Below are 57,671 nucleotides of genomic sequence, written 5' to 3' on the forward strand. Positions count from 1 at the left end.
TGTGTAAAATTGTGGATTTTCCGCTACCACTAACACCCATAATAGCAGTAGTAGTAGCGGGTTTGATATCTAAATTTATATCGTTAAAGAGCAAATAGTCAAATTTATGAGATAAATTTAACGCCTTTAACATTATTAAGCCATTTGAGCAGCTACTTCAGCAGCAAAATCCTCAGTCTTTTTCTCTAAGCCTTCACCAACTTCAAATCTTACATAGCTTACAATTTCTATTTCGCCACCAAGTTTTTTAGCCTCTTCAGCTATTACTTGTTCAACAGTTTTTTTATCATCCATTACATAGAATTGCCCTAAAAGAGTAAGTCGCTGGTCAAGTTGAGTATTGTCAGCTATGTATCTCTCTATTTGACCTGGAAGGATTTTATCCCATATAGCTTCAGGTTTGCCTTGTTTTCTTAGTTCTTCTTTTAATTTTTCAGTTGCTTTGGCTATCACTTCATCGCTTAATTGTGCTCTACTAGCAAATTCAGGTATTTTGTGAAGTGGTTTTTTAAGGCGGACTAGCTCTTCATTCTCTTTTTCAAGCTCACCTTTAAGAGCTAGATACTCTTTTTCTACAAAATCCGGGCTAAACTCTTTATAGCTTATAACTTGAGGTTTCATAGCCGCTGCATGCATACAAAGATTTCTTAAAAAATCGCCAATTTTGCTAGCTGTCGCTTCAGAGTCGCAAGCAGCGCCAATCAGAACACCAACACGGCTATTTGAGTGGATATATCCAGCTACAATTCCATTTTTGCTAGCTTTAATGGTTTCAAATCTTCTTACAACTAAATTTTCACCAATAGTAGCGATTTGGCTTTGGAAAAACTCTTCAAATTTAACTCCGCCAATGCTTGACTCTTTAAGCTCATCAATTGTGGTGATTGCGTTAGTTTGGACATGTAGAGTTGTATTTTTAACCAAATCAACAAATGTAGCATTTTTAGCCACAAAATCAGTTTCAGAGTTAATTTCTGTTATGGTAGCTGTTTTATTATCGCTACTTACAACTACGCTTACAAGACCTTCGCTAGCTAAGCGATCAGCTTTTTTAGCAGCTTTGCCAAGACCTTTTTCTCTTAGTATATCAACTGCTTTTTGCATATCTCCATTAGCTTCTTGAAGAGCCTTTTTACAATCCATCATTCCAGCTCCAGTGCTTTCACGGAGCTCTTTTACCATATTTGCGCTAATTTCCATTACTCTTCCTCGCCTTCAGCCATAGCTTCTTCTAATATTTCATCTTTTTCTTCTTGAGTTGGAACTTCTATCTCTTCGCTGATTTCGCCATCTTGATCTCTTAAAGCTTTACCCTCATTGATCGCTTCAGCCATCTCTTGGCAGAATAGCTGAACGCTTCTGATAGCGTCATCATTGCCTGGAATTGGGTAGTCAATGATATCTGGATCGCAGTTTGTATCTATAGGAGCTACTACTGGTATTTTAAGTTTGTTAGCTTCTGCTACTGCGATTCTCTCTTTTACTGTGTCAATTACAAATATCATATCAGGGAGTGTTTTTATATTTCTGATACCGCCTAGAGTTGCTATTAACTTCTCTTTTTTGCGTCTTAGCATTAAAGCTTCTTTTTTGGTAAGTAAATTTATAGAGCCATCTTCTTCCATAGCTTCTATAACTTCAAGTTTTCTAATTGATTGTCTAATTGTTCCAAAATTCGTCATCATACCGCCAAGCCATCTGTGATTTACATATGGCATACCGCATTTTTCAGCATACTCTTTTACTGCGATACCGGCTTGTTTTTTAGTGCCGACAAATAGTATTGTTTTGCCTTCAGCTGCGGCGTCTCTTACTATATTATAAGTATATCTGAAATATCTAATAGTTTTTTGTAAATCTATTATATAAATGCCTTTTCTCTCGCCAAAAATGAATTTTTTCATCTTTGGATTCCAGCGTCTTGTTTGGTGACCAAAATGCACACCACACTCTAGTAAATCTCTCATAGTAACCATGAGTTTCTCCTTAAAAAAATTTGATTAGTTTATTCCTCTATGCTCCTTAACAGCGACATTAACTGCAACTAAACAAGGATTAGCATATGTGAAATGAAGTGCGAATTGTAGCTAAATTTAACTTATTTTTTGCTTTATTTGCTAAGTTGAAATTTCTCTTTAATACTTTGAAGTGAAGAGAAAATTTCTGCGATTTTTTCTAGGTCGCTACTTTCTATTTCAAATTTTTTTGGGCGAAAAAATAGCTCCAAAAGTGCCAAATTCTCTCCAAATTCCAATCCATAATTCCTAGCATTTTGTGAGATTTTTAAAAGCTCGATATCGGTGAATTTTTCATACATAATTTATCCTTTTAACATTATAAAACCAGCAAACCTACCAGTTAAACCGCTCTTGCGATATGAGTAAAATCTATCATCGCAGTGGCTGCAAATATCGCTAAATTCATAATCTTTGACACCGATACCATCAATCTCAAATCGCAAAGCATCATCTAAATCAAATTTAAAACCATCTTTAAATTTATTAAATTCCCCCAAATTCAAATCCCCAATTTCGTAGCAATTTTTTTTGATATTTGGGCCTATTATTGCTTTGATATTTTCAGGATTTGAACCCATTTTATCTATTGTTTTGGTTATGATTTTTGAGATCGCTCCAGCTCTTCCAGCATGGATAGCTGAGATTAAATTTAGCTTTTTATCATATAAAAGCACAGGCGAACAATCAGCTACCATAACACATAGCCCAACTTGGGTTAAATTAGTAAAAATCGCATCGCAAGGCTCTAAAATTTGGTTAATATCGCTTAAATTTTGGACTATATCAGAGTGAATTTGTTCCATGAAAATTAATTTTTTGGCTTTGATTTTGTGAGCTAAAATCTCTCTATTTTGCTCTACTTTTAGCCTATCATCGCCCACATGATGGGCTAAGTTTAAGCTCTCATAAACACCTTTGCTCACACCGCCAAATTTGGTTGTAAAACCAGCAATAATCTTATCATTATCAATAGATACTAGCATAAAAATCAGCCTGTTGCCAAGTGAGAGTTTGGTTTTTTGAGTTTAGAATTCTATCAATATAACGAGCCAAAATATCACTTTCTATATGGACTCTTCTACCTATTTGAAACTCACCAAATAGCGTATCTTTCATGCTTATAGGTATTAGGGTTAGACGCATTAAATTTGAGTTAATATCATTGATTGTTAGGCTCACGCCCTCAACTGCGATGGCGCCTTTTTTGGCTATTAGATGTAAAATTTCATTTGGTAATTCTATGATAAAATCCACCCCACTTGATAGTCTCTTAATATCTCTAATAACCCCAATAGCATCTATATGCCCTTGAATCAAATGCCCATCTATCCTATCGCCAATTTTCATAGCTGGTTCTATATGGACTCTGTTTTTGTAATTTTCCAAAGCCAATATATTAGCGCTTTCGCTGCTTAATTCTACTACAAATCCATCTTTATCAATCTTTGTTACGCTCAAACAAGCCCCATTTACCGCTATGCTATCACCTAAATTTGGTTTATGAGTAGCCTTGATACTTAGATTTTTACCATCAAAACTACGCACAACACCAATCTCACGAATCAGTCCATTAAACATAATCACCTCAAATTCGAATTGAGAAATTATAATCTAAATTTATAAATCTTTTACTATAAATTAGATAAAATCGCCCCTAAAAATCACAAGGCAAATTATGGAATATGATGTTATCGTAGTTGGTGGTGGGCATGCCGGGATCGAGGCCTCACTCGCAGCAGCTAAAATGGGAGCCAAAACTCTATTAATCACAATTTTAGCTGAGCAAATCGGCGCAGCTAGCTGTAATCCTGCAATTGGTGGATTAGCTAAAGGGCATTTAGTAAAAGAAATTGACGCTCTTGGCGGTCAAATGGGGCTTACAACTGATGAGTGCGGGATACAATTTCGCCTCTTAAATGAGAGTAAAGGCCCAGCCGTGCGTGGTAGTAGGGCTCAAATAGATATGGATAGATATCGAATTTATATGCGAAATTTGCTTTTAAACACGCCAAATTTACAGATCACTCAAGAGATCGCTACCGAAATTTTAACGCAAAATAACAAAATAATAGGGGTAAAAACCCATTTAGACAACACTTATCACACGCAAAAACTCATCATAACAACAGGTACATTTCTCAATGGCTTAATCCATGTTGGCACAAATAAACTCCAAGCCGGCCGTGTCGGTGAGCTAAGCTCAAAAGAGCTATCAAGCTCGCTAAAAAGCCTGAATTTAGAAATGGGTAGATTAAAGACTGGCACCTGCCCTAGAGTACTAGCAAGCTCAATTGATTTTAGTGTTTTAGAAATTCAAAATGGTGACGCAGAGCCAGTGCCATTTAGTTTTAGAACTAAAAACTGGACTCCAAATCAACTTCCTTGCTACATAGCATACACAAATATAGACACACACGATATAATTAGGTCAAATTTTGATCGCGCTCCACTATTTACAGGTCAGATAGAAGGAGTAGGGCCAAGGTATTGTCCAAGTATCGAAGATAAGATAAACCGCTTTGGAGATAGGGAGCGCCATCATCTATTTATAGAGCCTCAAACCTTAGAAGCGACTGAATACTATATAAATGGATTTTCAACTTCACTCCCTTATGATGCGCAAGTAGCAATGCTAAGGTCTATTAAGGGTTTTGAAAATGCGATTATTGTGCGCCATGGATATGCTATAGAGTATGATTATGTCAATCCAACCGAGCTTAAACATACCTTAGAGACTAAAAAGATTAGTGGGCTATATCTAGCAGGGCAGATAAATGGCACCACAGGATATGAAGAGGCCGCCGCTCAAGGGTTGATGGCTGGTATAAATGCTGCGTTGAATTTACAAAATAAAGAGCCTTTGATTTTACGCAGAGATGAGAGCTATATAGGGGTTTTGATCGATGATCTAGTCACAAAAGGGACAAAAGAGCCTTATAGAATGTTTACTAGCAGGGCGGAATTTAGATTACTTTTAAGAGAGGATAATGCGAATTTAAGGCTTAGTAAATATGGATTTGAGATAGGTTTGCTTGAAAAAGAGGCTTATGATGAGGTTGAGGCTTTAAGAGATGAATTACAAAAAGCTATGGAAATTCTGCTTACAAAAGAGATAACGCCAAATAAAGAAACTTTGGAATTTTTAGCCGCCATCGGTGAAGAGCCAATAAGTGAGAAGATAACGCTACAAAAATTGGTCGCTAGAAAGAGCTTTGATGAAAATAAGCTTAGAAAGCTTGATCCATTTTTTGAAAATTTAAACCAAAACTCTATAAATCAAATTTTAACTGAAGCAAAATATTATCACTATATCGCCCAGCAGTATATAGAAGTTGAAAAGATGAAAGGGCTTTTAGATATTAAAATTCCAAATGATTTGGATTTTAAGACAATTAGTGGCTTGAGTAATGAAGTGGTCGAGAAGTTAATTCAATTTGCTCCACCGACTTTAGCGGCTGCATCAAATCTCAGTGGAATCACTCCAGCGGCGATAGATATCCTTCATATCGCTATTAAAAGGCACAAATCTACACTTAGCTAAGCCAATGAGCTTGGCTACTTTTGTTTATAAAAACAATTCTAATTAAATAAAATTTTAACTTTAAAATGGTAGAATTAAAGTTTAGTTTCACTTTTATATTATAAAAGTTAGCTTAATTTCAATGCTAATAATTAAATCAATAGAAAGGAAAGAAATGTCTGTTCAAAAGCAAGAAAGACGAGATTTCATCGGAATGGCATTTGGCGCTGTCGCAGCTGTGGGTGGTGCTTTTGCTTTGGTTGGAATGAAAAAGTCTTGGGATCCACTTCCTAGCGTTAAAGCAGCGGGTTTTACCACAGTAGATCTAAGCCCTATGCAGCCTGGCGAATTCCGCCAAGTAGAGTGGCGTAAAAAGCCTATTTTTATCATTAAAAAAGATGAGAATATGAAGGCTAATCCTTCAAGAGATGTAGTGGTAGGTAATGAGAATTATATAGTTACAATCGGTCTTTGTACGCACCTTGGATGCATACCTAGCTGGAGTGCTAGTGATAAGATGTTTAAGTGTGCCTGTCATGGTGGAGAGTTTAACGCTGATGGTATGAATGTATTTGGTCCGCCACCACGCCCACTAGATATTCCACCATTTAAAATTGATGGGACTAAGCTTGTACTAGGCGAAGAAGGCCCTGAGTACAAAAAATTAGTCGCTACAGCGTAAGGGAGGATCTATGGCACATATTACAAAAGCTACAAGCGTAAGAGATTGGTTCGATCAGCGTATAGCTCTTACAAAATTATGGAATGTCCTAGCAGGGCAATACTGGATACCTAAAAATATCAATTTTCTTTGGGCAATGGGTGTAGTTTTAACTGTACTTTTTACCCTACTTTTTATAAGCGGTTTATTATTGCTAATGTACTATAAACCAGATGCAAATTTAGCCTTTGATAGTGTGAATTACACTATTATGAAAGAAGTTGAATATGGCTGGTTATGGCGTCATATTCACGCAGTTGCAGCCTCTGTTATATTTTTAATCATCTATATTCACGCATTTGTAGGTATTTACTACGGTTCATACAAAAAAGGTCGTGAGATGATTTGGATTAGTGGTATGCTACTTTTCTTAATATTCTCTGCTGAGGCATTTAGTGGATATATGCTACCATGGGGACAGATGAGCTACTGGGCAGCGCAAGTTATCACACAACTATTTGGTGGAATTCCATTTATTGGCGGTGCTCTTGTAGAGTGGATTAGAGGCGATTATGCAGTTAGCGATCCTACACTTACAAGATTCTTTATGCTTCATGTTTGCTTATTACCGATTGTTATCATAATGGTTATAGGTGTTCACTTCTATACTTTACGTATCCCTCATGTTAATAACCTTGAAGGCGAAGAGATTGATTTTGAATTAGAAGCTGAAAAATATCTAAAAGGCGATACTGTAAATTCAAAAGTTATTCCATTTTGGCCAGGATTTTTAAGTAAAGATTTCTTCTATGTATCTTTATTTATGATTTTCTTCTTCTATTTAGTAAGTTTCCATTTCAATTTTGCTATGGATCCAATCAACTTCGATCCTGCAAATGCTGCTAAAACTCCAACTCATATCTATCCTGAGTGGTATTTCTTATGGCAATATGAAATTTTACGCGGTTTCTTCTTTGATATTGGACCTTTAAAAGCAGCTGATATTGGTGCTTTAGCTATGGCGTTTGCTGGTATTTCGCTATTCTTTATGCCTCTATATGATAGAAGCGATGTAGTAGCTCCAGCTCATAAAAGAAAAGGTTTCTTTATATGGTTCTGGTTACTTATTATCGATTTAATTATCCTAACAGTGTATGGCAAACTTCCTCCAACAGGATTTAATGCTTGGATAGGATTTTTCTCTTCAGTTGGCTTCCTTGCGTTGCTACTTGTAGTACTTCCTATCATCACAATCAAGGAAAGAAAGGCAAATAAATGAAAGAATTAAAAGCGTTTTTAATTGTCGTCCTTGTTACAGGCGCTATTTATTGGGGTGTTGAGCCTTACGCACATTCAATTTTACACCCACATGTTGAACCAGCTAATTTTGACTTTGCCAAAGAGGATACAACTCTAGCAAAAACAAATGTAGAAAAAGCAGAAGCTGCTTTAAAAGCCGCTCAAACTAGCGGTGATAAAAGCATTATTGATGGTGCTACAAAAACTCTAGAAAATGCAAAAGCTGAACTAGAAAAATATAGTACATTTTGGGCTGATATCAATAGCATTGACCTTAGCAAAGGCGATGCAGCTTCAGGTGCAAATTTAGTAGCAGCTGCTGGATGTACAGCATGCCACAGCATTAAATCAGCTGGTTTTGAACCGGCAATGGATGATAAAAGTGCTAGCGAGGCTTATGGTGTTGCTCCTCCAGATCTTAGCAATATCGGATATCTTTATGATGGTAAATTCCTAGCCGCTCTTATTAAAGATCCAGCTATGGCGTTAAAAGTTACTCATAAATTTAATGATACAAACCCATTTCCTATGACAGCTTTCTATGGTGCTGGCGGTGATTTAAATCAAGAAATAGCAGACTTAGTAGCATATTTCAAAAGCATAGCACCAAAAGAGATGAGCGATAGAGATGTATTTATAGAGTCTTGTGCTAGATGCCATGATATGAAATATGTAAATGTATTTGCTAATGGCAACAAACAAAGCATAGCAAATTATCTAGGTATGACGCCTCCTGATCTATCTATGTATATTAGATCTAGAAGCGAACTATATCTAAATAATTTCATCAATGATACTCAAAAAATGCTTCCAGGCACATCTATGCCGCGTGTAGGCTTAAATGAAAAAGCTCAAAAGCAAGTTATTGAGTATATGAGAGAAGCCGGTGATAGCAAAAAAGAAGAAAGAGAGACAACAGGTATCTATATCATGATTTATTTTGCTATTCTTAGTGTATTTGCTTGGGCATGGAAACGCAAAATTTGGTCTAAACTACATTAATATACTTAAAAGATTTAGGGTGATTTTCACTCTAAATCTTAGTAAGTCTTACATATTTCTAACTTTTTGTATTGTCTATATTTTTTGAATTTTGTTTTGCCATGTTTAAGGGTGTATATTTTAAATTTCGTAATAAATTTTTATTTCTATTTAGATTGATGTGATATAACTATATTTTAATGCTAAATTTACAAAGGAGATTTAATAAAAAATTTCGCTTTAAAAATATCTCTTGTTGCCTCTATGGTTTATTCGTTTGCACTTGCTGATGGTCTATTTACAGGAATTGAGAGCGACTACTCTTTTCAATGAAATTTAAAAGTAAAATATAATAACGCAGGAGATACTGGAATAATAAAATATAAAAAGGCTCAAGCAGGTATTGGGCTAAAAGCTGGTTACGACTTTGATAGATATAGGGTTTATAGCTCTTACATATATGATTTTCAAGCTAGTAAAGATATGAGTTATGATCCAGATTATACTGTAAAATGGCTAACTCATAAATTCATCCTTGGAGCTGACTATATCCCATCTATAACAGATAATTTCAAATTAGCAGTTGGTCCATATGGTGGATACTCTAGATTAAAAGTAAAAATCAACGATATTACAGGATATAGTGATAAAGATAGCAAAAATGGTTGGCTAATTGGTACAAAAATAGGTGGAATTTATTCATTTGATAAAAATAATGAATTGGAATTTGGCTTTAAAGCTGATAAGACAAATTATGGGAAAATGGAATTTGATTCTGAAGAATTTAACGCTGATAATGTAAAAGAGATAAACTATGGCTTATATTTAGGATATAACTATAAATTCTAAAAAACTTAACAGATCGTATTTTATAGTCTGCTTAAACTAACTTTATAATAAATGAAAACTATATTTATAAAAACTTTTGCGATATTAAGTAAATTTATTTATTATAAATTTGATAATTTTGAGTAATTTTTGCCAAAATGCTTGACAAATATCAAAAAATATTGTATAATTACAACTCATTTTTAGATTGGGGTATCGCCAAGCGGTAAGGCAACAGGTTTTGGTCCTGTCATTCAGAGGTTCGAATCCTCTTACCCCATCCACCCCACATATTATGACGCGAGATGGAGCAGTGGTAGCTCATCGGGCTCATAACCCGAGGGTCGGGGGTTCAAGTCCCTCTCTCGCAACCAATATCCATAAAATCAGATTTTAAAATATATAATTTATTTCTTATAAGATACTTAAATTTTACTTTACTGATTTTAAAATATTTTCAATAACACTTAGCGACATTTTCATATCTTTAGTTATATACCTTTGAGTAGTGGCAATATTAGTATGCCCTAAACAATAACTAACTAATTCAACAGATGTTCCTAAATGATTTATAGAATAAGTTGCTATCAAGTGTCTTATATCGTGTAATCTAAGCTTAGGTAGATTATTGGTTTTTAACAATCTGTGCCAAGATTTACGCAAATCAACTCTTTTTTATTGGCAAAAATTAAATTTACTAGATAGATGAGTATTTTAAATATGCATACTTAAAACTAGTTTTAATGCTAGTGTGCTTTAATTCTGCATTAGCCTATGTGCAAAGAATTTCTTAATACTTGCTGTGCATATGTATTAATATATTGATTATATTCCTTAGCATTATGGCGCAAATTAAACCCTAGTGTTTCATTATCTTTTTAACTATAGTCACTTTGGGATTAGTTTAGATCAGTTATTTTACAATTTAAATAATTATCCTTGTCAAATCCTTAACTTTACCACTAGCTATAATGGATCAAAACTCTCTTTTTAATCATAGTAGAATACGTTTTAACTGCTCTGATAATGGTCTATATACTAAAAGTTGACAAAAAACAATCAAGCATAGTCTTGACTTCACCACTCTTATTATCTACTTTATAAAGTGTGATTTAAATAAAATAATTCCATACTTTTTAGCTAATATTTATTAAATTTGGATAAAATATTGAGCAGATTTTTCAAGGAAAAAGATGGAAGATAATATTTTTAACTCAAATCAAGATGTAACAACCATAGATGTAGAGGACTCGATAAAAGCTAGCTATCTAGACTATTCGATGAGCGTTATCATAGGTAGGGCGTTGCCAGATGCTAGAGATGGGCTAAAGCCAGTGCATAGAAGAATCCTATATGCTATGAATGACTTAGGCGTAGGTAGTCGCAGCCCGTATAAAAAGTCTGCTCGTATCGTAGGTGATGTAATCGGTAAATACCATCCACACGGCGATACAGCTGTATATGATGCGTTAGTTAGAATGGCTCAGAGCTTCTCTATGAGAATTCCAGCCGTAGATGGCCAAGGAAACTTCGGCTCAGTAGATGGTGATAACGCAGCTGCGATGCGTTATACCGAGGCTAGAATGACGGTTTTAGCTGAAGAGTTATTAAAAGATTTAGATAGAGATACGGTTGATTTTATCCCTAATTATGATGATAGTTTGAGCGAGCCAGATGTTTTGCCCGCACGAGTCCCAAATTTATTACTAAATGGTAGTAGCGGTATCGCCGTTGGTATGGCTACAAATATCCCACCACATAGTCTAGATGAACTAGTAGATGGTCTTTTGGTTTTGCTAGAAAACAAAAGTGCCACACTAGAAGATATAATGACACATATCAAAGGCCCAGACTTTCCAACCGGTGGTATAATCTTTGGTAAAAAGGGGATAATGGAGGCTTACCGCACCGGTAGAGGTAGGATAAAATTAAGAGCCAAAACCCATATAGAAAAAAAGCCAAACAAAGATGTAATAGTTGTAGATGAACTTCCATATCAAGTAAATAAAGCCAAACTTCACTCAGATATAGCAGAATTAGTCAAAGAAAAGCAGATAGAAGGCATTAGCGAAGTTCGTGATGAGAGCGATAGAGATGGAATTCGCCTTGTTATAGAGCTTAAGCGTGATGCTATGAGCGATATTGTCTTAAATAATCTATTTAAATCAACTCAAATGGAAGTAACATTTGGGGTGATTATGCTAGCTATAAATAATAAAGAACCAAAGATATTTTCACTAATTGAGCTTTTAAGACTATTCTTAAACCATAGAAAAACAGTAATTATTAGAAGAACTATCTTTGATTTACAAAAAGCTAGAGCTAGAGCGCACATTTTAGAAGGGCTAAAAATCGCTTTAGATAATATAGATGATGTAATAGCTTTGATTAAGACCAGTGCTGATACAAATATCGCTAGAGATGGATTGATGGCTAAATTCGGTCTAAGTGAGCTACAAAGTAACGCAATTTTGGATATGAGATTAAGCAAACTCACTGGATTAGAGCGTGAAAAACTAGAGGCTGAGCTAAAAGAGATCTTAGAATTAATTAATAAGCTTGATGCAATCTTAAAAAGCGAGGAGCTAATTGAAGCCATTATAAAAGATGAGCTTTTAGAGATCAAATCTAAATTTAAATGTCCAAGAATTACTGAAATTATCGATGATTATGACGATATTGACGTAGAAGACCTAATCCCTAATGAAAATATGGTAGTAACCATCACTCATAGGGGCTATATCAAGCGTGTACCAAGTAAAAGTTATGAAAAACAAAAACGTGGCGGTAAAGGCAAAGTCGCAGTAACTACATATGATGATGATTTTATAGAGAGTTTCTTTACTTGTATGAGTCATGATACGCTGATGTTTGTAACTGATCGTGGGCAACTATATTGGCTAAAAGTATATAAAATCCCAGAAGGCAGCCGCACCGCTAAAGGAAAAGCTGTAGTAAATTTAATCAATCTTCAACCAGATGAAAAGATTAAAGCAATTATTCCGACTACTGATTTTTCTAAAAATAAATCTTTAGCATTCTTTACTAAAAATGGTCTTGTAAAAAGAACAAATTTAAGCGAATATCAAAACATCAGAAGCATCGGTGTTAAAGCTATAAATTTAGATGAAAACGATGAATTAGTAACAGTAGTTATAGCCACAAGTGACTATGATGAAAAAGTATTAGATGACCCAGATATAATAGTAGAAAATGAGCTTGAAGAGAGTGGATTTGATGCTCTTGAAGAGGTTATTGATAGCGAAATAGAAGCAATATCCGAACTTGAAGAGAGCGAGATAGAACATATTCTTGAAAGTATTGATGAGCTTCCAGAATCTAGTGATGAAAAGATGTTATTTGTCGTAACTAAAAAAGGTATGTGTATTAAATTTCCACTAAGCAAAGTTAGACAAATTGGCCGTGTATCCCGCGGAGTAACTGCTATCAGATTTAAAGAAGAAGGCGATGAAGTAGTAGGTGCTGTCGTTATAGAGAACGATACACAAGAAATTCTAAGCGTTAGTCAAAAAGGTATAGGCAAACGTACAACTGCTGATGAGTATAGACTTCAAAGTCGTGGCGGTAAAGGTGTTATTTGTATGAAACTAACATCAAAAACCAAAGACCTAGTCGGTGTAGTTATGGTGGATGAAAGCATGGATTTAATGGCTCTTACAAGCAGCGGTAAGATGATTAGAGTAGATATGCAAACAATCAGAAAAGCTGGTCGCAACACAAGCGGCGTAATCGTTGTAAATGTCGGTAGCGATGAAGTTGTCAGCATTGCAAGATGCCCTAAAGAAGAGAGCGATGATCAAGATATGGATATCATCGATGATGATTTTATAGCTGAACAAATGGCTAAAATTGAAGAAGCGGAATAATATTTGCTTTATAAAATTTAAATTCAAATTTAAAAGGTTGTAAGGTATGAAAAGAGTTTTATACACACTGGTTGCAGGTTTAGCATTAGCAGGTTGTGCAAATGCATCTGGTTCTAATCAACAACCAGCTGAAGTAATTGTCCAAAAAGTCGATAAAGAGGATATTAGAGAGATCATTCAAAATGAAAAAATGATCCCAGCTATGAATGCTGATAATGAGGTAGCATTTAGTGCTATTGGCGAGGGAATTCCGCCGCTTGATACTGTGAGTCCGGCTCAGGCTCGTGCATTAGCTAAACGTTCAGCAATTACAGATGGTCATAGACAGCTAGCAGCTAAACTTTATGGTGTTAAAATTAATGCTAAAGATACAGTAAAAGATGCAATGTTGCAAAGTTCAGTTATTGAAGGCAGAGTTTTAGGCCTTATCAAAAATGCTTCAGTAATCAACCAAGACTTTAAAGATGGTCTATATAGAGTTGAAATGGAGCTAAAAATAGATAGAGAAAAGTGGCTAGAACTTTTTGCTTATTAATATTTGTGCTAAATAACCTATTTGGCGGTGATGAGTTTATCTTTTGGGCTAGATTAATTACCGTCAATGGGATACTTAGTAGCGATGAGATCACTATATCTAGATCGATGGTTAAAGGATATAAAAGTAGTCAAATTATATGCTCTATTCCAATCTCAAAACCGACAAATTTAACTGCTTATGAGTATTTAAATTTACACAAAAATGAACTATTTGACTGCTTTGTTTCAGAAGAAGTAAGAATTCTAGATAACTCAACTACATATCCAAACTCAGCTCTTTTTACCACAGAATTAACTATCACCCCTATCCGCTTTATAGTGGAATTTAAGCCCCAAGGTGCTACAATAAGCAAAATTATAAGGTAAATCATGAATGTTGTAATTGTAGAAGATGATATAAATATGCGTAAATCCCTTGAGATCGCTTTAGGTGATTATAATGAGTTTAGTGTAAAATCTTATAAAAGTGCTACTGAAGCACTTAAAAAATTAAGTAACGATACTGATGTCATAGTAACTGATATAAACATGCCTGGAATGGATGGACTAGAGTTTATAAAAGAACTTGGTGGCAAATACGATGTAATTATTATGACAGGAAATGCCACACTAAATAGGGCTATTGAGAGTGTTCGCCTTGGGGTGAAGGATTTTTTGACCAAGCCATTTGATATTGATACTTTAGCTACAGCAATTAAACGAACTAGCGTAATAACTCAAAAAACTAAAACTAAAACACCAGATACCACCACAGGGATAAAAAGTAGTAATTTTTTAGCCGCTTCTGCAAATTTAGACAAAACTCTAAATATTGCCAAAAAGGCAGCCCAAACCGATGTAAGCGTGATGATAATGGGAGAAAGTGGCGTAGGTAAAGAGCTTTTTAGCAGATATATCCATGAAAATTCAAAGCGAAAAGATTCAGCATTAATGGCTATTAATATGGCTGCAATACCTGAAAATTTACTTGAAAGTGAACTATATGGATATGAAAAGGGTGCTTTTACCGATGCTACAGCAACTAAAAAAGGGCTTTTTGAACTAGCAAATGGTGGAACTCTATTTTTAGATGAGATTGGAGAGATGCCACTAAATTTACAACCTAAGCTTTTGCGTGCGATTCAAGAGCGTGAGATCGTTCGTGTAGGAGCTAGCAAACCAATTAAAATAGATGTAAGAATCGTAAGCGCAACCAATGCGAATTTAGAACAAAAAGTTGCAAATGGTGAGTTTAGAGAGGATCTATTTTATCGTTTAAATACTGTTCCGCTTAAAATTCCACCACTTAGAGAACGCAAAGATGAGATTGTAGATATCGCAAATGCTACACTTAAGCGAGTTTGTGTTGAGTATGAATTAGGTAAAAAAGAGTTTAGTCAAGAGGCTATTGATGAGCTTTTAAATTATGATTATCCAGGTAATATTAGGGAGCTTATTAGTATTGTTGAGCGTGCCGCTATACTAAGTGAAGGTAGTAGTATTAGTAAAGAGGATCTGTTTATTTACGCTAAAAAGTAATTTAAATTCGAATTTGACTTATATTAAGCTAAATTTAGATAAAATAGCGACCTAAATTTAAATCTAAGGCGTAGTATGAGAAAGTATAGTATAGCAGTAGTTGGAGCTACTGGAGCTGTAGGCGAAGAGATTTTTCGTGTTTTAGAAGAGATGGATTTTCCAGTTGGTGATGTGTTGCCACTTGCAAGTGCAAAGAGTGTTGGGAAAGAGATTGAATTTAAAGGCAAAAATTATCCAATTGTAGAGCTTACTGATACTGTATTTGACGAGCATGAAGTAGATATTGCATTTTTTAGTGCTGGCGGTAGCATATCGGCTCATTTTGTACCATTTGCAGCAGCAAGCGGAGCAATAGTTATAGATAATACTAGCCATTTTAGAATGGATCCAGAAGTGCCATTAGTAGTGCCTGAGTGCAATCCAGGAGACATTGCTCAATGGCAAAATAAAGGCATAATAGCAAATCCAAACTGCTCTACAATCCAAATGGTGCAAGTGTTAAAACCTCTTGATGATGCTTTTGGTATCCAAAGAGTAGATGTAAGCACATATCAAGCTACAAGTGGTGCGGGTAAAAAAGGAATGGAAGAGTTGGTTATGCAGATGCAAAAATTCTTTGAATTTAAGCTTGATGAGTGTGAGCCAAGTGCATTTAAACACCAAATAGCACTAAATGTAATTCCACATATTGATGTGTTCTTAGATAATGATTACACAAAAGAAGAGATGAAAATGGTTAAAGAGACCCAAAAAATCCTTCACAAAGATATACAAGTGAGTGCAACTTGTGTGCGTGTGCCAGTTCTTAGAAGTCATAGCGAGAGCATAACTATTAAATTTAAAACTCCAATTGATGCACAAAAAGCAACTCAAATTCTAAAAAATGCTCCAAGCGTTGTAGTTCAAGATAGTCCAAAAGATAATCTTTATCCAATGCCAATTCACGCAAGTGATACAAATGAGACATATGTAGGCAGAATCAGAAAAGATAATTATGATGATAGCATACTACATTTATGGTGTGTGGCTGATCAGATTAGAGTTGGTGCAGCGACAAACGCGGTTAGAATCGCACAAAAATGGATAGAGATGCAAGAGCAGAATGGATAATATTAAAAACAAGATAGAAAAGCTATTTGAAGGGCTTTTGTGGAAGTCTAGAATGGTAACCTTGCTTCCAGTGATCTTTGGATTGCTAGGAGCTTTTGTGATGTTTATTGTTGCTAGTTATGATATTGTTAAGGTAATAGTTTATGCATGGCATTACCTAATTCTAGGCGACCATAGTGTAGATCTGCATAGCGATGGCGTAGCTCTTATTATTGGGGCTATAGATCTGTATTTGATGGCATTGGTCTTTTTTATCTTTAGTTTTGGGATTTATGAGCTTTTTATTAGTGAGATTGATACAATTAAGAGTTCTAGACAGGCTAGAGTGCTTGAAGTGCATAGTTTAGACCAGCTAAAAGATAAGATAGGTAAAGTCATTGTGATGGTTTTAGTGGTTAATTTCTTTCAGCGTGTTTTGCATGCTAAATTTACTACACCTCTTGAGATGGTCTATCTAGCGTTATCTATTTTAGCTCTTTGTTTAGGCTTATATTTCTTGCATAAGAGCTCACATCATTAGGATTAAAGGATATTTATGATTTTTATAGATGCATGTTTAGGCAAAAAAACTCCTTATACTCCAGTTTGGATGATGCGTCAAGCTGGTAGATATCTGCCTGAGTATATGAGAGTTAGAGCTGAGGCTGGGGATTTTTTATCACTTTGTAAGGATTATGAAAAAGCTAGTGAGGTTACACTTCAACCAGTTGATATTTTAGGCGTAGATGCAGCAATTTTATTTAGCGATATATTAGTAGTACCTATGGAGATGGGTATGGAGCTTAAATTTGTAAAAGGTGAAGGGCCGGTATTTCCTAAGCCAATTGCTACAATGGAGGACTTAGATAGACTAAGTAGCGATAAAGCAGTTAAAAATCTAAGCTATGTCTATGATACAATTAAATTAACTAGAGATAAGCTAGCTAAAGATAAAGCCTTAATAGGATTTTGTGGTGCTCCATGGACGATTGCTACATATATGATAGAAGGAGGCAGCACAAAAACATATAATATCTGTAAAAAGATGGTATATGATAATCCTCAATTCCTTCATGCTATTCTTCGCAAGGTAACAAATGCTCTTAAATTATATCTAGCTGAGCAGATAAAATCTGGAGTAAATGCTGTTCAGATTTTTGATAGTTGGGCTGGAGCATTAGAAAAAAGTGCTTATATGGAATTTGGATTTAGCTATATTAATGAGATTGTTGATTATCTAAAAGCAAACTTCCCAGATACTCCTATAATAGTATTTCCTAAAGGAATTAGCGGATTTTTAGATGATATTAGTGGTAATTTTGATGTATTTGGTGTGGATTGGAGCACCCCGCTTGCTAATGCTAAAAAATCTTTAGGCGCTAAATATATTTTACAAGGCAATATGGAGCCTACAAGATTGTATAACAAAGATGCGATTGATGAAGGTGTGGATGAAATTCTATCTATAATGGGCGGCAAAAGGCATATATTTAATCTTGGTCATGGTATTTTACCAGATATTCCAGTTGAACACGCTAAATATTTTATCAAATCTGTCCAAGAAAAATCTGCAAAATATGCAAAATAATGGGATATAAATTTATATTTGGTCCAGTGAGTAGCCGCCGCTTTGGCAGCTCTCTTGGAATAGATTTAAGCCCAGATCAAAAAAGCTGTAATTTTGATTGCTTATATTGTGAGTTAAAAAAAGCCAAAACCATCAGAGTTATAAAAAATGGGCCAAATTCCAAAGTTATAATAAATGAGCTTAAAAATGCTCTTAATGAGTTTAAAGATATCGATGTTATCACGCTTACAGCTAATGGCGAGCCGAGCTTATATAGCGATTTATCAAATTTAATTACTCAGATAAATACTCTTAAAACAACGCAAAAATCACTAATTCTTAGCAATGGTAGTGCTGTTTTAAATCCTAATGCTATTGAAGCTCTTTTAAACCTTGATATTGTGAAGTTTAGTCTTGATAGTGCAAATCAAAAGACATTTCGTAAAATTGATAGAAGTATTGATAATATAGATATAAATAAGTTAGTAGAGCTTATGTCACAATTTAGATCTAAATTTAAAGGCGAGCTTATTATGGAGGTTTTGGTTGTAGCTGGATATAATGATAGCGATGATGAGTTTATGGCTTTAAATAGAGCTTTTAAAAAGATTTTACCTAATAGAATAGATATCAGCACTATAGATCGCCCACCAGCTCATAATGTTAGAGGTGTTAGTAGTGAAACATTGCACTATTTAGCAACTTTTATAGATGCTGCACCAGTTAGTATAGCCTCTAGAACCCCTTTAAAATCTAAATTTGATTATAGTAAAGATGATCTTGAAAAGCTTTTAAAACTTCGCCCTCAAAGTTTATATGATATAGAAAACAACTTTACTACAAATGCAAAGATAAATTTAGAAACGCTGATAAATGAAGGCAAGGTTATAGAATGCGATTTAGCTGGGATGAAATTTTATAGAATTTGAAAAAAATTTCTAATTTAAGCTAAATTTAATTGACAAATAGCTAATTATTAGCTATAATTCCAACTCATTTATACGATATTCCGGATTAGCTCAGCGGTAGAGTAGTCGGCTGTTAACCGATTGGTCGCTGGTTCGAATCCAGCATCCGGAGCCAAGACCCTTTTTTACCACTTTTCTTAAACTCTTAAAAATCCTAAAAAACCCCAAAAATACGGGCTCTCAAGTAATTTAAGCTTTATTTTGTTATTATTCTTTTTCAATTGTTTTCAATCTAAAGTATATACAAAAGTATACACACGCAAAAACGAGCTTTAAGCAAGGAATATAAATGAGTTTTACAACTGATAGCCAATTAAAATCTTTAACTCTTACAGATGATAAAAAAGAACAATATGTAAAAGATGGAAGTACCAAAAATCTTTTTATATTATTGCGAGAAACTAGCAAAACTTTTATATTTAGGTATAAAATAGATGGAAGCAAGATTAAAAGCATCACTATAGGGCAATACCCATCTATATCACTAGCAGAAGCAAGACAAAAGGCTAACGAGTTTAAAGCCCTACTAGCTAAAGGGATAGACCCAAGGGACTACACAAACGAACACGAGCTAACCTTTCAAGATATAGCGGATAAATGGCTACAAGATAGAGCCAAACAAAAGCTAACCAATTATAAAGATATACAAGGGCGGTTAAATAATCATATATTACCAAAGATAGGCAATATCAAAATAAAAGATTTAAAGCGAGATAAGCTAAATAAGTGCATTTTAGAAGTAAAGCTAAAAGGAGCTGGGAAAGATGGATACGAGACTAAACAAAGAATATTTATAATTTTAAGAGATATTTTAAAATATATCACTATCCAAGGAATTATCCAAGATTATACCAGCCCACTAGCTGGGCTAAATTTTAGCGATATTTGCAAAGATAAACACGAAGTAAGCAACCATAGATTTATAAAAGACCCTACAAAGCTAAGAGAGTTTTTAACCGCTATTGATAGCTATAAAGGCAATAAATACAGCTAGGAGCCTACACAGCTTTAAGAAGCGGAACTATAAGAGCACTCAAGTGGGATTATATAGATTTTAAGCAAAATATTATCAATATCCCAGCCGAGTTAATGAAAATGAAAAAGCCCTTTATACTGCCTATCAGCTCACAAGCAAAGGCAATTTTAAAAGAGCTAGAGACCTACCGGCTAGGCCAATATCTATTTAGCATAAATTCAAAAATAATGAGCGAAAACACGCTAAACAAAGCTATAAAAATCCTAGGATTTGGAGATGAAGCCACTTTTCACGGATTTAGGGGGCTATTCTCCACCATTTGCCACGAAAACACGCAAGAACACGGGCTAACAAGTGAAGTAATAGAGCTATGCTTAGCCCATACGGATAATAACAAGGTTAGAAGCACTTACAATAAATCCGAAAGACTACAAGAGAAAGCCCAGCTAATGGAGTGGTATGGATATTATCTTAATAATTTAAAAAAAGAGCAACTATTGACAAGCTAAAAAAAATATTATAGAATTAGAATTGTAATTAAAGAGTTATAGCCAAGAGATAGGAATAAATCTAGGTTTAAGGTTTGTAATCTTATAATTACATTATAATTAAAGGGAAATATCCCACGATAATTAAATTTTTTAATGTTATGTTAAGATTTGGTTATAATTCCAATCAATACCTTAAACCGAACTTCTCCAAAAGTTTTTTTAATTGGTGGAATTATAACCTAATGGAGCTTAAACCCTGCTTAGACAATTGTTAAGTTGATTAAGCCCTTATTCTCTTATACTAACACATTAAAATCATTAATTACGGCCGGATATTCTCCTTTAAAAATCATATCTTAGGAGAACTAAATGAGTAATTTGGATAAATTCCAAAATAATGGCGGTATCGTTTTATTAGATACTAAGCAATTAAAAACCCTACTACATATCAAAGGGGACGCTACATTATGGCGTTATTTAAAAGATGGGATAATACCTCAACCAAGATTAATAGTAAGCAGGAGCAAACGCTTATGGGCTTTGGATGAGGTTTTATCTTATCTAAGCAAAAATAAAGGGGGTGAGATATGAACCCCGCTAAAAAATTAATAGCTCCCAAATTAAGGGGAAGTGATAAAAGCGCTCAAATGCTTTTAAAAGCCTTAATTGATGGCAAAAAAATCACTAATCACGAGATTAGTAAATACGCTACCAATAGCGTTAAAGATATTTTGGGCGATTTAAAGCGAGATTATGGCTTAAATTTACTTGATGAGTGGGTAAGAGACCCTAAAACGGATATCAGATATAAGAAATATTATATCAATAAATCCGGTATAGCATACGCTAGATTATTGCTTAGCTATTTTACTACAAAGAATAGAGCAATCCTTGCTAAACTCAAGATAAGAGTAAAAGCAAAGGAGCCTAAAAATGTATGAAAGAATGGGGGAAATCATCATTTACTCCCTAATATCCTTTTTATGCTCTATTTGTGCCGGATGCTGGTATTTAATCCGCCATTTATAAACTAATATAGCCCGATTTAAAGCAATATCCCAGCCCGATTTTAGACCTAAGGAGATATCCTAATATCTCTTTAGGTGTGAAATCCTTTTGTAAATCACATATAAAAGGATTTAAATGGCGTTTAGCCTTATAGAAGCGATTTATCAAAGCATAGGCGAGACAGAAGCACAAAAAGCCCTAAGCAATATAAACGCATTTAACCAGCCTAGCTCTCTTAATTGTGATAGCTTAAGATTTATAGCTACCAAAAGTTTTTATAGCAAATTTACCAAATGGTTAGCAAAATTAAATATACAAATGCACGAAACGCAAATTAACGATAAAAAGTTTAATCTATTTGACCTTTTGACTCCACAAGCTCCAAAAATAGCTTTTGAAAGCAAAATAACCAACAAGATAACACTAACCACCTATTACTCTAGCATTAGCTTTAAAAAGGCAAGACAAGCCAAAAGAACATTAAATAATTTTATTATTATAGAGCTCCACGGATTAGCACAATACAACCCACAATCAAAAATCCCAATAAAGCTAACCAACCCCATCATAAGAATTTTAAAATATATATTCAAATATTGCGATAATCTAAAGGAGCGTAAAACGCTAAATTTAGTTAGCTTTGATATAGCATTAGATTATCACGATAACGAGCCAATAACAAAAGAATACGCTATCAATAAAGCCACATATTTAGACCAAATCCACGCCAAATTCTTTAATTACCAAGGCACACTATATATACAAGAGAGCAAAGCCCCAACCGCTAAAAATATCAATAGCAACTTACAAAAAATTATAATTTATAGCAAAACAACAAAAAACGCCCTACCCTATCCGCTCAACCGCTTTGAACTAAGATTTTTAATAAATGACTAAAGATAAGTGACTAAAACCAATAGTAGCCAGTAAAGCTATAGAACCTAATTCACCCAGCTTTAAAGGGTTTAGCAAAATACCACGCCCTTTAAACTCCAAACCCTAAACGCCAATTTAAGTGATAATTGTTACCAAAATCCCACCTATGCCAATCATTAATTATTCTTAAATAAAAAATTAATTAATCATCAATATTTTTTTAATAGTGTGAAAGGAATTGAAATGAGTGTCCGCACCATTTCGGGGTTTTTGTAACTTTACAAAATGGGCTTAAAGCACTATACGCACGAGCGGGGGCGGTATTTGGCTTTTTAGCTCTCTAATGGAGATAAGAATAAATTATAAATTCTCTACCAATTTTATTTACTTTTCTATCCCCATAAATAGAGAGTTTAGAGAATATAGGCTATATAATCGGGGCTTTTTTGTTGCCTAAACAACATTACAAACCACACTACAACCCACCTTAATATCTATAAAATCTTATAATTATTTAGCTTATACTTATATTAAAGCAACACTATACTAAATTAGCAATCATATCTAAATCCTATATGGGCTAAGTCAGAATTACCCCATAGTCTAACCAGCTAATTTACTATTTAAGCATTTTTAGATATAATATCGCTATTCAAATTAGCTTTTAATATCAAAGCTATTTTTAACCATAGGGATAAAGCTACCTAGACAAAGCCTAGAGAGCTTATTAAAGCGTGTAAATCAGATTTACACCCTTTACAAAGTCAAAGCTCCCTAATTTTAACTTAGATAGCTTATTTAATGGGTATGAGTTCAATTCACACCCTTTACAAAGTCAAAGCTCTCCACGCATAAAGTGGATAGCCAAAATACAAGCTAATACAATCTAATCTAATCAGCCAAAAAAGATAAAATCTAAAGCAAAATAAAAGGGGTGATTTTATCAAAGTATATACAAAAGTATACACACGCAAACCTTAAGACCTTTAGCAAATAGCGGTATAATAGATATTAGAGCCCTTTTCTAATTGCTCCAGCATCCGGAGCCACTTATCTCTTGAATATCCATATATTAATCAATTATCAGTTTTAATAAATATCAATTAACTAATATATAGCTTTAATTAATTCTATACAATGACTAAACAAGATACACTTTGCTATTTGATAATATTAATTTTTTAGAGTTTATAAATTTTATCTAGATAGGATTTATAAACTCCTTTTAGCAATAAGCTATGCTTCATTTGGCTAAAGTATTTAATTTAGATTTTGTATGCAATATTTTCTTTAGCTTTTCGTTCAATACAAAACACTATTCTTCTGTTGTACTCATATTCTTGGAATTTATCATATCTATAGTTTTAATATTTTATGCTCTTTAATTATTAATTGGCTCACTATTTTAATTAAGCTAATATACTAATGATTTATAAATCTAAAAATCAAAGTATATATCAATAACAAAAATTCTCACCAGATGAATAACATTCATAGCTATCTATTGCCTCTTGAATCTTATTACGAGATTCACTTACTACACACTTTGTATATCTCTCTAAATCTTTAATATAATCTTCTACATCATCTCTACAGGAATTTTTAAATGTTTTAAAAGATGTCGATGAACCAATACATATAGGTTTCATTGGCTCTCTACAATAACTATATAAAGTAGATACTAAAACTAAAGAAACAAAAATATATCTAAACATATTACGCTCCAAAATAAACATATAATAAAATAAAAAATAGATTCTACAATAAAAGAACTTATATAGAAATTACCTCTTAGGCTAAATCAAAAGTTAAAGAATAAGCTAAACATAAGAGTTCTTAATATTTTACATAGTTATAAACTATGTAATAATCTTTTGCATTGTTTTAATTAGCACAGTTTACTTTATTAATATTATTTTTTTTAACTAATCTAATCGTTTTATTGCTTATATTTACTTAATTTTTATCTATTTTATATCCTTAGCAAATGTGATAATAAACTCACTTCCTATATCTTTTTGGCTTTTTAGCTTTACTTTGGCGTGGTGCATATTTAAAACTGATTTAACTATTGATAGTCCTAATCCTGTGCCACCTACTTTTTTGCTATAACTTTTATCCACGAAATAAAATCTCTCAAATATCCGCTCTTGTGAGCTTGGCTCAATTCCTATGCCACTATCTTTGATACTAAGTTCTACACAATCTTTTAAATTTTTTATCTTGATTTTGACATATCCGCCTGGGTGATTGTATTTAATAGCGTTATCGCATAGATTGAAAATAGCGTGTTCTAATAGCTCCTTTGAGCCGTGTATATAGGCCTCTTCAAGCTCAAATTTAAACTCAATATCATATTTTTTAGCTACGCTTTTTAAGTTAGAATAGACTTTTAAGAGTAGATTTTTAAGCTCTACTTTGGCAAATGGGATATTCTTAGTGCTAGATTCATCTAAAAATGATAATTTCAAAATATCTTCTATTAGGTGTAATAATCTTTTAGATTCATTATAAATTGTATCTATAAAATGCGGGATATCATCACTTTTTACAAGATTATTTCTAATCATCTCGGCATTTCCCATTATAGAAGTTAGCGGAGTTTTAAGCTCGTGAGTTACATTAGCGCTAAATTCTTTGCTTAAATTTTGGTTTCGCTTAAACTCTGTGATATCGCAAATAACGATAATTAGCCCTTTAAATTTGCCTTTTTGCGAAAAAATCGGCGAAAAGACAATCTCACACTCCACCAAAGTCTCTTGCATAAACACTATCTGCTCTCTTATCTCGCAAGATATCTTGCCATCTTTGAAATCTCTTAAATTTTGTAATAAAAGCTTTAAAAATAAATCATTTTGAATTTGAGATATATTAGTATGTTTGGCTAAATTAGCAAAGTATTTTTGAGCGCTTGGATTGATGCTTAGTATCTCGCCGGAGCGATTGATGATGATAATGCCATCTTTCATACCTTTGGTTAGGGATTGTAGCTCTTGTCTTTTTTGTTTTAGATGCTTAAATTGGCTTTTGATAATTTTGTTTTGTTTTTTGAGAGTTTCTATCAAAACTCTAAGCTCTGGATATGGTAGATTGCTATCTAAATTTTTTAAATCAATGCCTTGAATCGGGCGTAAGATTATATGCGTAAGGTATTTAGCTAATAAAAATGAAAATATCAGCACCGCTATAATCTCAGCAATGATATAAGGGATAAAGCTCATAAATATCGCATATAGATAATCTTGTTCTTTTGAAATTCTTAAAACAAATTCCCCTTTTTCATTAGAGATTTTAAGCCCATAATATAAATTTCGCTTTAAAAGCGTATTAGAATAGCGTATATTTGTGGATTCTCCATCTTCTATCGCATCTTTAAACTCGGCTCTATTGCTGTGATTATCCAAATTTAGATTATTTACTAAATTATCATATATCACAACTCCATTTTGGTCAATTATACTAATTCTATAAGTCTCATCTAGGTCTTTTAAGCTTTGTATAGAGCCATTTTGGATAGATGATAAAACCTCACTTTTAATGCTATAAGCATAATTTTTTAATCTATCAAAAAGCTCATTTTTAAGCACAGATTCTATAGAAAATATCAAAAATATATTGATAAATAAAGCTAGTGCTAATGTAGAAAAAATAATGAAATAAAATACCCTTTTTTGCATTCTACTCTCTTACTAACTTATAGCCAACTCCGTGAATTGTCCTAATCATATCTGACATATTGCCAAGCTTTTTTCTTAGAGTTTTAATATGCATATCTATCGTTCTACTCTCTTTATCATAGCTATAGCCCCATATCATCTCTAAAAGCATATCACGGCTAAAAACTTGATTTGGATTTTGTAATAAAAATCCAAGTAATTCAAATTCTTTTAAGGTTAATTCCAAAGGCTTGCCATTAACTTTAACAATATGATTTTTATATGAAAACTCCAACCCATTAAAGCTTATATCGCTATTTGGCTCTTCTTTGGCTTTGCGTCTAAAAATCACCCTAATACGAGCCAAAAGTTCCATCACTCCAAAAGGTTTTGCGATATAGTCATCAGCACCTAGATCAAGGCCTTTGACCTTATTTATCTCACTATCAAGAGCTGTAAGCATCAAAACGCAAATATCTTTATATTTAGCACTATTTTTAAGATCTTTTAAAATCTCAAATCCATCGCCATCGGGGAGCATAACATCCAAAACCAAAATTTGAGGAATTTCATCTTTTAAGGCTTTATAAAAATCCTTAGCTAGACTAAAGCCTTTTACTGGGATATTTTGGGATTTTAAAGCATAGCAAATAAGATCTAAAATCGCCCCTTCATCTTCTAAGACATAGATCACTTAAATTCCTTTAAATTTGCCAAATTATAGCAAACTTACCCAAATTTCCCCATAACATAATCTTGAGTTTTTTGGTTTTTTGGTTTATTAAATATCTTTTTTGTATCATCGTATTCGATCACTTCGCCCATCAAGAAAAACGCCGTTTTATCCGAAATTCTGTGAGCTTGTTGCATATTGTGAGTTACTATTATGATTGTATAATCTTTTTTGAGTTTTAAGACTAACTCCTCTATTTTGGCCGTAGATATAGGATCAAGTGCGCTAGTTGGCTCATCCATTAAGATAACTTCTGGATCTACAGCTAAGGTTCTAGCGATACATAATCTTTGTTGCTGGCCGCCACTAAGCCCTAAAGCCGAGCTATATAATCTATCTTTTAAATCATCCCACAAAGCAGCGTCTTTTAAGCTCTTTTCTACTATGCTATCTAGGGTATCTTTGTCTTTTATGCCATGAGTCTTAGGGCCAAAAGTGATATTATCATATATACTCATAGCAAATGGATTTGGCTTTTGAAATACCATCCCTACACGCTTTCTAAGCAAATTTATATCATAATCTTTGCTATAAATATCCCTATCATGAAACAATATCTCCCCTTCAATCTTACAACCTTCTACTAGATCATTCATACGATTAAGGGTTTTGATAAATGTAGATTTACCACAACCACTAGGGCCGATAAAGGCCGTAACTTCGCCTTTGGTAATCTCCATATTGATATTTTTTAATGCGTGAAATGCCCCATAATGTAAATTTAGTTTATTAATATCAAAGCACTTTTTCATCAACTATCCTTTAAAATCTTTTTAGCTACAAAATTTGAGATAAAATTCATAAAAAATACAATAACAATAAGCACCATCGCCGTGCTATAAGCTTCATTTATGTGAAGACCTTCGCTAGATATAGCATACATATGAACGCTTAGAGTCCGCCCAGAATCCAATGCCCCAGCGATTTGCGCTACACTTCCAGAGGTATAAAGTAGCGCCGCACTCTCACCAACTATCCTACCAATACTTAGGATAACACCGGCCAATATCCCAGCTGTGGCGCTAGGCAAGATGATAGCAAATATAGTGCGAAGTTTGCTAGCCCCAAGAGCCAAAGATGCCTCTTTATAACCCATTGGGACAGATTTTAGAGCCTCTTCGCTACTTCTTAAAATCAAAGGCAAAATCATAATACTAAGAGTCAAAACCCCTGCTATAAAGCTAGTTTTAAATCCAAAATATATAACAAAAGCAAGATAACCAAATAACCCATACACAATACTTGGAATTCCCACCAAAGTATCAGAAGTAACCCTAATGAGATTTAAAATTTTGCTATCTTTTTTGCTATATTCATTTAGATAAATCGCCCCAAAAATCCCAAGTGGCATAGCAATAGCCAAAGAGCAAATAACCATATTTATAGTATTTATAAGTGCTGGCATTAAAGAGACATTTGTGCTATTATACTCCCACTCAAAGAGGCTTGGCGAGATATAGATAATACCTTTGATAAAGATAAAAAGCGTAATCCCAAAAAATACAAACAACACGCTAAAAATAGAAAATTTAAGTAAAAATGATAAAAATATAGATAGATAATCTCTACTCACTTTTTACCCCTTTTTAAAGCGCTAAAGCTAATATTTATAATCAAAATAAAGACAAAAAGCACAACCGCATTAGCTATCAATACATCTTTATGCAGATCTGCTGCATAGCCCATCTCAAGCACGATATTTGTAGTTAGAGTTCTTACTCCATCACTTAGTGAGTGCGGGATTTGGACTTGGTTTCCTGCTACCATGATAACGGCCATCGCCTCGCCAATAGCCCTGCCAACGCCTAAAATCACAGAGGCTAAAATACCGCTTTTGGCTGCTGGGACTATAGCGAAAAAGACAGTTCTCTCAGGCGATGCCCCAAGAGCCAAAGCACCTTCATAATAGCTCTTTGGCAAAGCCTCAATCGCTACTTTTGATACTAAGATAATTGTAGGTAAAACCATAATTGCCAAGATCAAAGAAGCTGCCAAAATACTCTTACCTGAAACACCATCAAAGATATTAGATACCAAAGGCACCACTATCACAAGCCCGAAAAATCCATAAACAACAGATGGAATAGCGCCCAATAGCTCAACGGCTGGCATGATAATCTTTTTTAACCCTTTTGGGCAAAAATATGCCAAATACACAGCACTCAAAACCCCAATAGGCACGCCCAAAGCTATAGCCAAAGCCGTTACATATATACTTCCTACAATCATAGGAAATATACCAAAAATCTCCTCATCAGGATACCAATCCATACCAAAAATAAACTCCAAAAAGCCTATTTGTGATATAGTTGCAAAAGCGTTGAAAAACAAAAATAGAGCTATAGCGCCAACAGCAAAGATAGAAAAGCCGGCGCTAAGGGCAAAAAGCCCTTGAAAAAATCTCTCTTTAAGCATTATTTTACTTTTTCCCAAGTTGTGATATCGCCTGTAAAGATCTTTTTAACACTATCTTTGCTTAGCGAGTCAATTGGATTTGCTTTATTTACTATTACAGCTAGTCCATCTAGGGCTAAAACTTGAGTTTTTAAGCCATTTTTTAACTCACTATCTTTAAATTCTCTTGATACCATTGCGATATCGGCTATTTTTTCTATAGCTGAGTTAATCCCTGTTGTAGAGTCGCTTTGTTGGATCTCTATAGTTGCTTTTGGATTTAGTGATTTATAGCTCTCTTTTAATTTTTCCATTAATGGAGTAATTGAGCTAGATCCAGCAACTATAATTTTACCGCTAGGTTTTTTTGAGCTAAATTCATTATCATATAGTGCGATATAGCCAGCTTTTTGGATTATGCTTTTAGCTTGATTTGAGCTAGTGTAACCTAAAAAGTCATTTACTAACTCATTATCGCTACTTATAGCTAGATTAAATGGGCGAAAAACTGTGTAAGTTTTGTTATTGATATTTTCTACACTTGGTGCTACGCCATCTATTTTAACAGCTTTTACTGAATCATTTAAAGAGCCAAGCGAGATGTAGCCAATAGCATTTTTTGAGTTTGCAACTGTGGTTATCATAACGCCTGTTGAGTTTGTAACTTCAGCTTTTTTAGAAGTTGCGTCGATTTTTTTCTTACCAACTTGCTCTTTAACATCAAATATATCCACAAATGCGCCCCTTGTGCCAGACCCCATCTCACGGGATATAGGATAGATATTTTCAGCTAATAAATAGCTATTAAGACCAAATAGCACAAATAGTGCAACGAGATATTTTTTAAACATTTTAACTCCTTGAATTTTAAGTTGCGAAATTATAAATAATAGTTGTAAAGTCAAAATGTAAAAAATGTAAATTTATCGTAAAGTTTTTTACAAAATAAATTTAAAAGAGTTTAATATTAATTATGATAAAATTACTCTTTTTTAAATTTAAGGATTTTTTGTATGATAAGATCAGTTTTGCCGCTTGGATTTATCGCAGCTTCTAGGTTTTTTGGGCTTTTTATTATTTTACCTGTTCTTAGTCTTTATGCGCTTGAGCTTGATGGGGCTAATGAGTTTTTAGCTGGGCTTACTATCGGTGCTTATGCCATTACTCAGATGATTTTTCAACTCCCTTTTGGTAGCTTAAGTGATAGATTTGGGCGTAAATTTATGATATTTGTAGGGCTAATTATATTTATAATCGGCTCATTAATTTGCGCTATTTCAACTGATATTTATACAATGCTATTTGGTAGATTGCTCCAAGGTTGCGGCGCTGTGGGTGCTGTAGCAACTGCTATGATAAGCGATCTAGTTAGCGAAGACAAACGCTCCAAAGCTATGGCTATGATGGGTGGAATGATTGGGATCGCTTTTGCTATTTCTATGATTCTTAGTCCGTTATTAAGCCGTGAATTTGGGCTTTCTAGCCTATTTTATCTATCTATTATAGTAACTATTTTTTGTATATTTTTACTCTTTAGCGCTGTGCCAAAAGAGCCAAAAATTCATCATCACGACCCCAAAATTCCACTTACTAAACTACTTAAGCAAAAAGATCTAGCCATAATGAATTTAACAAATCTAATGCAAAAAATGCTTATGAGCTGTGCCTTTGTGGCTATCCCGATAGTTTTAGTAAAATCCTTAGAATATAGCACAGATAACTTATGGATTGTATATTTGATCTCTATGATTTTTGGATTTTTGGCTATGGGAATGGCAGGATTTTTAGGTGATGGCAAAGGGCATAGCAAGAAGCTTTTATTGATCGGTGTAGTGCTATTTATCATCTCATTTATAGGCTTTGGTGTAGCAAATTCAGCTGTGAGCTTCATCATATTTGTAGTTATATTTTTCATAGGATTTAATATCCATGAGCCAATCATGCAAAGCTGTGCTAGCAAATTCGCCAAATCAAACCAAAGAGGCTCGGCACTTGGTATATTTAACTCATTTGGCTATTTAGGTAGCTTTCTTGGTGGGGCAGTGGGCGGATATCTATTACATAGCTATAATATCACGGCTTTAGCTGTGGTTTTAGCTGTGGCCTCAGCTATTTGGCTTTTAATCTTATTTCAATTAAGCGACCCAAGAATATTTCAAATCATACGCCTTAAAAACGCCGATATATCAATATTAGATAGCGTTAATGGTATAGTAGATCGCTACAAACAAAATGGATATAGTATAGTGAAATTCAACTCTAATATAATAAGCCGTGATGAGGTTATCTCTATTTTAGGAGTGAGCAATGAAGAGCTATAATGAAAATCTCCAAAATTTACTAAATCTCGCCCCAAAATGGGATTTTATAGAGAGAGTTTCGCTTGATAGAGCGCTTGGGAGAATTTTAGCAGATGATATAGTAGCCAAAAGTCCATATCCAGCCTATCCAACTTCAAGTATGGACGGCTATGCTATTAAATTTACAAATCAAAATAATAAAATCAAGATAATAAACATAGCCCCCGCCGGAAATAGCGATGATATCGCCATATCTGAAAATGAGTGTGTCAAGACTCTTACAGGTGCCTTAGTATGCGATGGTGCTGATACTATCGTGCCTATAGAAAATGTCAAATTAAGCGGTGAGTATATAGAGATTACTAGGCCTGTATCGCAAGGATTTGCCATTAGAGAAGTTGGCGAGAGCTATAAAGAATCAGAGCTACTACTAAGCTCTCGCACCAAACTTGGATATTGTGAGCTAGCTCTTTTGGCTGAATTAGGATATAGCTATATCAATGTCTTAGCCCGACCTAGAGTTGCGATATTAAGCACTGGTAGCGAAGTTTTAGATATAGGCCAAATAAAAGAGCATAAAGCTCAAATTTATAGCTCAAATAGCATATCTATCTCATCTTTACTCAAAGATATGGGATGCGAGCCAATCATCATGCCAATCATCAAAGATGATAAACAAGCGATCCAAACCGCACTCCAAAACGCCCTAATCTCAGCGGATTTCATCATCACCACAGGTGGCGTTAGCGTGGGGGATTTTGACTTTATGCGTGATATCACAAGAGAGTCTAAAATAATCATAGATGGTGCTAGCATCAAGCCTGGTAGGCATATCAAAGTAGCTAAAATCAATGATAAATTTATATTTGCTTTGCCTGGATTTGCCTATTCGGCAATGGTGACTTGTGTGCTGTTTTTTAAAGAGTTTATAGAGCATATCTTTGGGCTAAATAAAAAAAATAGATTTAAAGCGATTTTAAAAGATAACCATACCAAAAAATCACCATTTGAAGAGTTTAGTGCCGCTAGTATAACCAACGAAAACGGCACCATCAAAATCTCCACCGCAACCAAAAAATCCGGTAGCTCAGCCATCGTAGGAAATCTCATAAATGGCGGTGTATTGTTAATTTGCCCAAGCGATAAAGATGGTTTAAAAGCTGGTGAAATAGTAGAATATATAGAAATTTAGCCAACCAAAGGGCTAAATTTCAAAACTTCAAAACCATATTTCGCCCCTTCAAAGCCTAAAAATCCTATGGTTCCTTTAATAGATTTATCTATTGAAAGTTTAGCTTTTATATCTTTTTGTCTTAAATGTATATTGATCTCATCACCATCTTTTAACTTAGCAGCAATCCCAAAGTAATTCCCCGCCCTAAACTCATCACAATGCGGATGAGTAAATACCACAGCACTATCATAGCTTGGGATCGCTTCAAGCTCTACTAACTCGCCATTTAATTCTACCTCATCGCCATTTAAATTTACTATTTTAAAGCCAAATTTGCCTTTAAACAGCGACAAAATCGCCTTTACACTACTCTCATTACTCTCAAAAATCTCATCACTAATAACGCAAATATCGCAATTTTTAATAAATTCGCAAATAGACGGCAACTCCTCTTCGCCTATATTTGACTCACCACTTAACTCACCACAATCTAGCTCATCCCAAAACTCCCCACCAAAGCCAAACTCCAAACCTATAAGAGCCAAAGCGTAACTTATAGCACCGATTTCGCACTTGATAAAATTCGCATTTATACTATCATCAAGCGGACTAATCACCATAATTTCATCATTTTTAAATTTATCAACAAGCTTAGGAGATTGTAAAGATAGCTTACTAGCAAGGCTTAAAATTTTCATCTATGTTCCTTTAAAATTTGATTAATTATATCAAATTTGGATTAAGTAGCGCTTTAATTTTCTCACTTAAAAAGCCTTGATTTTAGCTCTTAAAGGCAATTATTATTCTAAATTCTTATAAATTTCAATCTTATTTTAATCGCAGCTGATTTTATAATAATAAAATCTAAATTTAATCTTAATAAATTATAATATTTGGATATTATCAAAATATATATGATAATGATTTTACAAATATAGTTAAGAAAATTGCGAATTTATCAAATTTTATTATTAAAATATACTAAATTTATTGATTTAATGATATGAAAATCAATATCAATATATGAAAATTTAAGTTAAGATTTATAATCATTTATATATAATTTTGTCAAATTTAATATCAAAATTGAGTAATTTTATGGATATAAATAGCCAAATTTCACTAAATAATTTAGAGATAAAACCAAGCGATTTAGAGCTTTTGGGTGATTATTTTAGCATTATTCACCACACTCCAGGCAGGATTAGGCTTCGTGCTAGTTTAAAGCTCAAAAACGCCGCTCAAAATAGCGATATAAATCCCAAAGATCTAATGGATAAATTAAGCCAACTACCTTTAATAAAAGAGATTAAATTTAATAAACTAATTGGCTCACTAACCATATCTTATGACCCTAAACTACTAGAGCCAAGCCTATTTGAAGACGCAGCAAATGGCCGAAATTTAGATAAAGTTGCTAGTGTGATAAATGAAATTTTAAAGGATATAAAATGAGCATAGATAATCTTTTAAAAGCGTTAGATGATGAGTATAAAGCTTATAGCTTCTACTTTAGCGCTAGTAAATTTGGAGCACCATTTACTAATCTTTTAGAGGCTGAGGCAAATCATATAAATGCTATTATTTTCCATCTAAATGAGCTTGGTGCGCAAATACCGGCAAATCCTTATAGTTTTGCAACCCCTAAAAGCTTTGAAGAAGCAGCTGTTATAGCACTACAAAATGAACAAGCAAATGTAGAACTCTACAATACTCTAGTAACAAACGAAAACGATGCACAAATAATAGATACATTTTACAGGCTTCAAGCAGCTAGCTATAATAATCACATCCCATCCTTGCAAAATGCTCTAAATTTAAATCAAAATAACAATCTTTTAGAACAATTAAATCAAGGTAAAACCTTAATAAATGAGACTGCTATAATGGTGAATAAATTAAAAGATGGCTCACTAGGCCAAGATGAATTAGAGGGATTTTTAGGTAAATTAAATTACAGTTTAGTTGGCGGTGCGATAATGGGCGCTTTTGGCGTGATTATCGTAAATGAATTACTAAATAAAAATAAGGAGTAAAATATGGCATTACCATTTATCGCTGGAATTGCATTAGGTGCTGGAATTGCATTTGCGTTTACTAAAAGAGATCAGATAGCAAAATCGCTTGGAAACTTAAATTTAGACAAAAAATTCCAAGATGGCATAAATGCCAGCAAAGCTACTATAACAAACATTAAAGAAAAAGTTCAAGCCAAACCAGAAAGAAAAAAACCAGGCCGCAAACCAAAAGCAAAAATAGAAACTCAAGAGACTCCAAACTCTCAAGATGAGTCAAACCTAAAATCAGCTACCAATCTAAATTTAGAAAATAGCAATCCAAGGATTAATCAATGATAAACACAGGTGCGCCTCGTTCAGTGAGCGGACATGCAGTTAGTGGAGCAATTTTGGCACTTATGGCAAGCGGTGCATACCAATATGCTAAATTAAAAGATGGTCAAATCACTCAAGATGAAGCTATTAAAACTACAATAAAATCAACACTTGAAGGTGCTGCAATTGGAGCATGTGCTATTGCCGCATCAAACACCATTGGCAATCCAAATAAAAGCACCTCAACTAAAATAGTAGAAGCTGCTACATATATTGCAATTGGTGGAGCCTTTGTCTATGGCGTCCAAAATGCATTTAAACCAAAAGATTGTAAAATATTAAAAAATCAACAAAAAAGGTTAAATAATGATAAATAATAATCCCTATATTAAAAATGTAAATTCAAGCTCAAATCAGTCAAATTTAAATTTTCAAAATACACAAAATAATCAAAATACTCAAAATGGATTTTTAGATGGTATTTTTGGCGCTGGAAATAGTAGCGATTTCTTAAAAGGAGCATTAATTGGCGCAGCAGCTACATATATCTTGACTAACGAAAATGCCCAAAGAGCAATTTTTAAGGGATTTGCTAAAATTTCAACACTATTTGAATGTGGCTTAGAAGAGCTAAAAGAGCGTTACGAAGATGCAAAAGCTGAAGCTAGCGAGTAAGATATGCCTATAAAACTTCTGCACAAAACCAAATCTAGAGCTAGATTTGGCTATGAAGGCAGTGTAGATCCTCTCTTGCTTAGAGTTGCTATAGACTCTTTGCCAAATGTGATAGATGTACGCATAAATGGGATAATCAAAAGTATAATTATAAGCTATGAAGGCTCATTAGATCAAATTCAAAATCAAATTTCAGATATTTTAAAATCTAATGAAATCAAAAGCCAAAGCAAGAGCAAAAAAGATAGCTACATCGCACTAAGAAGCGAAATCCCAAGCTCATCTGAGGTGGTACGTGCTGCTAGTGCTTTAGCTATAGCTCCATTTCTTAGAAGTCCAGTGCTTAGTCTTAGTTTTAGCCTTTTAGCCTCCTTTCCATTGCTAAAAAGTGGATTAAAAGAGACATTTAGCGAAGGCATCACATCTCGTAGCCTTGAAGCTGCAGCCGTAGCAATTTCACTATATTTAAAAGACTATAAGGCAGCAAATTCAACCAATTTTATGCTGACTTTGGGTGAATATATAGAAGAGCTTACAATGTATAAAAGCGATGATCTTATCAAAGAACTAGCTAAGCAAAAAGGCGGTATGGCGTGGGTTGAGAGTATAACTGATAGCAAAGTAACACTGCGTCAAATTCCAAGTGATGATATACAAATTGGCGATATTGTAGTAGTAGGTGCTGGCGATACTATATATATAGATGGTCACATCATCGATGGAGAAGCTTTAATAAATCAAATTTCAATGACAGGAGAAGCTACTCCAGCTAGTAAAAGTAGAGGCGATAGAGTTCTAAGTGGTACAATAGTTCAAGAAGGTAAGATTAAAATCTGGGCTGAAGCTGTAGGCGATCACACTGCTACTAATCGCATAAAATCATATATCCAGTCCACACTAGATGAACGCTCAAACCAAGAATTAACTGCTTCAAAAATGGCAGACTCTTTAGTGCCAATTACTCTTAGTCTTGCTGGACTAAGCTATGCTATGACTGGCGAACTAGTGCGTGCTGCTAGCGTACTTCAAGCTGATTATTCTTGTGCTTTAAAACTCACTACTCCAGTAGCATTTAAATCAGCTATATCAAGTGCTGCTAAAGAGGGAATCATCGTAAAGGGTGCTAAAAGTTTAGAGAGTCTTCAGCTAAGTGAAATCTTTGTCTTTGATAAAACTGGAACGCTAACAAATGGCGATCTAGAAGTATTAAAAGTGCACTCATTTCATCAAGACTGGGATGCTAATCAAGTGTTAAATTTAGCAGCAAGTATTGAAGAACACTACTTTCATCCAGTAGCACAAGCTGTAGTAAGAGCAGCTAAAGAGAATAATTTTGACCATTTTCATCATGATGAGGTAACATTTATAGTAGCTCATGGTGTAAAAAGTGAAGTAGGTAAAAAAAGTGTAGTAATTGGCTCAAGACACTTCTTAGAAGATGATGAGTGTATAAGCTTTCAAGAGCACTCTGAAGAGATAGATGAAATATTAAAAAATGGAGATACGCCTTTATTTATCGGATTTGATGGTAAACTATTAGGAGTTATACTGCTTAAAGATACTATTAGACCAAATTCCAAAGAGGCTCTAAAAAGACTTAAAAAAAGCGGTGTAAAAGAATTTATAATGCTTACTGGAGATAGTAAAAGTAAGGCAAAAGCCATTGCTAAAGAGCTTGGTATAACAAATTATTATGCAGAGCTACTACCGACTGACAAAGCTAAAATTCTAGATGAGATTATGCTAAAAGCAGCCAAACATGGTCAAAAAGTTGCTTTTGTAGGTGATGGAATAAATGATGCTCCAGCACTAGTGCGAGCCGATATAGGTATTGGAATGCACAAAGGTGCTGACATAGCCAAAGCTAGCGCAGATGTAGTATTACTACGTGATGATATTGAGGCTGTAGCAGATGCTAGAGAGCTAGCTATATCTTGTCTATCAAAGGTTAATAATAGCTTTAAGGTCACAGTGGGGGTAAATTCACTCATATTGATACTAGCAAGTTTAGGCAAACTCTCACCTATACAAACTGCCATAGCGCATAACGGTACAACAATAGCTTTATTGCTTAACGCACTTAGGCGAATTCGTATCAAGAGGGATGGATAATGCCAATTTTAATTGCTATAGGAGTGATTGGTAGCCTAGTATTGAGCGTGCAAACTAATCTAAGAGCATATAAAAAAATCAAAAATAGGAAAAGAAATGAACGCAGTAAAAGAGCTTAAAAAACCAAAAATTAGCCTAGAGACTAAAAGAGAAATAGCAAAGATTGGTATGAGTAGTAGCCTGCTTTTAACCGCTAGTACGGCACTATTTATGAAAAATAAAACCGCCAAAGCTGTACATATTGTAAGCGGTGTAGCGCTAGTAGGATTTTGCCTATATCACGCATCGCTTTATCCTAAAGGGAAATAAAAATTATCACTAAGTATGAAAGTGTAGTAGTATAAAAATTATAACTATGCTTTCATAATACATATAAAATAGCATTTCTTATATTGCCGCTTTGCTTAAACTCAAAAATTAATCTGGCGGCCTATAACCCCTATCTTTATCACGCTTTTTCATTAGATCCTTTTTACGATTTTCTAAATTTATGGCATCATTTAATGCATCTTCACTATCAAATTTAGTACCATCTAAAAATTTTGAATAATCATCAAATTGTCTAGTTTTTACTCCCCACAAAAGTCCAAAAAGCGCAGCAGCACCAAGTAAAGTAGAGATCCCTAGCATTATAGCTATTACACCACTCATTTTTATCCTTTTAATTTGATTTTTGTAGAGTTTAATACCACTATAATGGAGCTAAGCGACATCGATATTGCCGCAAATAGCGGGATAATAAACCCAGCCATAGCTAGTGGAATAGTAAGGGCATTGTATATTAAAGTAAAACCTAAATTTTGCTTAATAGTTTTAAATGTCAATCTTGAAAGATTAAGCGCTTTTACAAGTGAGCTTAAATTATCATCTAGCAGTACTACATCGCTTCTTTCAACGCTAATTTGCGCTCCACTACCCATACAAATACCCACACTAGCCATACTTAGCGCAACCACATCATTAACCCCATCTCCTACCATAACTACTGGAGTTTTTGCGTTTAATTCCTTAATTATTTGCGATTTTTGCAATGGATCTTTATTAGCATAAAACTCGCTAATTCCTAATCTTTTAGCTATCTTGCTAGCAGTAATTTCATTATCTCCGGTTAGCATCACAACTTTATATCCACTATTTTGTAAAGACCTAATCACATCTACAGATTCATCCCTTAATTCATCTTCAAGTTCAAATTTAGCCACAACCTCGCCATCTATAGCAAAATAATAATTAAGCCCATTATCCTCAAACTCCCCAAATCCTAACTTACTCATAAATCGCGAACTACCACCATAAATAGTTAAATCGCCATATTTTGCACTCATTCCTAGACCGCTATAGCTTGTTATATCGCTCAAATTTAGCTGTTTACTAATACTAAAATCCCTAATAGCCACACTTACTGGATGAGTAGAAGCAAGAGCTAAAGAGTATAATAAAGATGAATTATACTCTTTTAGTTTTATTGCTTTAATTACACTTAGTTTTGATTTTGATAAAGTGCCAGTCTTATCAAAAACTACACAATCACACTTTGCTAAACTCTCAATTACCTTAGCTTCTTTAAAGATTATTCCACCACGCATTGCGCTACCTAAAGCTATTAAAGTAGCTACTGGAGTAGCAAGGCTTAAAGCACACGGACAAGCGATGATAATCACACTAATAGCTACTATAATTGCTACACTAATCTCTCCAGAATTAAATAGCCATACCCCAAATGTCCCAAGTCCTAAAAGCAAAATCACTAAAGAGAATTTGGCCGAAATTTGATTAGCTAAAAGCTCTATTTTTGGTTTTTTAAAGCTTGCTTTATTTAAAAGATTTATAATCTTACTAAGAACTGAACTTTTAAAAAGCTCAGTTGCTTCATACTCTACACTTCCATCTATACACATAGCCCCGCTTATGATCTTCTTATCAGGACCAATCAACACCGGCAAGCTCTCTCCGGTAATGCTACTCAAATCAAAGCTACCAGCCCCACTAACTACACTACCATCAATCATTACACGCTCACCGCTACGCACTTTGATGATATCTCCTAATTTTACATCATTGACATCTTTTAACTCAAATTTATCATTAGATTTTACATAAATTTGATTTACCAAAAGAGAGCCAAGCAGATCAAGAGTATCTATTGATTTTTTCTTGCTAATAACCTCAAGAAATTTACCAATAAATACAAAAGTAATAATCATCGCTACAGAGTCAAAATATACCTCGCCATTTCTACTAAGCATCGCATATACCGAATAAAAATACGCTATACTTGCTCCAGCAGCAATACTTAAATCCATATTGGCTTGGCGATTTTTAATAGCATAATATGCCCCTTTAAAAAACTCACTACCAGTATAAAAAAGTACCGGCGAGGCCAAAATAAACTCTGCAAAATGTAAGATATCTTTTATATCCTTACTCATTCCACTAAAGTATCCGCCATATAAGGCTACAGCCACCCACATAATATTCATCGTACAAAATATCCCTACAAGCATCTTAGCGTAAAACTCTCTACGCTTTTGACTTGCTCTTGCATCGGCTTTTTGTGGATCATATGGGATTGGGGTATAGCCAATAGAGCTGATTTTATGCAAAATTTGATCTAATGTGATAATGCTATCATCCCATTTTATATGCGCTTTTTGACTGGCTGAATTTAGCGATACTTCTATAATTCCATCGCTTGAGATTAATACTTTTTCATTTAACCATACACAAGCCGAGCAATGAATTCCCTCTATAATTATATAAATTTCACAAAATCCATCACTATTTTTGACATAATTTTTATAAAATGTCTCAGTATCAATTTTAGTTAAATTTGGTGCTTTGAAATGTTTTTGATTGCCTAATTTATCGTAGAATTCGGATAGATTATGAGAATTTAAAAACCCATATACATTCATACATCCATTACAGCAAAACTCATGTCCGCTATCATCTTTTATAGCAACACTTTGATCAAACTCACCCTTACAATGTAAACAGATAAAATTTCCCATACTAGCCCTAAATTTTTATAAGATTTTATAATAAATTTACTTACATATCGCTCATAAACTCAAATTTAGCCTACAAAATCCATCTAATTTTTAAGCAAATTTAGGCTAAAATTAACTCTATACTTCCAAAAAGGGCAAAAATGCGTGGATATAAGATTTTTTCTGGGACAGCAAATGTAGAGTTTTCAAAAATGGTGGCTAAATATCTTGGAATTCCGCTTAGCGAAGCTAGTATAAAGAGATTTAGCGATGGAGAGATTAGCGTACAAATAGGCGAAAGTGTGCGGGGTAAAGATGTTTTTATCATTCAGCCAACCTGTGCTCCAGCCAATATAAACCTAATGGAGCTACTAATCCTAACTGATGCTCTAAAACGCTCAAGTGCAAGCTCTATAACAGCAGTGGTGCCATACTTTGGCTATGCTAGACAAGATAGAAAAGCTGCTCCAAGAGTACCAATTACAGCTAAATTAGTAGCAAATATGATGCAAACCGCTGGCATAGATAGAGTAGTAACTATGGATCTTCACGCTGGGCAAATTCAAGGATTTTTTGATATTCCAGTAGATAATCTTTATGGAACTATTGTATTTTTAGACTATGTAAAGAGTAAAAATCTTAAAAATCCTATTGTGGCAAGCCCTGATGTAGGTGGCGTAGCACGTGCTAGAAGCCTAGCTAAAAGCTTAAATCTAGATATGGTGATTGTAGATAAACGCCGCGAAAAAGCAAACGAGAGCGAAGTTATGAATATCATAGGCGATGTAAATGGCAAGGATGTAATCTTAATCGATGATATGATCGATACAGCAGGCACAATAGTCAAAGCCGCTGAAGTATTTAAGAAAAATGGCGCCACAAGCGTAATGGCCTTTTGTACTCATCCGGTTTTAAGCGGGCCTGCGTATGATAGGATAAATAGCGGAGCCTTAGATGAGCTAGTCACGACTGATACCATCCCACTCAAAGAGCAAAGCCCATATATCAAGGTTTTAACCACAGCGCCACTATTTGGCGAGGTAATCCGCAGAGTATATCACGATGAGAGCGTAAATAGCCTATTTTCGTAAAAAATTATGGATTTTAATGCAAAAGTCTATCTTTTATCATTTAATTAAATAAAATAGTTTTACTCATTATGATTTAAAATGTATTAGCCTTAAATAAAACATTCAAGGCTAATACATAAAGTATAAGTTAAATAAATAAATCAATACAACCCAGAACCACTAGAGAGTTCCCAAAGTGGCATAAAAATTCCAAGCCCCAAAAGTAGTACTGCCCCAGCTATTGCTATTAATAAAACTGGCTCTAAACTCCCATTTAACCCATCGATAAGCGTGTCATATTTTTGCTTATAAAACTTTGATACATGAGCAAACATCTCATCAATTACTCCGCTTGTTTGTCCAGCCTTTATAATCTGGATAGCTATTTTCTCATATACATGAGCACCTTCAAAAGCCTTGCTAAGCGTCTGCCCGCTATGGATATCCATTGCTACAAAAGCGATTTTACTGCTTATATAACTATTTTCTACAACACCATTTGCGATATTTATAGCCTTATCAATTGACATTCCAGCACTTATCAATCGTGATAAAAGCAGACTAAATTTAGTCAATGAACTATATAAAATCAACCCCTTAAGCAATGGAATTTTAAGCAAAAAATTATCAAATTTTATCCTAAATTTAGAGTTAAATCTATAAAAATACCAAATCAAAAATCCAATAAAAATTATCCCAAATAATGCCAAAAATCCATAACCAGCAATAAAACTCTCAAGCCCTAAAAGTATTCTAGTAGCCAGCGGAAGCTCTCCGCCTATAGCTGCAAATACTCCAGCAAATGATGGTACTACCATCACAATTAATAGATTAAACGCTATTATCAAAGAGAGTAAAACTATCATAGGATAACGAAGCGCTCTTTTAAATTTTGCCTTATTTTCTGCCATCTCGTTGAGCATATCACTAAGCATAAAAAGCGCCTCAGGCAACCGTCCGCTATTTTGTCCCAGAGCAAACATCGCTACGCTAACTGCTCCTAGTTCACTTTTAAACCCGCTAAGAGCTTGCTCAAGACTCAGGCCAGAGTTCAAATCTGAGCTAATATCATCTAAAATTTTCCTAAGTATAGGGTTATGGCACCCTTGCGCCACGCTAGAAAAAGCCTCAAGAACACTTACTCCAGCCTCCATTAAGGTTCCAATCTGCCTAATATAAATAGCTAAAACTCTGTTATCAATCCGCCTAAATTTTGCTCCAAGCCCAACTTTACTCTCCTCACTAATAGCAAATAATCTCGCCGCTTGAAGATAAAATCTCTTTAGCATTTTCTAAATTTGATGCAGTAATAGTACGAGTTATTATAGCATTATTGGTAATAATTCTAGCATTATATCGTCTCATTGTCTTAACTAATTAAATCAGGCTTAATATCTCTTCAAGACTAGTAACTCCACTATCTACTAGCTCCATAGCACTTACTTCCATAGGGATAAAACCTTCACGCTTAGCCTCTGCTAGAATAATCCCACTAGACTCGCCACGAGCCATAAGCGAAGCTAAATTCGCACTAATTTCTAAAACCTCACTAATGACAACTCTACCACTATATCCAGTTCCTACACAGTTAGGGCAACCATGAGCCTTATATCGTCCATCCTCAACCATCTCTTTGCAATACAAGCAAAGCTTTCTAGCCAAACGCTGTGCCATAATCGCTATAATAGCACCACTAATAAGATAACGCTCCAACCCCATATCCATCATTCTATCTATAGCACTAATAGCATTATTAGTATGTAATGTACTAAGTACCAAATGGCCAGTAAGAGCTGCGCCCACAGCTGTACGCAAACTTTGATAATCCCTAATCTCACCTATCATTATAATATCTGGATCTTGTCGAAGCGCTGAACGCAACGCCTCTTCAAAACTAATTGCGCTTCTATGCCCAACAGCAACTTGCTGAAGATAGCTCATTTGATACTCTACTGGCTCTTCTATGGTAATAATCTTTTTAGTTGGCCCTTTTAGCTCATTAAGTGCTGAGTAAATAGTAGTAGTTTTACCGCTTCCTGTTGGACCAGTAACTAAAATCATTCCATAGTTTTTATAAATCGCACGCTTTAAAGTGCTAAAATTCAACTCATTTAATCCTAAATTTTGCAAATTTACAATCATCTTATGACTATCAAGAATCCTAAGCACTACACTTTGCCCATCAATAATAGGCAAAACTGAAATTCTAAAATCAATACTTCTGCCATTTATATCATATGAAAATCTACCATCTTGTGCTTTTTTATGTTCAGCAATATCTAAATTTGCAAGCAGCTTTAACCTACCAATTAACCCAGCATATATATCACTATCAAATTCAAATAACTCACATAAAACCCCATCAATACGCACTCTAATCACACAACCAAAACTAGTTGGCTCAATGTGAATATCGCTAGAGTTTAGATCTATAGCACTATTTAACACCCTATCAATAAGCCGTAAAACTGCGCTATTATCATTAGATCCTTTGGAATTGATTTGCACTTTTACCTGTGAAATTATGGCATTTAAACCATAATGAAGCGGAAGTTTAGCAAGTATTCTATCTAGCTTAGCTGGTTGGATAATTAGAGGTTTTATGATTTTATCTTTATAGATATTGCGAAGCCTTAAAAGTGCACTTGTATTAAATGGATTTTTCATAGCAACACTAATGATATTAGCCTCAAATTTAATAGGTAAAATCTCAAATTTAACCATTATATCTAATGGCAAACTATCAGCCAAAGTGTAATCTACCACACTTATATCAGCTATCTCATAGCCAAATTGTTCACTTATAATCTCACAAATCTCATCTTCGCTTATAGCTAGTTCTTTAGCTGCAGCAGATAGAGTTATGCTAGAGTTTTGCAGCTTTTTCAACATCTCGTTCATAGCGCTCTCTTTAATTTGAGCTTATTTAGTGTTATTGGCTCATTAGTTAAAAATAAAATTATAAATTTAAGGTTTGATTATATCGATATATACTTTAAACAAATTTAAATTTAGACAACTTTTATTAGGATATTTGTTATGTTTCATTTTTAAAATAATACATATAATAATCAAAATATAATACAAATATTTAATACTACAAGCTAATAAAAGAATATCTGCTATTATATAAGGCTATGTCTAAGCCCAGTTGAATTTATTATTTGTTTCAAGCCTTATAGTAACCTCGCAAAAAATGCAAAAACTATTGTAACATAATCTAAAATCTCTATAAGCTCAATCGTCTCTTTTAAAATTTCCATCAATACTCCTTAAATCTAATATATTTAAATATGGAAATTTTTTGATTACTCCATCTTAAATTAGCCCTTTAGAGCCTTTATCCTAAACAAACAGCATAAGATGTTTCAAATATTGTGTTAAAAAGAATTTAAAGATAAAATTATATGGGTAATTTTATTTTTATTAAAAACTATTCATTATAACGATAAATTATTCCATAAATTAGATCAAATAATTTGTAATTTTATATATTCTAGATATCGTTTTAAATTTGACTTTTGACTACGGCTCAATGCAATGAAGCTATCATTTAATGTAATTTTTTTAGCATAATTTAACGGTTGAAGCGTACTAAGTGAGAGCATAATCCCGCCACTTTGATGTAATAAAAAATCACCCGCAGCCGTATCCCAAATATGCGAACCATAAAATCTTATAAAAACTCCAACTTCTTGGCTTGCTAGTTTGCTAAATTTAATCGCTGAACCAAGCGTAGCTAAATTTAAATTAAACTCTTTAGCAAAATTTTCAATCTGCGTCATATCAGCTGAACGACCGCTAATTAAAATATTTGAACCATCTAAATTTAAAGTATTATTTACTAGTTTTAGACTTTGTAAATTTTCCTTATATTCCCCTATTTGCTCAAAATTTCTAAATACTGGCGCACCTGCAAAGCTACTATAAATCTCTTTGCTAAGTGGAGTATATATAACTCCTAAAATAGGCCTAGAATGCCAAATTAAAGCTATACAAACGCAGAACTCTCCATTTCTAGCAATAAATTCCTTTGTTCCATCAAGCGGATCAACAAGCCAAAAAAGCGCATCTTCATTTCGCATATGAAAAGGCAAAATACTCTCTTCAGAACATATAGGAATTTGTGTCGATTGCAAGTGGGTAAATATCGCTTGATTTGCTACTAAATCAGCAGTAGTTAAGGGTGAGCTATCACTTTTTAAAGATAGCTCAAATTTATCATAAACAGCTAAAATAGCCTCTCCTGCAGCCAAAGCTGCAGAGATGGCAATGTCGTGAAGCTTACTCAGGTTGAGATGCTGGTCCAACATATAGCTGTCTTGGGCGAACAATTTTGATATTGTCTTGAGATTTTAGCTCCATCCACTGGCTTAGCCAGCCTGGAACTCTACCCATTACAAATATAGCCGCAAACATCTCATTTGGAATTCCTAAAGCTTTTAAGATTACACCACTATGGAAATCCACATTTGGATATAAGTTTCTAGATACGAAATACTCATCATTTAGAGCTATCTCTTCGATTCTAGTAGCGACTTTAATTAGATTGCTATCTATACCAATCTCATCAATTAATCTATCTCTTAAGCCTTTTAATACTTTGGCTCTTGGGTCAAAGTTTTTATAAACTCTATGTCCAAAGCCCATTAGGCGGAATGGATCGTTTTTGTCTTTTGCTTTTTTGATGAATTCATCAACTCTATCTGGAGTACCGATCATCTCAAGCTGTCTTATAACGCCCTCATTAGCACCACCATGAGCATGTCCCCATAAAGCACCAATACCAGCACTTATACATGAGTATGGATGAGCGTGAGTAGAGCCAACTGTCCTAACAGTCGTAGTAGAGGCATTTTGCTCGTGGTCAGCGTGAAGCATTAAGATTGTATCAAATGCTTTTACTTCGATTGGTTTTAGATCTACTCTATTGTGTGGGAATGCTCTTAACATATATAAGAAATTCTCTGTAAATCCACGATCAAGATCTGGATATACAGTTGGGAAGCCACGAACATGACGATAATAAAATGCTATCATAGTAGGGATTTTAGCTACCATTCTTTTAGCTAATTCCATATAATCTTTCATATCATCAAAGTTCATATCTCTTTTATAGTAAGCACTCATAGTAGCTACACTTGCTTGTAAAACCGCCATCGGATGAGCCTTATCAGGGAAACAATCAAATAGTTTTATCATCTTTTCATTTAGATAGCTTCTCTCTTTTAGCTCTTGGCGAAATGCGTCTAGCTCCTCTTGGCTTGGGAGTTTGCTATTAAATAATAGATATACCAAATCTAGATATTTTTTATTTTCAGCAAGCCACGCTATATCATAGCCCCTATGCATCAAAGTCCCAGCCTCGCCATCGATATATGTGATAGCTGAACGACACATTGCGGTGCTAGTATAGCCCCTATCAAATGTAAACATACCAGTATCTTTGTATAGATTAGATATATCTATAACGCTAGGCCCTAAAGTACCATCAAGAATAGGAAATTCATAGCTTTTTCCATTTCTATTGTCGGTTAATGTTACTGTGTTACTCATTTTTATCCTTTGATTAAAATTTTTTATATCTTATCTAAATTTTATTTAAATTAAATTGCCCTTAAATATCTAACTTAATTATTTAAGGCGAAATTTAAGATAATTTGTAAATTTTATTAATATCATAGACAAAATCACCTCAAAAATACTAGCGATAATAAAAGCAAAATATAGCTCTTTTGCTATATTTCCAGCATTATAAGCTACCGTAGCCACAGCTACTAAAAGCGTAAGTGGCATTGAGAGTGATAAGCCAAAAAGAATACTATCATATAATCCAAAACGCTTTACAAATATCATTGAAGATATCACTCGCACAATAATCATAAATATCATCAATTTCATAGCATTATCAAGCACTCCAGGAACCAAAAGATATTCAAGCTCCACGGTTGTACCAATATAGACAAAAAATATTGGCACCAAAAATCCAAACCCAAAGCTACCTAGCTTATGTGGAAGATCTTTTTTGTGATTAAAAAATGTAGCGATAAAGCTCCCAGCGATAAAAGCCCCAAGGACAATCTCTAAATTCAGATATATCATCACCGCTACAGTACTAAAAAATAGCGCCATAGATAGGCGGATATCCTTTTCGCTCTTATCATCGTGAGGCATTAGTAGAATTTTGAGATTTGGATACCACCAAAATAGCACTTCAAGCCCCTTAAATCCAAGCACACAAAGCACAATAAATAGTATAAGATAGTATATGCTACTAAATAACTCAATAGAACTACCAAATTCAATATAAGCTGACATAAGGGTTAAAAGAGCGATACTAAGCACCTCGCCTATGCCACCAGCGATCATAGCGGTATTTAGCCAAGGCTCGTTTTTGCCATACTCTTTAAATAGGGTAGATAAAATTCCAACCGACATAAGTGGCACCACCACAATAACCAAAAACGCTGGCGATATAAACGCACTAAAAACCCCAGCCACAATATATAAAATAGTTAGATAAGCAAAAGCTAGCTTTATAATGCTTTTTTCTATTTTAAAAAAAGATTTCAGATCTATCTCAGTCCCAGCCAAAAACATTAGATAAAAAAACCCAACTTCAGCTACTATCTTAAATGGCTCACTATGTGGTATAAACCCAAAAAACCCAAAGATTATCCCCATCATAATCTCTATAGGGGCGATTGGGATTTTAGAAATTTTAGAAAAATATGGCGATATAAAGATTATAAACGCCAAAACAAGTAAAATAGAAAGTTCATTAATGGCACTGTGTTGCAAACTCAAAGCCTCGTTTTTTAAGCTCTTCTATATCCTTACTAGCAGCCTCGCCACTAGTAGTTAGATAATCCCCCACGACAATAGCACTAGCTCCATTTTCTAATATCTCATATTGCCTATCGCCAAGGATTACCTCTCTACCGCCAGCTACCATTATTCTAGTATTAGGCAGAGCCTTAGCGCTATCTCTTAATATCTCTAAGGCTTCATCGGCACTAAGCTTTGGCTCTTTGATTTTCAAAGCGGGATTTGGGATAAAGAAATTTATTGGACTAGTAAATGGATTTAGCTCTTTTAGTGAGTTTCTAAAGCTTATTCTATCTTCATTGCTCTCTCCAAGACCATAAATCCCGCCACAGCAAAGCTCAAGCCCAGCTCTTTTGGCATTTAAATTCGTCTGAAATCTCTCATCCCAGCTATGAGTAGAGCAGATTTTAGGAAAGTATTCACGGCTTGTTTCAAGATTGTGATTATAGCTGAAAATTCCAGCATTTTTAAGCTCTTTTAAGCTCTCATAACTCGCACTTCCATTACATGCTATCAGCAGTAGCTCAGGCACCTCTTTTTGTAGGGTTTTAGCAGTTTGGCAGATAAACTCAAGTTTTTTATCATCAAGTCCCCTACCGCTAGTAACTAAGCAAAAGCCAAGAGCTTTATTTGCCTTAGCCATTTTGGCCTCTTTTAAAATTTGTTCTATACTTTTTTGTTTATATCTATTTATATCAGCTTTTACATGAGCACTTTGAGTACAATACGCACAATCTTCAGGGCAGTTGCCACTACTAACATTACATATCGCACATAGCATTACTACTTTATTCATTATTGCTTACCTCTTCTTTAAATTTACATTGTGGGCACTCTTTGAAATTCCCTTTTTTAAGCTCTTTTAAGACCATTTGTGTATTACATTTTGGGCATTTGTCTATAATTGGTTTATATTTGCTTAGAAAATTACATTTTGGATAGTTGGCACAGCCATAGAATTTGCCTTTTTTACCAATTCTCTCGACCAATTCTCCACCGCAATCAGGGCATTGAATGCCGATTTTAGATGGCTCTTTTTTCTCAAATTTATTAGAGTTAGCTAGGTTTTTGGTATATTTACATTTTGGGAAATTTAAACAGGCTATAAACTCGCCAAATCTACCCTTTCTTTTAACCAACTCCCCACCGCAATCAGGGCATTTCTCACCTATTGGCTCGGCTACTTTTTGGCTTTTTATATTTGTTTTTCCTTCATCAATCTGTTTGATAAAGGGGTGGTAAAAATTGGATAAAACCTCTTGCCAATCGGCTTTATTTTCGGCTATATCATCAAGCTTTTCTTCCATTTTAGAAGTAAATTCGCTATCTACAATATCTTTAAAATTATCTTCTAATACTGAAGTTATAGTAAATGCTATATCATTTGGGATTAATTGCTTTTTTTCTACTTTGACATAATCACGGCTAGTTAGAAGCGAAATAGTAGGCGCATAGGTGCTAGGTCTGCCAATACCTAGGCTCTCTAGCTTTTTGACAAGGCCGGCCTCAGAGTAGCGACTAGGTGGCTCGGTTTCGTGTTTGGTGCTTTTGATGCTTTGGATACTCATATTATCATCGATTTTTAAGGGTGGGAGAATTTTATCTTTATCCATATCGCCATAAACTCTATAAAATCCATCGAAAGAAACCTTCTTGCCTAAGAGTTTAAACTCGCAATTTTTGCCATTTATAATGATATTTTGAATTTCACACACGCTAGGGCTCATCTGTGAAGCCAAAAATCTATTATAAATCAATGTGTATAGCCTTAGCATATCTTTGTCTAAATATTGTGAGGCAATTTGTGGTGTAAAGCTCAAATTTGTAGGTCTGATCGCCTCGTGAGCCTCTTGGGCGCCTTTGGATTTTGTGGTGTAGATATTGGCAGTTTTTGGTAGATATTTTGAACCAAATTCGCTCTTTATAAGCTCCCTAGCAGCGCTTAAAGCTTCTTTGGCTATATTTAGGCTATCTGTTCTCATATAGGTTATGGCACCCATAAAACCGCTATTTGTCTGGACGCCTTCATATAAACTTTGGGCTAACATCATGGTTTTTTTAGGGCTAAAGCCAAGTCTATTTGACGCACTTTGTTGTAGAGTTGAGGTCATAAAAGGTGGTTGGGGGTTAGTTTTACGCTCTTTGGATTCTATGCTTTTGACTTTGAATTTATCATCTTTTATATTATCTAAGATATATTTGGCTCTTTGGGCGTTTGTGATGGTGAGCTTTTCTATCTTTGAGCCTTGAAATTCGATTAACTCAACTTCTAAATCATCTTTAAATTTAGTATCAATGCTAAAATACTCAATAGGCTTAAATTCTCTAATCTCACGCTCTCGATCGACTAGAATTTTAAGTGCTGAGCTTTGGACACGCCCAGCACTTAAACCTCTTTGAATTTTGATATTTAAAAGCGGACTAAGCTTATAGCCAACAATCCTATCTAATAGCCTTCTTGCTTGTTGGGCATTTACGCTATTCATATCTAATTTTCTAGGATTTGCCAAAGCCGCTTCGATAGCGCCCTTTGTGATTTCGTGAAATACTATTCTAGGTAGGGTTTCGGGCTTTTTGCCAATTGCTGTGGCGATATGATAAGCTATAGCCTCACCCTCTCTATCCTCATCGGTTGCTAGATAGATGGTATCGGCACTCTTAGCAAGCTCTTTAATCTCTTTTACGATAGCAGAGTGATCGCTGCTAATCCTATACTCAGGAGTAAAGTTATCCCCATCTATCTTAATCCCAAAGCTAGATTTAGGCAGATCTCTAATATGTCCCTTACTAGCTATAACCTTATACTCAGAACCTAAGAAATTTTTTATAGTTTTAGCTTTAGCTGGAGATTCAACTATTATTAATTTACTCATATTTCGCCCCAAATTCAGTTAGGCGTAATTTTACCAAAAAACTATAAAATTGATATAAAACAACTTCAAATTTACCCCACTATAAGATTAAAATATCCCAAAATTGACCCAGCTCCAACTCCTTCAAGCACGATAAATAAAGTGGCTAAAATGCTTAAAATTCCTATCCAGACAGCTCTACATTTTGGGATTATAATAGCTTGATTTGGTGATTTAAAATATATACTAATAATAATTCTTAGATAATAATATACCGATATAATAGTATTTATAATACCAAAAATCGCCAAATACACATTACCGCTTTCAAAGGCACTTGAGAATACATAAACCTTACCCAAAAATCCCACCGTATATGGAAATCCGATAAATGAAAGGCAGATAAGAGTAAATGCCAACGCCCCAAGCGGTGAACTCTTATAAATTCCAGCAAGAGAGTCGATCTCAACCCTTTGATCTTTGAAAAACGCATTTAAGAGTAAAAAGGCAAATCCCGTTGTAATAGCATAAATAGCGATATAATACACCCCAGCAAATAAAGAGCTATCACCATTGAAACTAGCTAAATTTATAAAGATATATCCAGCATGAACTATCCCAGCAGCTATCAAAATCTTTTTAACATCTATCTCTTTAAGGCTCAAAAAGTTACCGATAAACATACTAAATATCGCAATCACACTAAATATAATCGCTAAAATTTCATCCCAGCCGCCGCTATAAAGCAGGGCAAATTTGATTAGCAACCCAAAACTAGCTAGTTTAAACGCCCCAGCCAAATAGCCAGTTATACTAGTGCTAGCTCCATAATATACATCAATACTCCAGCGATAAAAACCAAAAATCGCAATCTTAAAAAATATCATCGCAATCACCATTAACACGCCAATTGTGGTAATCAAAGATGGCGATGAGAGTTTGCTAAGAATCTCATATTTTGTACTTTGAGTAGTCCCAAATATCAAAGCTGCCCCAAGCAAGTAGAACGCACTCATAAATGATGAGAGCAAGAAGTATTTAAAGGCTGCTTCAATGCTTTTTGAGCTTGAATTTAATGCTATCATCGCATATATGGATATGGAGGCAATCTCGATAAAAATCAAAGTGGTTATAATTTCGCTTGAGATTATCATCCCCATCATACCAAAGGCGGCTAAATTTGCTAATGCTATTAGCTCAGATTTAAAATAGCTCTCATCATCGCTAAAATATATCGTAGCTAAAAATATCATTGTAAGAAAGGCTATAATCACACAAAATATAAACTCAAATTGCCCAAGAGATATAAATTCAGCACAAAAAAACGGCAAATCCCCACCAAGAAGCTCAACCCTAAAAACAAAAAACGAGATTAAAATAATAGCCCAAAAGGCTAAATTTATACCTAAAAGCGATATTTTATTGATTTTTGTAACGCTTAAAAATATATTAGCTACAATAGCGGCGATTGATAGTAAAAAAGGTGTTAAAGCTATCATTATTGCCCCTTTAAATTTGATTTTATGTATTTTTCATAGTGGCTTTGGATCGTGCTTTGCGATAGGTCTAAGATCGGCTTAGGATATAGACCCATTACAAATATCACAATCGCCACCAAACCAAAGGCTATAACTTGAGATTTGCTAAGCTCTTTGAATTTATCTGTAACTTCATTTACACTTTGTAAAATCGCCTTGCGATAAACCACAAACATATAAACCGCACCGATGATAATAGAAGTTGTAGCGATAACCCCATAGATTAAATTTGATTTAAATAATCCCACTAAAATCAAAAGCTCCGCCACAAAGCCGATAGTAGTAGGAAGCCCCACGCTTGATAGCATCATAATGCCAAATAGCGTAGCAAAAATCGGAGCCTTAGTAGCTATACCGCCAAGCTGACTAACCTTGCGAGTGCCTAGTTGATTAGAGATGATACCCACCATCAAAAACATCGCTCCGCTAGTTAATGCGTGAGCTATAATCTGATATAACGCCCCGCTCATTGCCACACTATCAAGGCTGAAAACCCCGGCTAAGATTAAACCCAAATGCGACGCCGAAGCAAAGGCCAAAAGGGTCTTAAAGTCATCGCACCTAAGAGCAATTATCCCAAAATATATCATAGAAAATATCCCAAGTGCCACAAAATAACTAGAAAACTCAACAAAGCTAAGCGAAAATATCGGCAACACAAATCTCAAAATCGCAAACACCGCCACCTTAGACGCAATGGCTGAAAGCATAAAGGTAGCCACGCTAGGCGAGTGTGTGTATGCTCCACTAAGCCACATATGAAATGGAAACAAAGGAAGCTTAATCACAAAAGCTATCATAAAGCTAAAAAATAGTATTCGCTCTACGCTTAGGCTTAAATTCAAATTCACCAAATCAGCCAAAGCAAAGCTATAAAATCCAAATTCCAAATAGTGTGCCACGCCAAGATAGATAATCGCCCCAAGCATAATCATCGACCCAAATATCGCATAATACATCATATCTAGCATAGCTTTAGCTCTTTTAACGCTCTTACCATACAAGCCAGCCATTATAAATATAGGCAAGAGCATCATCTCCCACCCAGCATAGAAAAAGATCAAATCAAGTGAGCTACAAACAGCCAAAAACCCACTCTCTATAAAGAGCAAATTCGCCCAAAAGCCCTTTTCTTGATATCTAAGCACAAAAAACAAAAAAGGCAAAAATATCGTAATAATCAAAATAAGATAGATATTAATCCCATCTACACCAACCATATATGTAATGCCATAGTTTTTAACTAATGGGACGATATCTACAAACTGCATTCCACCAGCCCCATCAAAGCCAAGAGCCATAATAATAGCCAAAATAGCGACCAAAACAGATCCGCCAAAGGCTATAATCTTGCCACAAAAATTATTACAAAATAGAGCTATAAAAAGCCCCAATAAAAATGGTATAAATATAATTAAACTCAAGATACTACTCATAAAATAGCCTTTGAAAATATGATAATAACACAGATGAAAAATAGCATATAAAATGCATATGAACTAGCTAAACCGCTTTGAGTATATCTAGCATAAATTTGGCTAAATGCCTTAAATATCAAAGCGCTAAACTCAACAAGCGGATATAAAATTTTATCATCTATAATCTCACGCAAAAAGTGGCTAATTCGTTTTAAATTCGCCACAAAAACAAGATCATATATCTCATCTATATAGAATTTATTTGCTACAATGCTCTCAAATTTACCCATATTTTCTTCGCAGTTTTTGTAGTTGTAAAATTTCTTATAAGCGATGAAAATCCCAATAATAGAAACCGCCATGCTCACAACTCCAGCCACTATCTCTACCATTAAAGTTGGATGATCAATATCTAAAAATATCGCCATAAATCCACCGCCTAAGGCAAATAGACAAAGGATATAATTTACCCCAAGCATACTAAATGGCACCTTATGCTGTTTTGGTGCGGGATTTTGTGAGTAAAATACCAAGAAAAATAGCCTAAAACAATAATACGCAGTAAGCCCAGCAGTAAATAATAAAATAGCAAATATAGTATAATGCCCAGAAAGAAGCGCCCCAAGTATAATAGCATCTTTGGAGAAAAATCCAGCAAAAGGGAATATCCCACTAATTGCGAGCATACCAAAAAGCATTGGATAATATAGCGATTTATTATCTTTTAAATTCCCCATTTTAAAGATATTTTGCTCATGATGAAGCGCTATAATGATAGCCCCAGCACTCAAAAACAGAAGCGCTTTAAAAAATCCATGAGTAAATAGATGATACATAGCAGCCCCAGAGCTGTAGCTAAGCGCAGCGAACATATATCCTAATTGACTCATAGTGGAGTAGGCTAAAATCTTTTTGATATCAGTAGCCTTTGTAGCGATAATCCCAGCAAAGAGCGCCCCAGCCGCACCAATACCGGCTAAAACTTCTATTGGCAAGCTAAGCCCAGCAAACAAAAACTCAAATCTAACAACCATATAAACCCCAGCTGTAACCATCGTCGCAGCGTGGATCAAGGCTGAAATCGGAGTAGGCCCAGCCATCGCATCAGGTAGCCAGGTGTATAGTGGAATTTGAGCTGATTTAGCCAAAGCTCCAGCGATGAAACAAAATGCTATAAATATCGCTACACTAGGGCTAAAGCTCACTTCATTTAAGCCAATATAATCAAATTTAACCCCACTACTAGCAAGATACAACGCAATCAGCCCAATCAAAAAGCCAAAATCGCCAATTCTATTTAATATAAAGGCTTTATTACCGGCTTTGACATTATCTTTATCACCAAAATAAAAGGCGATTAATAGATATGAGCATACGCCCACGCCCTCCCAGCCGACAAACATCAAAATCGGATTATTTGCTAAAACTAAAATCAGCATAGAGGCTAAGAATAAATTCATATAACAAAAAAACTTACCAAAGCCCTCATCACCATCCATATAGCCTATAGAATACAAATGTATAAGCATACCCAAAAACGCCACAAATATCGCCATCACAAGGCTAAGATCATCAAGATAAAATCCCACATTTATGCTAAATCCAGCGATATCGAGCCAGCTAAATATATCCAAATTCAAGCTACTACCATAGCTATTAACAAACAGCACAGCCATAGCTACAAAGCTAACTACAGGCCCAATCATCCCCAAAAATGCGAAAAATCTTTGAGATAAGCCAAGACTCTTTCTAGCAAGATATAAAACCCCAAGCAACAAACTACCAATAATTGGCGCTAAAATTACGATATTAACTAGCATCGCTATCCTTTAACTCTCTAAAGCTATCTATATTTAGGCTCTGTTTTGATTTGTGAAGCAAGGTGATGAGCGCAAGACCAAAGCTCGCCTCAGCAGCAGCTATAGCGATAACTAGCATTACGATCACTTGACCATCTAAATTTAAATTAACCCTAGCAAATATCGCAAAAAGCAAAGCAACCGCATTTAACATAAGCTCAATAGACATAAAAATAGTAAAGATATTTTTACGCAAAATAACACCAAAAATTCCAATCACAAAGAGCAAAATCGCTACAAATATATAATTTTCAACCATTATTTTTGCCTTTTAAAATCGCCACAACCCCTATCAAAGCAGCGGTTAAAAGTAGAGAAATCATCTCAAAGCTAAATCCCCAGTTAAAAAAGAGATACTTTCCAAGTGGTGCGATCTCTCCAAATCCATCAGGTGCTACCTCGAAGTTACCAGGCATCAAGGCAAGCCAGTAAGCCAAAAAGCCAAAAACGACTAAAGGCAAAGCGGCTTGAATTATCTGTATAAAGCTAAATTTAGCCCATAAGCTATCTGATTTGATATTAAAAAACATCATCACAAAAACCGATAAAACCATAATCGCCCCAGCATATACTACTATTTGGATTAAAAACAGAGTCTTAGCATATAATAAAAGATACAACCCAGCTATAGCCACCAAAGAGACAATCATAGATAAAGCCCCATGGATAGGCGCTTTAAAGCTAATCAAACCCAAAGCTCCCAAAATAGCTAAAAATGAGAAGTTAATAAACAAAAAATTCTCCATCAAAACTCTCCCCTTTTTCTACTACTAAGCTCATTTATATCGCTAATAAAGCTATCTCTACTACCTTCAATCTTTGTAAATATCCCGCTATCCATCCTTATAGCATCCTTAGGACACGCCTCCACGCAAAGCCCGCAAAATACACACTCCAAAAGATCTATATTAAAGACTTTTGGGGCTTTTTCTTTGCTACTAGGGACTTCATAGGCTTCTATAAATATACATTTAGCTGGACAAGCAGTAGCACACATATCGCACGCAACGCACTTTAACTCACCATTATCATATTTGGTTAATCTATGAAGACCACGATATCTAGGGCTTATATCATCGGGTTTTTGCTCGGGATATTCTAGGAATTCAATATTTTTGGTATTGAGTAAATTTCTGATAAAATGCTTAAAAGTTCTAGCCATCCCAGCGATGATATAAAATATATAAATTCGCTCTAAAAGTGGCATTTTTTTTCGTTCGATTTTTTTGACTTTAACTGACATAAACCACCACCAATGCTGTAATAATAATATTTAAAATTGCTAAGGGCATGAGTTTTTCCCAGCCTAAGCGTTGAATTTGATCATATCTAAATCTAGGTAGAGTCCATCTAACCCAGATAAATACAAGTAGCACTATAAAGGTTTTAAGTGCAAATACCACTAAATTCACCGCAGTAGCTACAATCTCAGCACCAAATTCACCTAAATTTCCATAAAAATATAAGCATATAATATCGATTATAGCCACTATCAGAGCTGTTAAGGCGTAATAT

Annotated in this window: 59 protein-coding genes and 3 tRNA genes (2 of these 62 cut by a window edge); 31 read left to right on the plus strand and 31 right to left on the minus strand. The window is 34.4% G+C overall.

Translation table 11 applies throughout. From position 1 onward, the window contains the following. The 6 genes from CIGN_RS06960 to ribE all read right to left on the minus strand — a co-directional run. A protein-coding gene (locus CIGN_RS06960) for an ABC transporter ATP-binding protein (protein WP_086302936.1) crosses the window boundary here: on the minus strand, positions 1 to 133 show its 5' portion. The gene continues 503 nt to the left of window position 1, outside the view; 133 of the gene's 636 nt are visible here — the first part of the coding sequence; its start codon is at positions 131 to 133; its stop codon lies off the left edge, out of view. Positions 134 to 135: 2 nt separating this feature from the next. Then, positions 136 to 1,200 carry a translation elongation factor Ts gene (tsf, locus tag CIGN_RS06965; RefSeq protein WP_086228727.1) on the minus strand — a complete coding sequence of 355 codons (1,065 nt, stop codon included), beginning with the start codon at positions 1,198 to 1,200 and terminating at the stop codon, positions 136 to 138. Beyond that, the gene (rpsB, locus tag CIGN_RS06970) at positions 1,200 to 1,976 is read right to left on the minus strand and encodes a 30S ribosomal protein S2 (protein ID WP_086302938.1); all 777 of its coding nucleotides are present in this window, start codon (positions 1,974 to 1,976) and stop codon (positions 1,200 to 1,202) included. The genes tsf and rpsB overlap by 1 nt, the downstream gene beginning before the upstream one ends. Before the next feature lie 134 nt (positions 1,977 to 2,110). Continuing rightward, a complete protein-coding gene (locus tag CIGN_RS06975) occupies positions 2,111 to 2,317 on the minus strand; it encodes a hypothetical protein (protein ID WP_086225553.1) in 207 nt (68 codons plus the stop codon). Between the two features lie 3 nt (positions 2,318 to 2,320). Beyond that, a complete protein-coding gene (gene pgeF, locus CIGN_RS06980; protein ID WP_086302940.1) occupies positions 2,321 to 3,001 on the minus strand; it encodes a peptidoglycan editing factor PgeF in 681 nt (226 codons plus the stop codon). Next, a complete protein-coding gene (ribE, locus tag CIGN_RS06985; protein WP_086228724.1) occupies positions 2,985 to 3,596 on the minus strand; it encodes a riboflavin synthase in 612 nt (203 codons plus the stop codon). The genes pgeF and ribE overlap by 17 nt, the downstream gene beginning before the upstream one ends. A 97-nt stretch (positions 3,597 to 3,693) precedes the next feature. Between ribE and mnmG the strand changes: the two genes are divergently transcribed. The 7 genes from mnmG (at position 3,694) to CIGN_RS07020 (ending at position 9,681) form a co-directional block, all read left to right on the plus strand. Further along, positions 3,694 to 5,559, plus strand: coding sequence for a tRNA uridine-5-carboxymethylaminomethyl(34) synthesis enzyme MnmG (mnmG, locus tag CIGN_RS06990; RefSeq protein WP_086302943.1), 1,866 nt, complete (start codon positions 3,694 to 3,696; stop codon positions 5,557 to 5,559). Positions 5,560 to 5,713: 154 nt separating this feature from the next. Then, positions 5,714 to 6,220, plus strand: a complete 507-nt coding sequence (gene petA / locus CIGN_RS06995; protein WP_086302945.1) for a ubiquinol-cytochrome c reductase iron-sulfur subunit — start codon at positions 5,714 to 5,716, stop codon at positions 6,218 to 6,220. Between the two features lie 10 nt (positions 6,221 to 6,230). After that, positions 6,231 to 7,478: a cytochrome b gene (locus tag CIGN_RS07000; RefSeq protein ID WP_086234996.1), complete on the plus strand. Its 1,248-nt coding sequence runs from the start codon at positions 6,231 to 6,233 to the stop codon at positions 7,476 to 7,478. Then, positions 7,475 to 8,500 carry a c-type cytochrome gene (locus tag CIGN_RS07005; RefSeq protein ID WP_086302947.1) on the plus strand — a complete coding sequence of 342 codons (1,026 nt, stop codon included), beginning with the start codon at positions 7,475 to 7,477 and terminating at the stop codon, positions 8,498 to 8,500. The genes CIGN_RS07000 and CIGN_RS07005 overlap by 4 nt, the downstream gene beginning before the upstream one ends. Positions 8,501 to 8,962: 462 nt before the next feature. Beyond that, positions 8,963 to 9,328 (plus strand): hypothetical protein, encoded by a 366-nt coding sequence (locus tag CIGN_RS08370; RefSeq protein ID WP_236844752.1) that lies wholly within the window; start codon positions 8,963 to 8,965, stop codon positions 9,326 to 9,328. Between the two features lie 188 nt (positions 9,329 to 9,516). Next, positions 9,517 to 9,591 (plus strand) — tRNA-Gln (locus CIGN_RS07015). 15 nt (positions 9,592 to 9,606) lie between these two features. Beyond that, positions 9,607 to 9,681 (plus strand) — tRNA-Met (locus CIGN_RS07020). A gap of 58 nt (positions 9,682 to 9,739) precedes the next feature. Here CIGN_RS07020 and CIGN_RS07025 read toward each other — a convergent pair. Further along, positions 9,740 to 9,970, minus strand: a complete 231-nt coding sequence (locus CIGN_RS07025) for a tyrosine-type recombinase/integrase (RefSeq protein ID WP_086302949.1) — start codon at positions 9,968 to 9,970, stop codon at positions 9,740 to 9,742. A 530-nt stretch (positions 9,971 to 10,500) separates the two neighbouring features. Between CIGN_RS07025 and gyrA the strand changes: the two genes are divergently transcribed. From gyrA to CIGN_RS07095, 14 genes are all read left to right on the plus strand, one after another. Further along, complete coding sequence (gene gyrA, locus CIGN_RS07030) at positions 10,501 to 13,194, plus strand: DNA gyrase subunit A (protein ID WP_086302952.1); 2,694 nt, start codon at positions 10,501 to 10,503, stop codon at positions 13,192 to 13,194. A 46-nt stretch (positions 13,195 to 13,240) separates the two neighbouring features. After that, a complete protein-coding gene (locus tag CIGN_RS07035; RefSeq protein WP_086225565.1) occupies positions 13,241 to 13,729 on the plus strand; it encodes an LPP20 family lipoprotein in 489 nt (162 codons plus the stop codon). 5 nt (positions 13,730 to 13,734) lie between these two features. Beyond that, positions 13,735 to 14,097, plus strand: a complete 363-nt coding sequence (locus CIGN_RS07040; RefSeq protein ID WP_143297691.1) for a hypothetical protein — start codon at positions 13,735 to 13,737, stop codon at positions 14,095 to 14,097. Between the two features lie 3 nt (positions 14,098 to 14,100). Next, positions 14,101 to 15,249 carry a sigma-54-dependent transcriptional regulator gene (locus CIGN_RS07045; RefSeq protein WP_086302954.1) on the plus strand — a complete coding sequence of 383 codons (1,149 nt, stop codon included), beginning with the start codon at positions 14,101 to 14,103 and terminating at the stop codon, positions 15,247 to 15,249. A gap of 75 nt (positions 15,250 to 15,324) precedes the next feature. After that, on the plus strand, positions 15,325 to 16,359 hold the full coding sequence (locus CIGN_RS07050) for an aspartate-semialdehyde dehydrogenase (protein WP_086225568.1): 1,035 nt from the start codon (positions 15,325 to 15,327) through the stop codon (positions 16,357 to 16,359). Beyond that, on the plus strand, positions 16,352 to 16,879 hold the full coding sequence (locus CIGN_RS07055; RefSeq protein WP_086245210.1) for a YqhA family protein: 528 nt from the start codon (positions 16,352 to 16,354) through the stop codon (positions 16,877 to 16,879). The genes CIGN_RS07050 and CIGN_RS07055 overlap by 8 nt, the downstream gene beginning before the upstream one ends. A 15-nt stretch (positions 16,880 to 16,894) precedes the next feature. Beyond that, positions 16,895 to 17,926 carry a uroporphyrinogen decarboxylase gene (gene hemE / locus CIGN_RS07060; protein ID WP_086234988.1) on the plus strand — a complete coding sequence of 344 codons (1,032 nt, stop codon included), beginning with the start codon at positions 16,895 to 16,897 and terminating at the stop codon, positions 17,924 to 17,926. Then, positions 17,926 to 18,834: a radical SAM protein gene (locus tag CIGN_RS07065; protein WP_086302956.1), complete on the plus strand. Its 909-nt coding sequence runs from the start codon at positions 17,926 to 17,928 to the stop codon at positions 18,832 to 18,834. The genes hemE and CIGN_RS07065 overlap by 1 nt, the downstream gene beginning before the upstream one ends. A 79-nt stretch (positions 18,835 to 18,913) precedes the next feature. Continuing rightward, positions 18,914 to 18,988 (plus strand) — tRNA-Asn (locus tag CIGN_RS07070). Between the two features lie 174 nt (positions 18,989 to 19,162). Further along, the gene (locus CIGN_RS07075; protein WP_086302958.1) at positions 19,163 to 19,867 is read left to right on the plus strand and encodes a tyrosine-type recombinase/integrase; all 705 of its coding nucleotides are present in this window, start codon (positions 19,163 to 19,165) and stop codon (positions 19,865 to 19,867) included. 53 nt (positions 19,868 to 19,920) lie between these two features. Next, complete coding sequence (locus CIGN_RS07080) at positions 19,921 to 20,358, plus strand: tyrosine-type recombinase/integrase (protein WP_236844811.1); 438 nt, start codon at positions 19,921 to 19,923, stop codon at positions 20,356 to 20,358. A gap of 351 nt (positions 20,359 to 20,709) precedes the next feature. Continuing rightward, positions 20,710 to 20,931: a helix-turn-helix transcriptional regulator gene (locus tag CIGN_RS07085; protein WP_086302962.1), complete on the plus strand. Its 222-nt coding sequence runs from the start codon at positions 20,710 to 20,712 to the stop codon at positions 20,929 to 20,931. Continuing rightward, positions 20,928 to 21,281: a glycoside hydrolase family protein gene (locus CIGN_RS07090; protein WP_086302964.1), complete on the plus strand. Its 354-nt coding sequence runs from the start codon at positions 20,928 to 20,930 to the stop codon at positions 21,279 to 21,281. Before CIGN_RS07085 ends, CIGN_RS07090 begins: the two co-directional genes overlap by 4 nt. Positions 21,282 to 21,483: 202 nt before the next feature. Next, entirely contained in the window at positions 21,484 to 22,245 is a 762-nt protein-coding gene (locus CIGN_RS07095; RefSeq protein ID WP_086302966.1) for a hypothetical protein, read from the plus strand. A 1,946-nt stretch (positions 22,246 to 24,191) separates the two neighbouring features. On the opposite strand, the gene CIGN_RS07105 is transcribed toward CIGN_RS07095, so the two are convergent. Genes CIGN_RS07105 through CIGN_RS07130 form a run of 6 tightly spaced genes read right to left on the minus strand, consistent with a single transcriptional unit; the run spans position 24,192 to position 29,858 of the window. Then, positions 24,192 to 25,901, minus strand: a complete 1,710-nt coding sequence (locus CIGN_RS07105; protein WP_086302969.1) for a sensor histidine kinase — start codon at positions 25,899 to 25,901, stop codon at positions 24,192 to 24,194. A 1-nt stretch (position 25,902) separates the two neighbouring features. Next, positions 25,903 to 26,574 (minus strand): response regulator transcription factor, encoded by a 672-nt coding sequence (locus CIGN_RS07110; RefSeq protein ID WP_086302984.1) that lies wholly within the window; start codon positions 26,572 to 26,574, stop codon positions 25,903 to 25,905. Positions 26,575 to 26,609: 35 nt separating this feature from the next. After that, the gene (gene pstB, locus CIGN_RS07115; protein WP_086302987.1) at positions 26,610 to 27,365 is read right to left on the minus strand and encodes a phosphate ABC transporter ATP-binding protein PstB; all 756 of its coding nucleotides are present in this window, start codon (positions 27,363 to 27,365) and stop codon (positions 26,610 to 26,612) included. Further along, positions 27,365 to 28,186 carry a phosphate ABC transporter permease PstA gene (gene pstA / locus CIGN_RS07120; RefSeq protein ID WP_086302989.1) on the minus strand — a complete coding sequence of 274 codons (822 nt, stop codon included), beginning with the start codon at positions 28,184 to 28,186 and terminating at the stop codon, positions 27,365 to 27,367. The genes pstB and pstA overlap by 1 nt, the downstream gene beginning before the upstream one ends. Beyond that, on the minus strand, positions 28,183 to 29,028 hold the full coding sequence (gene pstC, locus CIGN_RS07125; protein ID WP_086302991.1) for a phosphate ABC transporter permease subunit PstC: 846 nt from the start codon (positions 29,026 to 29,028) through the stop codon (positions 28,183 to 28,185). Before pstC ends, pstA begins: the two co-directional genes overlap by 4 nt. After that, positions 29,028 to 29,858 (minus strand): substrate-binding domain-containing protein, encoded by an 831-nt coding sequence (locus tag CIGN_RS07130; protein WP_086302993.1) that lies wholly within the window; start codon positions 29,856 to 29,858, stop codon positions 29,028 to 29,030. Before CIGN_RS07130 ends, pstC begins: the two co-directional genes overlap by 1 nt. Before the next feature lie 162 nt (positions 29,859 to 30,020). Here CIGN_RS07130 and CIGN_RS07135 point away from each other — a divergent pair, with 162 nt between their 5' ends. Both CIGN_RS07135 and CIGN_RS07140 read left to right on the plus strand, forming a co-directional pair. Continuing rightward, positions 30,021 to 31,328 carry an MFS transporter gene (locus CIGN_RS07135; RefSeq protein WP_086302995.1) on the plus strand — a complete coding sequence of 436 codons (1,308 nt, stop codon included), beginning with the start codon at positions 30,021 to 30,023 and terminating at the stop codon, positions 31,326 to 31,328. Continuing rightward, positions 31,315 to 32,499, plus strand: a complete 1,185-nt coding sequence (locus CIGN_RS07140) for a molybdopterin molybdotransferase MoeA (protein WP_086302997.1) — start codon at positions 31,315 to 31,317, stop codon at positions 32,497 to 32,499. The genes CIGN_RS07135 and CIGN_RS07140 overlap by 14 nt, the downstream gene beginning before the upstream one ends. Here CIGN_RS07140 and CIGN_RS07145 read toward each other — a convergent pair. Continuing rightward, the gene (locus tag CIGN_RS07145; protein WP_086302999.1) at positions 32,496 to 33,179 is read right to left on the minus strand and encodes a hypothetical protein; all 684 of its coding nucleotides are present in this window, start codon (positions 33,177 to 33,179) and stop codon (positions 32,496 to 32,498) included. The genes CIGN_RS07140 and CIGN_RS07145 overlap by 4 nt on opposite strands. 400 nt (positions 33,180 to 33,579) lie before the next feature. Here CIGN_RS07145 and CIGN_RS07150 point away from each other — a divergent pair, with 400 nt between their 5' ends. The 7 genes from CIGN_RS07150 to CIGN_RS07180 all read left to right on the plus strand — a co-directional run bounded on the left by CIGN_RS07150 (position 33,580) and on the right by CIGN_RS07180 (position 37,910). Then, a complete protein-coding gene (locus tag CIGN_RS07150; protein WP_086234974.1) occupies positions 33,580 to 33,936 on the plus strand; it encodes an HMA2 domain-containing protein in 357 nt (118 codons plus the stop codon). Then, positions 33,933 to 34,517, plus strand: coding sequence for a ferritin family protein (locus tag CIGN_RS07155; RefSeq protein ID WP_086303001.1), 585 nt, complete (start codon positions 33,933 to 33,935; stop codon positions 34,515 to 34,517). The genes CIGN_RS07150 and CIGN_RS07155 overlap by 4 nt, the downstream gene beginning before the upstream one ends. A gap of 3 nt (positions 34,518 to 34,520) precedes the next feature. Continuing rightward, positions 34,521 to 34,835, plus strand: coding sequence for a hypothetical protein (locus CIGN_RS07160; protein ID WP_086303003.1), 315 nt, complete (start codon positions 34,521 to 34,523; stop codon positions 34,833 to 34,835). Continuing rightward, the gene (locus CIGN_RS07165; RefSeq protein ID WP_086303005.1) at positions 34,832 to 35,191 is read left to right on the plus strand and encodes a magnetosome protein MamC family protein; all 360 of its coding nucleotides are present in this window, start codon (positions 34,832 to 34,834) and stop codon (positions 35,189 to 35,191) included. Before CIGN_RS07160 ends, CIGN_RS07165 begins: the two co-directional genes overlap by 4 nt. Then, positions 35,181 to 35,489 (plus strand): YtxH domain-containing protein, encoded by a 309-nt coding sequence (locus tag CIGN_RS07170; RefSeq protein ID WP_236844753.1) that lies wholly within the window; start codon positions 35,181 to 35,183, stop codon positions 35,487 to 35,489. The genes CIGN_RS07165 and CIGN_RS07170 overlap by 11 nt, the downstream gene beginning before the upstream one ends. 3 nt (positions 35,490 to 35,492) lie before the next feature. Next, a complete protein-coding gene (locus CIGN_RS07175) occupies positions 35,493 to 37,601 on the plus strand; it encodes a heavy metal translocating P-type ATPase (protein WP_086303007.1) in 2,109 nt (702 codons plus the stop codon). A 96-nt stretch (positions 37,602 to 37,697) separates the two neighbouring features. Next, positions 37,698 to 37,910, plus strand: a complete 213-nt coding sequence (locus tag CIGN_RS07180; RefSeq protein WP_086225590.1) for a hypothetical protein — start codon at positions 37,698 to 37,700, stop codon at positions 37,908 to 37,910. Between the two features lie 108 nt (positions 37,911 to 38,018). Here the strand turns inward: CIGN_RS07180 and ccoS are convergent, their stop codons facing one another. Next, positions 38,019 to 38,252: a cbb3-type cytochrome oxidase assembly protein CcoS gene (gene ccoS, locus CIGN_RS07185; protein ID WP_086225591.1), complete on the minus strand. Its 234-nt coding sequence runs from the start codon at positions 38,250 to 38,252 to the stop codon at positions 38,019 to 38,021. A gap of 2 nt (positions 38,253 to 38,254) precedes the next feature. Continuing rightward, positions 38,255 to 40,612, minus strand: coding sequence for a heavy metal translocating P-type ATPase (locus tag CIGN_RS07190; RefSeq protein ID WP_086303009.1), 2,358 nt, complete (start codon positions 40,610 to 40,612; stop codon positions 38,255 to 38,257). Positions 40,613 to 40,752: 140 nt separating this feature from the next. Between CIGN_RS07190 and CIGN_RS07195 the strand changes: the two genes are divergently transcribed. Then, on the plus strand, positions 40,753 to 41,682 hold the full coding sequence (locus CIGN_RS07195) for a ribose-phosphate pyrophosphokinase (RefSeq protein WP_086303011.1): 930 nt from the start codon (positions 40,753 to 40,755) through the stop codon (positions 41,680 to 41,682). A gap of 140 nt (positions 41,683 to 41,822) precedes the next feature. Here CIGN_RS07195 and CIGN_RS07200 read toward each other — a convergent pair whose 3' ends face one another. The 15 genes from CIGN_RS07200 to CIGN_RS07265 all read right to left on the minus strand — a co-directional run. Beyond that, positions 41,823 to 42,950: a type II secretion system F family protein gene (locus CIGN_RS07200; RefSeq protein WP_086303013.1), complete on the minus strand. Its 1,128-nt coding sequence runs from the start codon at positions 42,948 to 42,950 to the stop codon at positions 41,823 to 41,825. Beyond that, positions 42,904 to 43,026 carry a hypothetical protein gene (locus CIGN_RS08430; RefSeq protein ID WP_257789250.1) on the minus strand — a complete coding sequence of 41 codons (123 nt, stop codon included), beginning with the start codon at positions 43,024 to 43,026 and terminating at the stop codon, positions 42,904 to 42,906. The genes CIGN_RS07200 and CIGN_RS08430 overlap by 47 nt, the downstream gene beginning before the upstream one ends. A 12-nt stretch (positions 43,027 to 43,038) precedes the next feature. After that, complete coding sequence (locus CIGN_RS07205) at positions 43,039 to 44,562, minus strand: GspE/PulE family protein (RefSeq protein ID WP_086303015.1); 1,524 nt, start codon at positions 44,560 to 44,562, stop codon at positions 43,039 to 43,041. A 569-nt stretch (positions 44,563 to 45,131) separates the two neighbouring features. Further along, complete coding sequence (locus tag CIGN_RS07210) at positions 45,132 to 45,971, minus strand: 3'(2'),5'-bisphosphate nucleotidase CysQ family protein (RefSeq protein WP_236844754.1); 840 nt, start codon at positions 45,969 to 45,971, stop codon at positions 45,132 to 45,134. Further along, positions 45,946 to 47,217 carry a citrate synthase gene (locus CIGN_RS07215; RefSeq protein WP_086245182.1) on the minus strand — a complete coding sequence of 424 codons (1,272 nt, stop codon included), beginning with the start codon at positions 47,215 to 47,217 and terminating at the stop codon, positions 45,946 to 45,948. Before CIGN_RS07215 ends, CIGN_RS07210 begins: the two co-directional genes overlap by 26 nt. Before the next feature lie 78 nt (positions 47,218 to 47,295). Continuing rightward, positions 47,296 to 48,462: a cation:proton antiporter gene (locus CIGN_RS07220; protein ID WP_086303017.1), complete on the minus strand. Its 1,167-nt coding sequence runs from the start codon at positions 48,460 to 48,462 to the stop codon at positions 47,296 to 47,298. Beyond that, entirely contained in the window at positions 48,443 to 49,285 is an 843-nt protein-coding gene (locus CIGN_RS07225) for a biotin synthase (RefSeq protein ID WP_236842616.1), read from the minus strand. Before CIGN_RS07225 ends, CIGN_RS07220 begins: the two co-directional genes overlap by 20 nt. Further along, positions 49,278 to 51,362 carry a type I DNA topoisomerase gene (gene topA, locus CIGN_RS07230; RefSeq protein WP_086303019.1) on the minus strand — a complete coding sequence of 695 codons (2,085 nt, stop codon included), beginning with the start codon at positions 51,360 to 51,362 and terminating at the stop codon, positions 49,278 to 49,280. The genes CIGN_RS07225 and topA overlap by 8 nt, the downstream gene beginning before the upstream one ends. Before the next feature lie 71 nt (positions 51,363 to 51,433). Beyond that, entirely contained in the window at positions 51,434 to 52,840 is a 1,407-nt protein-coding gene (locus CIGN_RS07235) for an NADH-quinone oxidoreductase subunit N (RefSeq protein ID WP_086303021.1), read from the minus strand. Continuing rightward, positions 52,840 to 54,315 carry a complex I subunit 4 family protein gene (locus tag CIGN_RS07240; RefSeq protein ID WP_086303022.1) on the minus strand — a complete coding sequence of 492 codons (1,476 nt, stop codon included), beginning with the start codon at positions 54,313 to 54,315 and terminating at the stop codon, positions 52,840 to 52,842. The genes CIGN_RS07235 and CIGN_RS07240 overlap by 1 nt, the downstream gene beginning before the upstream one ends. Beyond that, on the minus strand, positions 54,312 to 56,117 hold the full coding sequence (nuoL, locus tag CIGN_RS07245) for an NADH-quinone oxidoreductase subunit L (protein ID WP_086303024.1): 1,806 nt from the start codon (positions 56,115 to 56,117) through the stop codon (positions 54,312 to 54,314). Before nuoL ends, CIGN_RS07240 begins: the two co-directional genes overlap by 4 nt. Continuing rightward, positions 56,107 to 56,415 carry an NADH-quinone oxidoreductase subunit NuoK gene (nuoK, locus tag CIGN_RS07250; RefSeq protein ID WP_086226882.1) on the minus strand — a complete coding sequence of 103 codons (309 nt, stop codon included), beginning with the start codon at positions 56,413 to 56,415 and terminating at the stop codon, positions 56,107 to 56,109. The genes nuoL and nuoK overlap by 11 nt, the downstream gene beginning before the upstream one ends. Beyond that, entirely contained in the window at positions 56,408 to 56,902 is a 495-nt protein-coding gene (locus CIGN_RS07255; protein WP_086303220.1) for an NADH-quinone oxidoreductase subunit J family protein, read from the minus strand. The genes nuoK and CIGN_RS07255 overlap by 8 nt, the downstream gene beginning before the upstream one ends. Continuing rightward, positions 56,902 to 57,399, minus strand: coding sequence for a NuoI/complex I 23 kDa subunit family protein (locus tag CIGN_RS07260; RefSeq protein WP_086303026.1), 498 nt, complete (start codon positions 57,397 to 57,399; stop codon positions 56,902 to 56,904). Before CIGN_RS07260 ends, CIGN_RS07255 begins: the two co-directional genes overlap by 1 nt. Continuing rightward, positions 57,389 to 57,671: the final stretch of a complex I subunit 1/NuoH family protein gene (locus CIGN_RS07265; protein WP_086303028.1), read on the minus strand. The gene runs 992 nt beyond the window's last position; only the last 283 of its 1,275 coding nucleotides appear in the window; its start codon lies beyond the right edge, outside the window; the stop codon is at positions 57,389 to 57,391. Before CIGN_RS07265 ends, CIGN_RS07260 begins: the two co-directional genes overlap by 11 nt.

The organism is Campylobacter devanensis, assembly GCF_002139915.1.
Classification (GTDB): Bacteria; Campylobacterota; Campylobacteria; order Campylobacterales; family Campylobacteraceae; genus Campylobacter; species Campylobacter devanensis.

Excerpts from the sequence above, each read along its gene's own strand:
- CIGN_RS06975 (WP_086225553.1), bottom strand. The coding sequence starts at position 2,317 with ATGTATGAAAAATTCACCGATATCGAGCTTTTAAAAATCTCACAAAAT.
- nuoK (WP_086226882.1), bottom strand. The coding sequence starts at position 56,415 with ATGGTTGAAAATTATATATTTGTAGCGATTTTGCTCTTTGTGATTGGA.
- petA (WP_086302945.1), top strand. The coding sequence starts at position 5,714 with ATGTCTGTTCAAAAGCAAGAAAGACGAGATTTCATCGGAATGGCATTT.
- CIGN_RS07170 (WP_236844753.1), top strand. The coding sequence starts at position 35,181 with ATGATAAATAATAATCCCTATATTAAAAATGTAAATTCAAGCTCAAAT.
- CIGN_RS07135 (WP_086302995.1), top strand. The coding sequence starts at position 30,021 with ATGATAAGATCAGTTTTGCCGCTTGGATTTATCGCAGCTTCTAGGTTT.
- nuoL (WP_086303024.1), bottom strand. The coding sequence starts at position 56,117 with ATGCTAGTTAATATCGTAATTTTAGCGCCAATTATTGGTAGTTTGTTG.
- pstC (WP_086302991.1), bottom strand. The coding sequence starts at position 29,028 with ATGCTTAAAGAGAGATTTTTTCAAGGGCTTTTTGCCCTTAGCGCCGGC.
- CIGN_RS07195 (WP_086303011.1), top strand. The coding sequence starts at position 40,753 with ATGCGTGGATATAAGATTTTTTCTGGGACAGCAAATGTAGAGTTTTCA.
- CIGN_RS07215 (WP_086245182.1), bottom strand. The coding sequence starts at position 47,217 with ATGAGTAACACAGTAACATTAACCGACAATAGAAATGGAAAAAGCTAT.
- CIGN_RS07260 (WP_086303026.1), bottom strand. The coding sequence starts at position 57,399 with ATGTCAGTTAAAGTCAAAAAAATCGAACGAAAAAAAATGCCACTTTTA.
- CIGN_RS07090 (WP_086302964.1), top strand. The coding sequence starts at position 20,928 with ATGAACCCCGCTAAAAAATTAATAGCTCCCAAATTAAGGGGAAGTGAT.
- CIGN_RS07165 (WP_086303005.1), top strand. The coding sequence starts at position 34,832 with ATGATAAACACAGGTGCGCCTCGTTCAGTGAGCGGACATGCAGTTAGT.
- CIGN_RS07145 (WP_086302999.1), bottom strand. The coding sequence starts at position 33,179 with ATGAAAATTTTAAGCCTTGCTAGTAAGCTATCTTTACAATCTCCTAAG.
- CIGN_RS07085 (WP_086302962.1), top strand. The coding sequence starts at position 20,710 with ATGAGTAATTTGGATAAATTCCAAAATAATGGCGGTATCGTTTTATTA.
- CIGN_RS07050 (WP_086225568.1), top strand. The coding sequence starts at position 15,325 with ATGAGAAAGTATAGTATAGCAGTAGTTGGAGCTACTGGAGCTGTAGGC.
- CIGN_RS07140 (WP_086302997.1), top strand. The coding sequence starts at position 31,315 with ATGAAGAGCTATAATGAAAATCTCCAAAATTTACTAAATCTCGCCCCA.
- CIGN_RS07155 (WP_086303001.1), top strand. The coding sequence starts at position 33,933 with ATGAGCATAGATAATCTTTTAAAAGCGTTAGATGATGAGTATAAAGCT.
- CIGN_RS07240 (WP_086303022.1), bottom strand. The coding sequence starts at position 54,315 with ATGAGTAGTATCTTGAGTTTAATTATATTTATACCATTTTTATTGGGG.
- CIGN_RS07075 (WP_086302958.1), top strand. The coding sequence starts at position 19,163 with ATGAGTTTTACAACTGATAGCCAATTAAAATCTTTAACTCTTACAGAT.
- CIGN_RS07190 (WP_086303009.1), bottom strand. The coding sequence starts at position 40,612 with ATGGGAAATTTTATCTGTTTACATTGTAAGGGTGAGTTTGATCAAAGT.
- tsf (WP_086228727.1), bottom strand. The coding sequence starts at position 1,200 with ATGGAAATTAGCGCAAATATGGTAAAAGAGCTCCGTGAAAGCACTGGA.
- CIGN_RS07065 (WP_086302956.1), top strand. The coding sequence starts at position 17,926 with ATGGGATATAAATTTATATTTGGTCCAGTGAGTAGCCGCCGCTTTGGC.
- CIGN_RS07175 (WP_086303007.1), top strand. The coding sequence starts at position 35,493 with ATGCCTATAAAACTTCTGCACAAAACCAAATCTAGAGCTAGATTTGGC.
- CIGN_RS07235 (WP_086303021.1), bottom strand. The coding sequence starts at position 52,840 with ATGATAGCTTTAACACCTTTTTTACTATCAATCGCCGCTATTGTAGCT.
- CIGN_RS07105 (WP_086302969.1), bottom strand. The coding sequence starts at position 25,901 with ATGCAAAAAAGGGTATTTTATTTCATTATTTTTTCTACATTAGCACTA.
- pstB (WP_086302987.1), bottom strand. The coding sequence starts at position 27,365 with ATGAAAAAGTGCTTTGATATTAATAAACTAAATTTACATTATGGGGCA.
- CIGN_RS08370 (WP_236844752.1), top strand. The coding sequence starts at position 8,963 with ATGAGTTATGATCCAGATTATACTGTAAAATGGCTAACTCATAAATTC.
- CIGN_RS07225 (WP_236842616.1), bottom strand. The coding sequence starts at position 49,285 with ATGAATAAAGTAGTAATGCTATGTGCGATATGTAATGTTAGTAGTGGC.
- ccoS (WP_086225591.1), bottom strand. The coding sequence starts at position 38,252 with ATGAGTGGTGTAATAGCTATAATGCTAGGGATCTCTACTTTACTTGGT.
- mnmG (WP_086302943.1), top strand. The coding sequence starts at position 3,694 with ATGGAATATGATGTTATCGTAGTTGGTGGTGGGCATGCCGGGATCGAG.
- CIGN_RS07150 (WP_086234974.1), top strand. The coding sequence starts at position 33,580 with ATGGATATAAATAGCCAAATTTCACTAAATAATTTAGAGATAAAACCA.
- CIGN_RS07055 (WP_086245210.1), top strand. The coding sequence starts at position 16,352 with ATGGATAATATTAAAAACAAGATAGAAAAGCTATTTGAAGGGCTTTTG.
- CIGN_RS07180 (WP_086225590.1), top strand. The coding sequence starts at position 37,698 with ATGAACGCAGTAAAAGAGCTTAAAAAACCAAAAATTAGCCTAGAGACT.
- CIGN_RS07045 (WP_086302954.1), top strand. The coding sequence starts at position 14,101 with ATGAATGTTGTAATTGTAGAAGATGATATAAATATGCGTAAATCCCTT.
- CIGN_RS07160 (WP_086303003.1), top strand. The coding sequence starts at position 34,521 with ATGGCATTACCATTTATCGCTGGAATTGCATTAGGTGCTGGAATTGCA.
- CIGN_RS07035 (WP_086225565.1), top strand. The coding sequence starts at position 13,241 with ATGAAAAGAGTTTTATACACACTGGTTGCAGGTTTAGCATTAGCAGGT.
- CIGN_RS07200 (WP_086303013.1), bottom strand. The coding sequence starts at position 42,950 with ATGCTAAAGAGATTTTATCTTCAAGCGGCGAGATTATTTGCTATTAGT.
- hemE (WP_086234988.1), top strand. The coding sequence starts at position 16,895 with ATGATTTTTATAGATGCATGTTTAGGCAAAAAAACTCCTTATACTCCA.
- topA (WP_086303019.1), bottom strand. The coding sequence starts at position 51,362 with ATGAGTAAATTAATAATAGTTGAATCTCCAGCTAAAGCTAAAACTATA.
- CIGN_RS08430 (WP_257789250.1), bottom strand. The coding sequence starts at position 43,026 with ATGAGACGATATAATGCTAGAATTATTACCAATAATGCTATAATAACT.
- CIGN_RS07130 (WP_086302993.1), bottom strand. The coding sequence starts at position 29,858 with ATGTTTAAAAAATATCTCGTTGCACTATTTGTGCTATTTGGTCTTAAT.
- CIGN_RS07000 (WP_086234996.1), top strand. The coding sequence starts at position 6,231 with ATGGCACATATTACAAAAGCTACAAGCGTAAGAGATTGGTTCGATCAG.
- rpsB (WP_086302938.1), bottom strand. The coding sequence starts at position 1,976 with ATGGTTACTATGAGAGATTTACTAGAGTGTGGTGTGCATTTTGGTCAC.
- ribE (WP_086228724.1), bottom strand. The coding sequence starts at position 3,596 with ATGTTTAATGGACTGATTCGTGAGATTGGTGTTGTGCGTAGTTTTGAT.
- CIGN_RS07095 (WP_086302966.1), top strand. The coding sequence starts at position 21,484 with ATGGCGTTTAGCCTTATAGAAGCGATTTATCAAAGCATAGGCGAGACA.
- CIGN_RS07255 (WP_086303220.1), bottom strand. The coding sequence starts at position 56,902 with ATGGAGAATTTTTTGTTTATTAACTTCTCATTTTTAGCTATTTTGGGA.
- gyrA (WP_086302952.1), top strand. The coding sequence starts at position 10,501 with ATGGAAGATAATATTTTTAACTCAAATCAAGATGTAACAACCATAGAT.
- CIGN_RS07005 (WP_086302947.1), top strand. The coding sequence starts at position 7,475 with ATGAAAGAATTAAAAGCGTTTTTAATTGTCGTCCTTGTTACAGGCGCT.
- CIGN_RS07205 (WP_086303015.1), bottom strand. The coding sequence starts at position 44,562 with ATGAACGAGATGTTGAAAAAGCTGCAAAACTCTAGCATAACTCTATCT.
- pgeF (WP_086302940.1), bottom strand. The coding sequence starts at position 3,001 with ATGCTAGTATCTATTGATAATGATAAGATTATTGCTGGTTTTACAACC.